The 45,102-nt window shown below is 37.8% G+C and carries 43 protein-coding genes, 1 tRNA gene, 1 rRNA gene and 1 riboswitch; of the genes, 14 read left to right on the forward strand and 31 right to left on the reverse strand.

Annotated elements, in window-relative coordinates; translation table 11 throughout:
• Nucleotides 1-100 (reverse strand): 16S ribosomal RNA (locus FA727_RS23075); the annotation flags it as partial.
• A gap of 411 nt (nt 101-511) precedes the next feature.
• Here FA727_RS23075 and FA727_RS24215 point away from each other — a divergent pair.
• Nucleotides 512-685: a hypothetical protein gene (locus tag FA727_RS24215; protein WP_158318954.1), complete on the forward strand. Its 174-nt coding sequence runs from the start codon at nt 512-514 to the stop codon at nt 683-685.
• Between the two features lie 22 nt (nt 686-707).
• Here FA727_RS24215 and FA727_RS23080 read toward each other — a convergent pair whose 3' ends face one another.
• Together FA727_RS23080 and FA727_RS23085 are read right to left on the reverse strand one after the other, a co-directional pair.
• On the reverse strand, nt 708-1,262 hold the full coding sequence (locus tag FA727_RS23080; RefSeq protein WP_136833812.1) for a GNAT family N-acetyltransferase: 555 nt from the start codon (nt 1,260-1,262) through the stop codon (nt 708-710).
• A gap of 37 nt (nt 1,263-1,299) precedes the next feature.
• Nucleotides 1,300-2,196: a DMT family transporter gene (locus tag FA727_RS23085; protein ID WP_136833813.1), complete on the reverse strand. Its 897-nt coding sequence runs from the start codon at nt 2,194-2,196 to the stop codon at nt 1,300-1,302.
• A gap of 135 nt (nt 2,197-2,331) precedes the next feature.
• Between FA727_RS23085 and FA727_RS23090 the strand changes: the two genes are divergently transcribed.
• The gene (locus tag FA727_RS23090; protein WP_136833814.1) at nt 2,332-3,024 is read left to right on the forward strand and encodes an MgtC/SapB family protein; all 693 of its coding nucleotides are present in this window, start codon (nt 2,332-2,334) and stop codon (nt 3,022-3,024) included.
• A gap of 89 nt (nt 3,025-3,113) precedes the next feature.
• Nucleotides 3,114-3,186 (forward strand) — tRNA-Ala (locus FA727_RS23095).
• Between the two features lie 42 nt (nt 3,187-3,228).
• Here the strand turns inward: FA727_RS23095 and FA727_RS23100 are convergent.
• A complete protein-coding gene (locus FA727_RS23100; RefSeq protein WP_136833815.1) occupies nt 3,229-4,422 on the reverse strand; it encodes a nucleoside transporter C-terminal domain-containing protein in 1,194 nt (397 codons plus the stop codon).
• Nucleotides 4,423-4,588: 166 nt separating this feature from the next.
• A riboswitch (purine riboswitch) is annotated at nt 4,589-4,689 on the reverse strand.
• 280 nt (nt 4,690-4,969) lie between these two features.
• Here FA727_RS23100 and FA727_RS23105 point away from each other — a divergent pair.
• Complete coding sequence (locus FA727_RS23105; RefSeq protein ID WP_136833816.1) at nt 4,970-5,500, forward strand: DUF6241 domain-containing protein; 531 nt, start codon at nt 4,970-4,972, stop codon at nt 5,498-5,500.
• A 21-nt stretch (nt 5,501-5,521) separates the two neighbouring features.
• Here FA727_RS23105 and FA727_RS23110 read toward each other — a convergent pair whose 3' ends face one another.
• Complete coding sequence (locus tag FA727_RS23110) at nt 5,522-5,962, reverse strand: GtrA family protein (protein ID WP_246042026.1); 441 nt, start codon at nt 5,960-5,962, stop codon at nt 5,522-5,524.
• 79 nt (nt 5,963-6,041) lie between these two features.
• Here FA727_RS23110 and FA727_RS23115 point away from each other — a divergent pair, with 79 nt between their 5' ends.
• Nucleotides 6,042-6,863, forward strand: coding sequence for a methyl-accepting chemotaxis protein (locus FA727_RS23115; RefSeq protein ID WP_136833817.1), 822 nt, complete (start codon nt 6,042-6,044; stop codon nt 6,861-6,863).
• Between the two features lie 164 nt (nt 6,864-7,027).
• The gene (locus tag FA727_RS23120; protein ID WP_136833818.1) at nt 7,028-7,852 is read left to right on the forward strand and encodes a methyl-accepting chemotaxis protein; all 825 of its coding nucleotides are present in this window, start codon (nt 7,028-7,030) and stop codon (nt 7,850-7,852) included.
• Nucleotides 7,853-7,909: 57 nt separating this feature from the next.
• Here FA727_RS23120 and FA727_RS23125 read toward each other — a convergent pair whose 3' ends face one another.
• The 5 genes from FA727_RS23125 to FA727_RS23145 all read right to left on the reverse strand — a co-directional run bounded on the left by FA727_RS23125 (nt 7,910) and on the right by FA727_RS23145 (nt 12,056).
• Nucleotides 7,910-8,512, reverse strand: coding sequence for a DedA family protein (locus tag FA727_RS23125; protein ID WP_136833819.1), 603 nt, complete (start codon nt 8,510-8,512; stop codon nt 7,910-7,912).
• 91 nt (nt 8,513-8,603) lie between these two features.
• The gene (locus FA727_RS23130) at nt 8,604-9,449 is read right to left on the reverse strand and encodes a class I SAM-dependent methyltransferase (RefSeq protein ID WP_136833820.1); all 846 of its coding nucleotides are present in this window, start codon (nt 9,447-9,449) and stop codon (nt 8,604-8,606) included.
• A gap of 156 nt (nt 9,450-9,605) precedes the next feature.
• A complete protein-coding gene (locus FA727_RS23135; protein ID WP_136833821.1) occupies nt 9,606-10,370 on the reverse strand; it encodes a sulfite exporter TauE/SafE family protein in 765 nt (254 codons plus the stop codon).
• Between the two features lie 87 nt (nt 10,371-10,457).
• Complete coding sequence (locus FA727_RS23140; protein ID WP_136833822.1) at nt 10,458-10,739, reverse strand: hypothetical protein; 282 nt, start codon at nt 10,737-10,739, stop codon at nt 10,458-10,460.
• Nucleotides 10,740-10,805: 66 nt separating this feature from the next.
• Nucleotides 10,806-12,056, reverse strand: coding sequence for an MFS transporter (locus FA727_RS23145; RefSeq protein ID WP_136833823.1), 1,251 nt, complete (start codon nt 12,054-12,056; stop codon nt 10,806-10,808).
• Nucleotides 12,057-12,231: 175 nt separating this feature from the next.
• On the opposite strand from FA727_RS23145, the gene FA727_RS23150 reads away from it, so the two are divergent.
• Entirely contained in the window at nt 12,232-13,002 is a 771-nt protein-coding gene (locus tag FA727_RS23150) for a phosphosulfolactate synthase (protein ID WP_136833824.1), read from the forward strand.
• On the forward strand, nt 12,984-13,508 hold the full coding sequence (locus tag FA727_RS23155) for a histidine phosphatase family protein (protein ID WP_136833825.1): 525 nt from the start codon (nt 12,984-12,986) through the stop codon (nt 13,506-13,508). Before FA727_RS23150 ends, FA727_RS23155 begins: the two co-directional genes overlap by 19 nt.
• A gap of 6 nt (nt 13,509-13,514) precedes the next feature.
• Here the strand turns inward: FA727_RS23155 and FA727_RS23160 are convergent, their stop codons facing one another.
• The 4 genes from FA727_RS23160 to tatA all read right to left on the reverse strand — a co-directional run bounded on the left by FA727_RS23160 (nt 13,515) and on the right by tatA (nt 18,636).
• Entirely contained in the window at nt 13,515-14,135 is a 621-nt protein-coding gene (locus tag FA727_RS23160; RefSeq protein WP_136833826.1) for a YitT family protein, read from the reverse strand.
• A gap of 209 nt (nt 14,136-14,344) precedes the next feature.
• Complete coding sequence (locus FA727_RS23165; RefSeq protein WP_136833827.1) at nt 14,345-15,517, reverse strand: coiled-coil domain-containing protein; 1,173 nt, start codon at nt 15,515-15,517, stop codon at nt 14,345-14,347.
• A gap of 413 nt (nt 15,518-15,930) precedes the next feature.
• A complete protein-coding gene (gene ltaS / locus FA727_RS23170) occupies nt 15,931-17,895 on the reverse strand; it encodes a lipoteichoic acid synthase (RefSeq protein WP_136833828.1) in 1,965 nt (654 codons plus the stop codon).
• 558 nt (nt 17,896-18,453) lie between these two features.
• Entirely contained in the window at nt 18,454-18,636 is a 183-nt protein-coding gene (gene tatA, locus FA727_RS23175; protein WP_136833829.1) for a twin-arginine translocase TatA/TatE family subunit, read from the reverse strand.
• 316 nt (nt 18,637-18,952) lie between these two features.
• Here tatA and FA727_RS23180 point away from each other — a divergent pair, with 316 nt between their 5' ends.
• Entirely contained in the window at nt 18,953-19,141 is a 189-nt protein-coding gene (locus FA727_RS23180) for an aspartyl-phosphate phosphatase Spo0E family protein (protein WP_136833830.1), read from the forward strand.
• 149 nt (nt 19,142-19,290) lie between these two features.
• Here the strand turns inward: FA727_RS23180 and FA727_RS23185 are convergent, their stop codons facing one another.
• From FA727_RS23185 to FA727_RS23215, 7 genes are all read right to left on the reverse strand, one after another.
• Complete coding sequence (locus FA727_RS23185; RefSeq protein WP_136833831.1) at nt 19,291-20,064, reverse strand: IclR family transcriptional regulator; 774 nt, start codon at nt 20,062-20,064, stop codon at nt 19,291-19,293.
• 18 nt (nt 20,065-20,082) lie between these two features.
• Nucleotides 20,083-20,859, reverse strand: coding sequence for a fumarylacetoacetate hydrolase family protein (locus FA727_RS23190; RefSeq protein ID WP_136833832.1), 777 nt, complete (start codon nt 20,857-20,859; stop codon nt 20,083-20,085).
• A gap of 530 nt (nt 20,860-21,389) precedes the next feature.
• Nucleotides 21,390-23,573 carry a malate synthase G gene (locus FA727_RS23195; RefSeq protein ID WP_136833833.1) on the reverse strand — a complete coding sequence of 728 codons (2,184 nt, stop codon included), beginning with the start codon at nt 23,571-23,573 and terminating at the stop codon, nt 21,390-21,392.
• Nucleotides 23,574-23,733: 160 nt separating this feature from the next.
• Nucleotides 23,734-25,191, reverse strand: coding sequence for an FAD-binding oxidoreductase (locus FA727_RS23200; protein ID WP_136833834.1), 1,458 nt, complete (start codon nt 25,189-25,191; stop codon nt 23,734-23,736).
• Complete coding sequence (locus FA727_RS23205) at nt 25,191-26,549, reverse strand: (Fe-S)-binding protein (protein ID WP_136833835.1); 1,359 nt, start codon at nt 26,547-26,549, stop codon at nt 25,191-25,193. Before FA727_RS23205 ends, FA727_RS23200 begins: the two co-directional genes overlap by 1 nt.
• Before the next feature lies 1 nt (nt 26,550).
• Nucleotides 26,551-27,870 (reverse strand): FAD-binding oxidoreductase, encoded by a 1,320-nt coding sequence (locus FA727_RS23210; protein WP_246042027.1) that lies wholly within the window; start codon nt 27,868-27,870, stop codon nt 26,551-26,553.
• The gene (locus tag FA727_RS23215; protein ID WP_136833837.1) at nt 27,867-28,583 is read right to left on the reverse strand and encodes a FadR/GntR family transcriptional regulator; all 717 of its coding nucleotides are present in this window, start codon (nt 28,581-28,583) and stop codon (nt 27,867-27,869) included. Before FA727_RS23215 ends, FA727_RS23210 begins: the two co-directional genes overlap by 4 nt.
• Before the next feature lie 299 nt (nt 28,584-28,882).
• Here FA727_RS23215 and FA727_RS23220 point away from each other — a divergent pair, with 299 nt between their 5' ends.
• Nucleotides 28,883-29,092 (forward strand): methionine aminopeptidase, encoded by a 210-nt coding sequence (locus FA727_RS23220; protein ID WP_126405217.1) that lies wholly within the window; start codon nt 28,883-28,885, stop codon nt 29,090-29,092.
• A gap of 46 nt (nt 29,093-29,138) precedes the next feature.
• On the opposite strand, the gene opp4C is transcribed toward FA727_RS23220, so the two are convergent.
• The 5 genes from opp4C to FA727_RS23245 all read right to left on the reverse strand — a co-directional run bounded on the left by opp4C (nt 29,139) and on the right by FA727_RS23245 (nt 35,006).
• On the reverse strand, nt 29,139-30,053 hold the full coding sequence (opp4C, locus tag FA727_RS23225; protein ID WP_136833838.1) for an oligopeptide ABC transporter permease: 915 nt from the start codon (nt 30,051-30,053) through the stop codon (nt 29,139-29,141).
• Between the two features lie 10 nt (nt 30,054-30,063).
• Nucleotides 30,064-31,026, reverse strand: coding sequence for an ABC transporter permease (locus tag FA727_RS23230; protein ID WP_136833839.1), 963 nt, complete (start codon nt 31,024-31,026; stop codon nt 30,064-30,066).
• Nucleotides 31,027-31,148: 122 nt separating this feature from the next.
• A complete protein-coding gene (locus FA727_RS23235; protein ID WP_246042028.1) occupies nt 31,149-32,921 on the reverse strand; it encodes a peptide-binding protein in 1,773 nt (590 codons plus the stop codon).
• 93 nt (nt 32,922-33,014) lie between these two features.
• Complete coding sequence (locus FA727_RS23240) at nt 33,015-34,022, reverse strand: ABC transporter ATP-binding protein (protein ID WP_136833840.1); 1,008 nt, start codon at nt 34,020-34,022, stop codon at nt 33,015-33,017.
• Between the two features lie 12 nt (nt 34,023-34,034).
• Complete coding sequence (locus FA727_RS23245) at nt 34,035-35,006, reverse strand: ABC transporter ATP-binding protein (RefSeq protein WP_136833841.1); 972 nt, start codon at nt 35,004-35,006, stop codon at nt 34,035-34,037.
• A 620-nt stretch (nt 35,007-35,626) separates the two neighbouring features.
• On the opposite strand from FA727_RS23245, the gene FA727_RS23250 reads away from it, so the two are divergent.
• Entirely contained in the window at nt 35,627-36,388 is a 762-nt protein-coding gene (locus FA727_RS23250; RefSeq protein WP_136833842.1) for a TraR/DksA C4-type zinc finger protein, read from the forward strand.
• Between the two features lie 82 nt (nt 36,389-36,470).
• On the opposite strand, the gene FA727_RS23255 is transcribed toward FA727_RS23250, so the two are convergent.
• Nucleotides 36,471-36,722, reverse strand: a complete 252-nt coding sequence (locus tag FA727_RS23255; RefSeq protein WP_136833843.1) for a sporulation protein — start codon at nt 36,720-36,722, stop codon at nt 36,471-36,473.
• A gap of 198 nt (nt 36,723-36,920) precedes the next feature.
• On the opposite strand from FA727_RS23255, the gene FA727_RS23260 reads away from it, so the two are divergent.
• Nucleotides 36,921-37,454 (forward strand): YceI family protein, encoded by a 534-nt coding sequence (locus FA727_RS23260; protein WP_136833844.1) that lies wholly within the window; start codon nt 36,921-36,923, stop codon nt 37,452-37,454.
• A 144-nt stretch (nt 37,455-37,598) separates the two neighbouring features.
• Nucleotides 37,599-38,561 carry a potassium channel family protein gene (locus FA727_RS23265; protein ID WP_170209305.1) on the forward strand — a complete coding sequence of 321 codons (963 nt, stop codon included), beginning with the start codon at nt 37,599-37,601 and terminating at the stop codon, nt 38,559-38,561.
• Here the strand turns inward: FA727_RS23265 and FA727_RS23270 are convergent.
• The 4 genes from FA727_RS23270 to FA727_RS23285 form a co-directional block, all read right to left on the reverse strand.
• Nucleotides 38,550-38,954 carry a YugN-like family protein gene (locus FA727_RS23270; RefSeq protein ID WP_136833846.1) on the reverse strand — a complete coding sequence of 135 codons (405 nt, stop codon included), beginning with the start codon at nt 38,952-38,954 and terminating at the stop codon, nt 38,550-38,552. The genes FA727_RS23265 and FA727_RS23270 overlap by 12 nt on opposite strands.
• A gap of 146 nt (nt 38,955-39,100) precedes the next feature.
• Nucleotides 39,101-40,447: a glucose-6-phosphate isomerase gene (locus tag FA727_RS23275; RefSeq protein ID WP_136833847.1), complete on the reverse strand. Its 1,347-nt coding sequence runs from the start codon at nt 40,445-40,447 to the stop codon at nt 39,101-39,103.
• Between the two features lie 246 nt (nt 40,448-40,693).
• Nucleotides 40,694-41,857, reverse strand: a complete 1,164-nt coding sequence (locus FA727_RS23280; protein ID WP_136833848.1) for an iron-containing alcohol dehydrogenase — start codon at nt 41,855-41,857, stop codon at nt 40,694-40,696.
• A gap of 139 nt (nt 41,858-41,996) precedes the next feature.
• On the reverse strand, nt 41,997-43,190 hold the full coding sequence (locus FA727_RS23285; protein ID WP_136833849.1) for an ornithine--oxo-acid transaminase: 1,194 nt from the start codon (nt 43,188-43,190) through the stop codon (nt 41,997-41,999).
• A gap of 186 nt (nt 43,191-43,376) precedes the next feature.
• Between FA727_RS23285 and FA727_RS23290 the strand changes: the two genes are divergently transcribed.
• A complete protein-coding gene (locus tag FA727_RS23290) occupies nt 43,377-44,756 on the forward strand; it encodes a sigma-54 interaction domain-containing protein (RefSeq protein ID WP_136833850.1) in 1,380 nt (459 codons plus the stop codon).
• Nucleotides 44,757-45,102: the final 346 nt, after the last annotated feature.

Genomic DNA, 45,102 nt, shown 5'->3' on the forward strand with positions numbered 1-45,102 from the left:
AGCATATTGAAAGCAAGCTTTCAATATGCAAGCGCTCGACTTGCATGTATTAGGCACGCCGCCAGCGTTCGTCCTGAGCCAGGATCAAACTCTCCAATAAAGAGTAAGAATTAGCTCTAAAATTTTTCGCGTTAGCGAAAATATTTTTCATTAAAATAAAACTAACGTTGACGTATGATTTGTTTAGTTTTCAAAGTACAAGAATGAATTTCCTTAGAAAGAAAATCATTTGCATCGCTCAGAAGCGACTTTATTAATATAACATGCATCCTAAGTTTAAGTCAATAACTTTTTTAAAATAACTTTTTTTAAAAGTTTGTGTCTCAATAAGGACAAGAAATAATATACCACGCCTAAAAAATGATTTCAATATAATTTTTATGTTTTTTTTAAGTTTTTACTCTGCTGCTCAAATTCTAAATCTATTAGATGTAAATCACAGGTCATAATGTCATAAAACAAATCATATTTATATGTATATCATTGCTATTTAAGAGAGGATGAAAAAGAAGTGTTAGGGAACGCAGCTTTATATCTATCATTTATCATGGCAGTCTACTTATTCATTTTTTCCTATATTGAAGGAATTAAAATCGCCAATTCAGACGAAAAAGTTCACGGCGGAACCTTTATTTTTACATTTACCTTTGCATTTATCTTTTCTGGGCTTACTTATATTTTATGAATAAGAGAATCAAGCGATTCTCTTATTTAGTTTTCAGCAGAGCTGAGATTGCAGCATCCACGAATTCCCCTTTTTCAAAAAACCTTTTCCTCAAAACCCCTTCAAACTCAAAACCATTTTTCTCAAGCACTCTTCTCGAGGCATTATTTAAGGGATCATAAAAAGCCTCGATTCGGTTTAAACCCATCTCGTTAAAACCATAGTCTACTACTTTTGCAATGACTTCTGCCATGACGCCACTCCCCCAATAATCTGGATGAAGCTCATAGCCTATCTCCGCTTTAAAGTGATCCCTTTCTAAAGCATGAAATCCACATGTGCCTATGAGTTCATTAGTATCATACCTGGCAATGCCCCATCTTATCTGTTTTCTAGATTGATAACGATACAACAAACTTTCTATTAGCTCTACTGCTTGTTGTTTAGTAGAGAAGGTTTCTAGATCGTAAAATTCCGTCACTCTATCCTGAGAAAAATAACTAAACATATTCGAGGCATCCGTTAATTCTATTTTTCTCAATCGAAATCTCTCTGTCTCTAACACAGGAAATTCCTCAAATGCTTCATCCCATCTCATGTGCATTCATCACCATTTCATAAAAGATAGTTTCCATCTAATTTTCTAGTTTCACTCTGCTCTTTACCATTTTTCCTTCTAATAGAAAAATCGTTAACGCCCCCATCACGATGAGCCCTCCCACCACTTGGGATTGGGTGAGTGTTTCATTTAATAGGTAGTAAGCAAGTACAGTTGCTCCTATTGGCTCTAATAAGATCGCCATTGAAATTACCGAAGCACTCAACCATTTGACTGACCAATTGAATAATGAATGTCCAAATAAAGTTGGAACAACCGCTAACAAAAGAAAATAAATCCAATCAGCAGTAGGATAAGGAACCAGTGGTTCATTTTTTACTAAAACATAAACCAAAAGTGTTAAGCTACTGACACTATAGACAACAAATGTATAAGTGATAAGACTGAGTCTTTTTCTAACAGTTTGTCCAAACATTAAGTAGGCTGTAATTAAAGCACAAGCGATTAGTGCAAGAATATCACCGAATAGCGCTGAACCACTTATTCGAAAATCACCCCAGCTAATGATAAAACTCCCCACAATAGCCAAAATACCGCACAGAATAGCTTTTATTGAAAATTTTTCTTTGAAAAAGAAATATGTACCGACAAAAGCGAACAGTGGTTGTAATGTGACTAAAACGGTGGAGCTAGCAACAGAAGTGTAATTTAGCGACTCAAACCAAAGGATGAAATGGAACGCTAAGAATACACCACCGATGATAGAAAAGATCCAATCTCGTCTCGTAATAAGACGAAGCTCCTTAACATACTTTAATAAAAACATTGGTAACATAATGATTACAGAAAAAAACAATCTGTAAAATGCGATAACACCAGAAGGAGCTGACGACATTTTTACAAAAATTGCAGATGTGGACACTGATAAAACACCAATTGCCAGTGCCAGATAAGGGTTCATTTTGGGCCCCATTGCTTTCAACTCCTATTTGAACTGCATAAAAATATTTTACATCCTTTTTTTCCCTAATGACTACTAGATTTTTTCTAAAATAGGGTAAGATTGCTCTAAGTTAATTTATTTTTACATAAAGGTGTGTATGGTCCTATGTCTGAATTGGAAATCGAAATGCTCATAAAACTTGGCATAACAGCCTTCCTTGGTCTAATCATCGGATTAGAAAGGGAATTAAAAAGAAAACCCGTTGGATTAAAAACATGTTTAGTTATTTCCATTGTAAGTTGCTTATTAACCATTGTATCAATCGAATCAGCTTATATGGTTCCAACGCGACCCGATATTAATATAACAATGGATCCTTTACGACTTGCCGCTCAAATTATTTCTGGAATCGGTTTTCTTGGGGCAGGAGTTATTTTACGAAGAGGAAATGATAGCATTTCCGGATTAACCACAGCTGCCTTAATTTGGGGAGCCGCTGGAATTGGCATTGCCGTTGGAGCAGGTTTTTATTTCGAAGCTGCTGCTGGAGTTGCTTTCTTAATTATCAGTGTGGAAATTGTCCCTTATATTGTGAGTTTAATCGGGCCACGAAAATTAAGAGAGAAAGAAATCAAATTACAGCTTCATATCAAGGACAAGGATAAAATTGTTACAATTATAACTGCTCTTAATGAAGAAAAAATTTCAATTAAGAATATAAGAATCAAAGATTTAGAAAATGATGACCATCTTGTTCAATTGCGGGTAACTGTCAATCAAAAACGATTAACGACTGATGTTTATTATACTGTCTCTAAGCTCGAAGGTGTTCGCACTGTAGAAATTGAAAGTTTGTAAAATGTATCTTTTCGAAAACTGAATATTATGTAATTCCCTCTTGATTTTTTACGGAGCTCGCTTATAATTAGCTTTGTAACACTTCATTTGGGGGATTAGCTCAGCTGGGAGAGCGTTTGGCTGGCAGCCAAAAGGTCAGGGGTTCGAGCCCCCTATTCTCCATAAAAGAAAACCCTTGCGACTAACGCTAGGGTTTTTCTTATACTACCAAATAAACAATCCAACAAACATTGCACTCAACAATGAAACAGCAATCCCACTAACTAATAGTCGCCAAACATTTTTCCCTATGATACGAGATTTTTCTTCTCCCATGATTGAACTGATGGCCCCGTAAATCATGCCGACTGTACTAAAATTAGCGAATGACGTTAAGAAAGTTGTAGCGACAGCCACCGTATGTGGTGCTAAGGTAGGAATCTGTTCTTTTAGATCCATCATAGCTACAAATTCATTCGTAGCTAATTTAATTCCCATAAGCTGAGCTACGTACAACGCATCTTGTCCAGACAATCCAAGAAGGAAAGCAAACGGACTGAAAATAATTGAGAATATCTTTTGAACAGTAAGTCCATCTACAAAGAATCCTAATATTCCATTAAGACACGCAGTTAATGCCACATATCCAACAACCATTGCTAAAATAACAATAATCATATTCATCCCAACAAGCATACTATTGGAAATCGTAGAGAAGAAATCCTTTCGTTCTTCTTTAGATGGGACGTAAACGATATCTTCTTCTTTCGTAACTTCGATAGGGTTTAATACACTTGCAAGAAGTAAAGCATTTAAACAGTTTAATGGAATCGCTGCAAATACATACTCCCCAGGAACCATGGTTAGATAAGCTCCAATAATCGAACCACTAATACTGCTCATGCTCATGATTCCAAACGTAAGTAATCGATTTTCTTTTAATACAGAAAGTTGCTGGCGAATAACAGCCAGAGCCTCTGTATTTCCAAGGAACATCATTTGCAATGAAAAGAAGCTTTCTAGCTTCGGTAATCCTGAAACTTTTGAAATAACCCAACCAACCTTATCAATAATCCAAGTTAGAATACCAAAATAGCTCAAGATATCGAAAAAGGTGATGATAAAAATAATCGGCATTAAAGCACTAAAGAAAAAGTCCACCGTAGGATTTGCCATTATGGATGGGAAAGCAAATGCTATGCCTTCGTTTGCACTGGATATAAGAAAAGTAAAAAATGATGCAATTTGATTAATGACCCATACCCCAATTTTGGTGCCAAGCATAAACCAAGTAATAAGTAATTCCACTACAATTAAACTTATAATTGGACGCCATTTAATGTTTCTCTTATTAGGAGAACAAAGAAACACGAGACCAAAGACAATTAGAATTCCTAAAATATTCATTAAAAAAAACATGTAAACCACTCCCTAAAATAGAATGCCTCGCATAAGAAGTCCTTTTCATTTTCCCCAGCTACAGGCGAAAAGCATGAAAAAAGTAAGAGTGGCGAGTATCCTATTTAATTGATACAGTCATTCATAATAACTAGTATCCATGGGAATAGTCTGCATGTTTCATTCTTATTTATTCATACTTCCCTGTAGTCCAGCAATTTTGGCTGCCGGGTAGAAACTATCAGACCGTTCAACTGATATTATACAAGGAACATTTTTGTGATTTGCTCATTTTATAACATCCAAAAAGATACGACAATGATTTAAAAAGAAGTTCTAATCATTTTATAAATATCAATTATTAGAAAATTTATATATGCCCACACTTAATGCTTATATCCTAATTTTCCCTCCCGACCGTATAGCGTTTTACTTGAATGCATATATTCAGTAGGAGATAATACTATTATTAACAGTTAAATTATGGAAAAGTATTCTGCTAGTTTTCTAGATAATAACAACACTAATTTCAAATCTTCAAGCACTTCGCCAAAGGAGGATTGATATTATGAAAAAGTTTATATTCATTATGGTTGGTTCCATATCTATTGCGATCATACTTGGAATTGTCGCATTTTTTACATATAAGTCATTATCCAAAGATTCTGTTCAAATCCAAGAAACTACATCGCAAAACGTGGTAGATGGTGAAAAGGTCATCGAGATTATTGAGACAGATGGGGAACCAGTTGAAGAAGAATTACCAATGGATATGAGTGAAGAAGCAATAAAAGATGCTATTCATGGTATGTCCCATCAAAAAGTCCGCGCTGAAGAGAAATGGGGATTTATTCCGCTAACTGCTGAACGGGTAAAGCGATTGAAAACAATCGTTGAAAAAAATAGGGACAAGTACGAGTATGCGAGCATTTATTTAGATATTCTTGAGCGCTGGGGCAATAACGACTTTTCTCAAGTCGACCATGACCATAATCAAATTTGGGATTTACAGAATGGAACGATTGGTAAAGCAACTGGTATCTTATCTACCGAAGAAGAAAAAGCATTCATTGAGGAGCATTTTGATATTGAACAATAGGAGGGCTTGCGCAACCTAACCTTACACTCCGCCCTTCAAAACCCTCCTCGATATAACAAATGTAAACGGAATTGCAATTCCAGTTGCGATGAGTGGAGCTACCCTATTATCAAGTTGAACCCATTCTCTTAAGGCATAAAGTGCCCCTGTAGAGATTGCGATGTTTACTACATATGTGATGGGAAATTGGAAGAATTTTTTCCAGCTTGGTTTTGTGCGGTATGTAAAATACGTGTTTAGATAAAAAGAACCCACCATACTGATGCAGAAAGCCATCCAATGCCCAATTAAATACTGGAATCCTACCACTTCTGAAAATAGTAAATACCACAGATAATAATGAAGGGTATTTACTATTCCAACCAAAATGAACCTTAGAGCCTCACCTTTCATTTTTATTGCCAACCCTTTCTCCACGATTTCTACCTTCCTATTAGTTTCCCCACATAATTGAATCTGCATCATTTTCATTAAAATTAAACCTATTTTTGTAATTTTTGTAGTATAATTTACTAAAAAACTATGGGGGAATCTTGGTCTTATGTCACAGAAATTACAAGGGATTTTAGATAATTTAGAAACGATTCAAAGATCATTTGCGGAACCAACTACAATTACTGTAACGGATACTGAAAAAATTGTTGCCCAAGTGAAAGCAGAGTTTGATACCACAAATATTCCAATTGGAATCCCACTTGCAAAGATGGAGAGCCCACTAATCACAGATTCATTAAAAAATGGCAAGGTTAATCGTGTCGAATTTGGAGCTGACCAAGGTATAGGTATTTCATGTATTGTTACCTTTAATCCTATTATGGATAATCATGAAGTAGTTGGCTTACTTATCATTACCACATCTACAGAAAAAATTGATACATTGCGTAGTGTTGCTACTGAGCTTTCTGTCGCTTCAGAAGAAATGGCTGCAACTTCTGAACAATTATCGAATGTATCGAATACGATTTCAGAAAAAATCCAGGCAATCTCTGCGGATTCAGAAAATATTTCAAAAATGATCGAAGACGCTTACCAGGTGATTAAATCGGTTCAAGAGATTGCCAACCAATCAAAAATCTTAGGTTTGAATGCAGCGATCGAAGCAGCAAGAGCTGGTGAATATGGAAAAGGATTCTCTGTCGTTGCGAATGAAATTAGAAGAATGGCTGATCAAAGTAAAGAGTCTTCTGTAAGCATTATCGAGTATTTAGAAAAAGTGAATGCGGCTATTAACGGAAATAACTCTTCTATTCATGAGATTGTGACAATGGTAGAAGAGCATACCTCAAGCCTCGGAGAATTTAATAATTCCTTAGACCTAATCGCAGCATCTGCTGATAAATTAATGAGTTCTTCTAAACTATAATCGTAAATATGAAAGTGGCTGACATTACTGTGTCGGCCACTTTTTTTAAACTGAGTAAATCAAAATGAAAATTAATCTACAATAATTACCAAATAAATTGTATCTTACTACAACCATTCCCTATTGTATAATTTACTTAAAAACATTGAGAGATTGGTGGATTTATGTCACAGAAATTACAAGGGCTTCTAGATAATGCAGAAACGATTCAAAGGTCTTTTTCCGAACCTACTTCTATTTTAGTAACAGATAGAGAAAAAATTCTCGTACAGGTGAAAGCTAGCTTTGATACCACTAATATTCCAGCTGGCACGCGTCTTGATTCTATGCCTCCTAATCCCCTTTTAGAGGAGTGCTTAAGAACTGGGAAGGTGAACAAAGCTGAATTTGGTGCTGACAACGAATTCGGACTTCCGTTTATTGTCACTTGGAACCCAATCATCGATAACCGTGAAATAGTTGGTTTGCTTATTACAACAACTTCAACTGAAAAAATCGAGAGTCTGCGAAATATTGCTTCAGAACTCTCCGTGGCTTCAGAAGAGATGTCAGCCACATCTGAACAATTATCGAATGTATCGAATACGATTTCAGAAAAAATCCAAGCAATCTCTGCGGATTCAGAAAATATTTCAAAAATGATCGAAGACGCTTACCAGGTGATTAAATCGGTTCAAGAGATTGCGAATCAATCAAAAATCTTAGGTTTGAATGCAGCAATTGAAGCAGCAAGAGCTGGTGAATACGGAAAAGGATTCTCTGTCGTTGCGAATGAAATTAGAAGAATGGCTGATCAAAGTAAAGAGTCTTCTGTAAGCATTATCGAGTATTTAGAAAAAGTGAATGCGGCTATTAACGGAAATAACTCTTCTATTCATGAGATTGTGACAATGGTAGAAGAGCATACATCAAGCCTTACAGAGTTCAACAATTCCTTAGATTTGATTGCATCATCCGCTGATAAATTGATGAATTCGTCTAAACTATAATCCTAAACACAAAAAGCGAGGTAACTAGCACATCTTGTGCAGATCCTCGCTTTTTTTCTATCTTTTTCTCTTAATAAACCATACTACCACCGCAATAAAAGCAATGACGATTAAAGCATAGACCACATTGGAGTAGACATCCATTTTTTCAACGATAATATCCCATGATTCTCCTAGTTTTGCCCCTAAGCATACTAGGACAATATTCCAAATCATCGTACCTACCGAAGTAAATAATAGAAACACCCAAAAATTCATGTGGGACATCCCAGCAGGAATCGAAATCAAACTCCGAATTAATGGGATAAAACGACAGAAAAATACCGTCCACGGTCCATATTTATCAAACCAAGCATCCGCTTTATGTATATCCTCCTTTGTCACGCGGAGGATACGTCCCCACTTGTCCACAATTTTTTCAAGTCGTTCCACATCTAGTTGAAGTCCTAAAACATATAATACGACCGCACCAATGATCGAACCAATTGTTGAAGCGATAACAACACCAACTATCGTCAGATCCGTCTGCGTTGTTAAATAACCACCAAATGTTAAAATAACCTCTGAAGGGATGGGTGGAAAAATATTTTCGAGGGCAATGAGTAGGAGAATTCCTATATACCCGTATTCACTCATGATATCCATTAACCAATTTTCCATTTGAATCTCCTTTAGTTTACAATTTACCTACTTAGGATAGTTTATCAGAAACTGCCCCGATTAAAAATAAGATTTGTGACTTAAGGCATCCTCAAACCGCTGTAAAAGAATAAACCGAAAGTGGCTTTACATCATTCGATTCCACAAACTCCTGTAATAGCTTCACTTCGGATTCAATAAGCTCCTTCATTTTCACAGGCATATCCCTCGTTTTCTCAAGCTCAAATTCTATGTCCGTGACGACTTTATCAATTTCCCATACGCCATCTTGCAGTTCAGGTGAATCGATTATTTCCTCTTTTATAACATTCCATCCTGCATTCTCAACGATTCTTTTTAGATCAGTCGGTGTAAAAAGAGTTCTTACATTCGAATCACTGTCCTGCTTAAATGCCTCATACTGAGCTTGAATTTGAATCGACAAGAGATGCGGATACTGCTCAATCAATTTGACTCTTGCATCCCACTCAGCAAAACAGAGCTGCTTTCCCCATCTTTTCACTTTTTCCATGATCCGTTGAAGCTCTTCAAAGGAAGATACGTACCAGGAACACTGGGAAAAAACAATATAATCAAAGGAATTCTCTGGGTAATCAAAATCACCAGATAAAATATCCGTTTCTAAATTGACCTTAATTTGTTTTCCTAGCTTCGATTGCTTTAAGAAGTCTAATGAATCTCCAAGGGTAATCGGAGCACCGTAATCACCTGAAGCCACATCTATTCCTTGGACAAATCCTGTTTCCCCAACAAAGTAGGCCAAGACTGCTGTCGTGTCTCCTTGACCACAACCGATTTCAAGAACTCGACTTCCCTCTTTTATGCCCCAAGAATCCACGAGCTTTATACGATGTTCAGTTTGTATTTTCTGGATGTTAGCCATTTCTTCATGCGTTGCCATACAAGTAACAATCGTTTGCAAAATATCCGTCCTCATACTCCAACCCCCACAAACTCTTTCATAAACGCTCTCGTTTTATTCTAGTAGAAAATGAAGGAATAGAGAAGCAATTTCGATTATTTATTCGGTGATATTTCAGAATGAAACATGCAAAAAAAGAAGAGGAAAGCAAGGTCCCCCTTTTTACATAAATTATAGAAGTGTTATTCCACTGAGGAAAATCATAACTGCCAAAATCGTCCGGAGAGGTTTTGCGGGAAACTTTGAAGAGAGGCTACTTCCAATCGTAACACCGGGAATCGAGCCTACGAGGAGATTAAACATTAACGCATAATCCACATGTCCAATGCCAGCATGGAGGAGGCCAGCAACCGTGACTAAAAGAAAAGCATGAGCGATGTCAGTTCCAACGAGCTCAGAAGGAGTTAATTTATACATCAACAACATCAGTAATGCAAACAAAGAACCCGACCCAATCGATGTCAGTCCTACAATAAAACCAAGAACAGCACCAATACCAATCGTAAGAGCTCTTTTATCTTCTAAAGGCTTTACTTGCCATCGATTCCATTGGAATCTTTCTTTCATAAAGGTTTTGATTAGAGTCGTGAGTGCAACAATTATAAGAACATAGCCTAAGGCATGCTTGATGACCTCTTCTTGATTATGAAAAAAAGCATTGAATAAATGGAGAACACCAACTGCACAGATCGCACTTGGAATACTTCCGATGGCAAGATACTTAACCAGTATTATATTAATTGTCTTTTGCCGCCAATGTTGCATAGAGCCGAAAAATTTTGTGATCGCGTTATATGCCAAATCAGTACCCACGGCAATCGAAGGACTTATCCCTAAAAGAACCAAAATCGGGGTTAATAATGCTGCTCCTCCAACACCTGTTAACCCAACCATAAATCCTACGAGTAGTCCCATCACTATTATTCCAATACTCATTTAGCGCTCGCTCCAAACTTTCAATTCATACACTAATTTATGAATGGGTCATGCGCCTTGTTACAACTGGATTGGAATTAAGATGGACTATTCCTCCTCTTCATCCTTCAATTCAATTTTCTTACAGCCTACATATAAACAAGAGAAAATATCGATACCTTCCCTCGCTTTCGCTAATCCTTTTAAATAAGGTTTCACTAAGTCCTTAAAATCTAAGCTAACCCCCTCTTCCTCTAAAATTCCATAAACATACAGCTTTTTTTCATCGAATAAGAGTGCTATATTGCCTACGGCCTTATTTGATGAATCAACGATATTCAAAACTTGAAACTCAGGGGTAATAACCTCTGGTGAAAAATAAATCTGCATATGTGTCTTCTCCTTTTAAGAAAGGCTTTTTGATTTTTTCATACCCAGTCGTGAATAGGCCATTTCTCAAGTAAACTGTAGTTTTTCAAATAAGGTGTCGCTATTTTTTTCTTTGGCTGGTTCCTTTTTACTCACTTTTATAAAGATAAGTGACAATAAAGCAACGAATAAGGTTAATCCTGCCGTCGTTAAAAACATCCCCGTTCGAGACCAGTCCATCAACGTACTATAAACAGGCGGTCCAACTGCCACGCCGAGAAAGCGAACAGATCCATACAACGACGTGACAAACCCACGCCTATCAGTTGGTACCGAGCCTGTAATAAAACTGTTGATACACGGAAGTACAAGTCCTGTTCCAACACTACTAATGGCAAGCACCGCGAAAAATGGGACTAAGTTTTTGAACAAAACTAGACTCGAAAAAGAAATCGTCATTAACAGTAATCCTAAAACAATAAGCCTCTTCATCAGCTTCATTTTTTTACCGATTTTACTACCGGTAATATAGGATGTAGTGGTCATAAATAATAAGGGAATCGCTAAAATTCCACCTTTTAAAACCCCATCAATTTGATAATCTTTTTCGAGAATATCGGATATATAGAACAAGATTCCAAACAATGTGAACAAGCAAGTTGCCCCTGTTAAATATGCGACAAATAGCCAACGCCCTTCGGTTTTAAAAACAGATACTAAACCTTTCACATAAGTACCAACAGGAGGTGGCTCTTTTTTTGCTTTCTTCTCCTTAATAAAAAAGATCGTTAATAAAAGGGACAGAAAACAAAAAATAGGGAAAGCAAAAAATGCCGCATACCAAAATAAAAGTGCAAATAGTGAGCCGATTAATGGACTGATAACTTTACCAAATCCATTTGAGGCTTCGACTAAGCCTAACACTTTACTCTGCTCTGCCCCTTTAAACAAGTCTCCTGTTAATGCCATGGCAATCGGTGCTGTTCCTGCGGCTCCAAGCCCTTGCATAATTCTGCCGGCCATAATCCATATATAAGAGTTAGAAAACCATGCTGCTGCAGCCCCAGCTAAAAGACCACCACTTCCATATAAAATAAGCGCCGGAATGATAATGGCCTTCCGCGAAAATCGATCCGATAAATATCCTAAAATCGGAATGGCAATTGCCGCTGCAATTGAAAACACAGAGATAATGAGGCTAACCTTAAATTGTGATATATCTAGTTCTGTTTTCATTTTCGGCAATATTGGAATAAGCATGGAATTCCCCAATACAAGAATGAGCGGGATAGAACCAATAGCGAAAATCGTCATCCCTTTATGCTTTTGCTTTGCCATGGATCAAACCCCCTATAGCTGTACTTCAACCTATATTATTGTTTGAATCCACAAGGAAGATTATTCAACTTTGTGTTATGACCTGTTGCTTTATTTCAATGGAAAAAGCCCATTACATACACATTCACCCAATTTTTGAATAGGCTATTTTAAAATTAGCAGAGGAGCGATCCTTATGGATTTTTTGGAATTACCGAAAAGAACAACTGGAAATAGAAGCTATGGTTTGACCTCGATTGTCGATTTTGGAACCCCGATTGGGGAATTAGAGCATTTACTTAAGGACTATCATTCATTCATCGATATTGCAAAATTAGGCATTGGCTCAGCTTATGTAACACCTAATATAAGTCAAAAAATCGCCCTATATCAGACGTATGGCATTAAACCGTACTGTGGAGGAACATTATTTGAAAAATGCTATCTGCAACAAAAACTGACTGAGTATTTTGCTTGGTTGAAAAAATTAGGGATCGAATGGTTAGAGGTATCCAACGGAACCTTGGATATATCTCTTGAGGAAAGACTTCAAATCATTTCAAAAGCGAAAGACTATTTTTACGTAATAGCAGAGGTTGGTTCAAAGGATTCGACTCAGGAGATGCCGATTTCAGAGTGGAGAGCGGAGATCGAACTTTTACTCGATGCAGGCTGTAAATATGTGATTACCGAGGGAAGAGACTCTGGCACAGCTGGGATTTACGATCAAAATGGAACCATTAAATCAGACCTAATCCAAGAGCTCATAAAGGGCTTAGACTGTCGAAAAATCATATTTGAAGCTCCTACCCCAAAACATCAAATGTTTTTCATCAATGAAGTTGGAACGAATGTGAACCTAGGGAATGTTAAGCTTACAGATACACTTATTTTAGAGACCCAACGCCAAGGCTTAAGAAGTGAAACATTTTTTCTGGAGGAACAGGAATGGAAATTACTCTTATAAGACATCTCCCTACAGAATGGAATCTCCAGGCTAAGCTTCAAGGAAAAAGAGATATTCCGATTTTGTCTATTACAGAAGACGATAAAAACAAAATCGAAACCAATCTACGCCTTTTAGAACAAAAGTCATATGAATTTGTATTATGTAGTACGTTGCTCCGAACACAGCAAACTGCACAATTATATGGATATAAAGCTTTGCCCGAACCCCTTCTAGATGAGTTAGACTTTGGTCCTTTTGAGGGCCGCTCAAAGGAAGATCTCATAATGGAGTACGGCAGTTTATGGAGTGAGAATCCACGAGAGTTGGTGATTGGAGAAAGCTTGCTTAATCTCGAAAAACGAATCATCTCATTTCTTGAAAAGTATAAAGAGGCTACTAATATTCTCGCCTTTGGCCACGGTTCTTGGATTAGAGCCTTATCTTCTTACTATCAATATGGCCATATTAATCAAATGAATCAAGTTACGTTCTTAAACAACGAACTTGTCTCATTTAAATTTTAGCGGTGTTTATTTTTTTCTCCAACTAGGCGTTAAAAAATGGCTGGGATGAAACTTGAGTTCATAAATGAAATCGATAATATTCGTTGAAATCAATTGACATATGATTGCATAGATGACGATTTTATAATCAATCACAATTGACGTTAATAAGAAAATGCATAGATTTATTGCCATCATGACTTTTCCAGGACTCCATTTTTTATAGGTGGCAATCATTAAAGCCGGAATAACCATCCCACCACTGGATGCACCAGCTCTGATGAGGATTCCTACACCAATTCCAAAAAGAATCGCTCCTGCCACAATATCCAATATAATATTCACATGTGGGACGGTCAGATATTTTATCGAAAAAAGACTAACGGTTGTTGATGTTGTAGCAACCGCAAGAATCGTTCGAAATGTCCACGTATAGCCGAAATACTTCAAGGCAAAGACCAAAAACACGACATTTGCTAGCCATAAGGAAAAACCAAGGGGGAAATGAAACCAATGATTCACGAGGATGGCAAGACCAGCCGCCCCTCCGGAAGGTATAGAATGAGGAAACAAAAAGATCGACATGGCCATCCCTTGAACGATGGCCCCTATTAGCAAAAAGAAATAGATCATTATTATTTTTTTCATCTTAGACAGATGGGACCTTTAATTTTAACCGAATATCCTTCATTTTGTTCCCTCCCAATTGGACATCTTCCCTTGTCCATTTTATGAAAACCTCAAAAGGAATATGAACGTTTTGAAAAGATGTGTACAATTCTGTTTGAATCTAATTCTAAAATTGATAAACAAAAAGACTTATCCCCATTACAGAGATAAGCCTTCATAATTATTAATTAAAAGTTAGCAACACGTCTTACATGTCCGCTGAAGTGTGATTTATAGTAACCAGAATTCATGTTTGCAATCGCAACACCTGTAGAAGATTGAGAACCGATGAATTTCCCACCACCAAGGTAGATACCAACATGGCCATCTTTCTTGTATGTGTCAAAGAATACTAAATCTCCTGGGCGAGCTTCGCTATAAGAAACCTTTGTACCTTGTCCTCTTAATGCGCTTGTGCTAGAACCGATATTGATACCAGCTTGTCTAAATGCCCAGCTAACGAAACCAGAGCAATCAAATCTACCGTTTGCTACGTCATAAGCAGTTCTTCCTCCACCAAATACATAAACAGAATTACCAATGTATTTATATCCAGCATTTAAAATTGTACTTAGGCTACCATCATTTGCTGGTGCAGTATAAGCTACCTTACCACCACTTGATTGAGTAGATTCTTTACTAGAATCGTTTGAACTATATGCCGTTCTTTGTGCTTCTCTTTGAGCCTCTTGTTCAGCTTCAAATTGAGCTTCTAATTCATTTAGCTTCGCATTATTACCTTTTTGTGCTTCTTCTAAAGATTTTTTCAGCTCATCATTTTGTTGCTTTTGTTCTAACATTTGAGCTTTCATACCTTCAAGCTCTTCTTTTTTCTCAGTTAACTCGTTAAGTTTTTCGTCAACTGCAGCTTGTTTTTCAACAACTGCTGCTTTGTCTAACTCATGTTGCTTTATAAGATCACTATCAGCACTTGCAATTTGAGAAACTGCAAATACACGATCGATAAAATCACTAAAATCTTCTGAACCAAGAAGTACTTCAATATAACTCACTTTTCCACCAGATTCTTGGAAAGATTGAGCACGTTTTGCTAAAATTTCTGTTCTTTTAGCAATTGTATCATTTAACACAGCAATTTCTTCTTCAAGCTTTTTGATTTCTGCCTGTGTTGTTGTTATTTCAGATTCTGTTTTCGTAATTAACGCATTGTTATCTTGGATGGCTTCATCCATTTTTTTGATTTTATCTTCTACTGCAGCTAATTTGCTTTCAGTTGCATCGATATCTTTTTGGACTTGTTGAATTTGTGTAGAGTAGTTTGCACTGACTGAAGGGATTGCAATAAAACTCCCAACGCCTAGGATGATTGATGTATTCAGAGCTATAAGTTTCTTTTTCATCGTTCTATTTCCTCCGACCTTCTTGTTTTCGACAAGTTCATGTAGATATGTAACTAGCCATTATTCTATAAAATTACAATTCTCGTATTTATTCGTTTAAGTGACAAAATTCATGTAAAAAAAACATTTTTCTCATCTAGTACTATATCAGTCTATCGTAACAGAATGATGTTAATAATATTACAATTATGTTTCAATTCATTAGTATCTGGTACTAATTACGGTACTAATATCCTAAAAAGAACTAGTTCGATTGGCGTAAATTGGTAATTTTTCGTTCGGGATTTAGAAAGAATGTAAAGCAAGGAATTTCGGGGATTTTGTCAAATGAAGTCGAAAAACAAGGAGAACCAACAAAAAAAGAGGCCAATCAGAGTGTTTTCTGATTGGCCTCTTTAATATTGCTTTTTATATTACTCTTCAGATGACTTTTTATCATTGTCATCTGTTGTATTGTATTCATACTTAGAACGATCAATTGGTGTGAAGCCATTTGGTTCATAGAAACGTAATAAATCACCATTCACAACATTGTCAGAAAGATGTAATTTGTACTCAACGATTTCCTGGAATTTAAGTGCTTCAGCTTCTTGTTCTTCGGTAATTAGTTCACCTGTATTGGAATCATAGAACTTACCACCAACAGAAGTAACGGTTGGGCTGACAAAGTCACCATTTCGGAATGGAACAAGTGAATCATGCTCCTCAGATAATAAGTCTGTACCAAATTGGATATATTCTTTCGTATCAATTCCTAATAAATGCATTAATGTTGGTAAAATATCGATTTGACCACCGAATTCATGGCTCACTCCGCCTTCCATACCTGGTACACGGATATATAGTGGCACACGTTGCAGACCAGCTGCACTGTCAAAAGTAGAAAGCTCTTTACCAAGTACTTTTTCCATCGCCTTATCATGGTTTTGAGAGATACCATAATGGTCACCATACATGATGATGATGGAGTTATCATATAGACCAGCGGCCTTTAAATCCTCAAAGAATTGCTTTAAAGCTTCGTCTGCATATCGTGCCGTCTGGAAGTAATTATCGACTGATTTATCACCAGTTGTATGCGGTGCAATCGTTGCTTCATCTTGATTCATCGCATAAGGATAGTGATTTGATACAGTAATAAACTTCGTATAGAACGGCTGTGGTACAGTTTTTAATAACTCAGCTGATTGAGCAAAGAATGGTTTATCCATCAAACCATATTCCGCCATTTGTTCTTCTTCAGTATCATAATAGCTAATGTCGAAGAATTTGTCATAACCGAATGACTTATAAATCTCATTTCTATTCCAGAAGCTTCCTGAGTTGCCGTGGAATACCGCTGAAGTATACCCTTTTTGTCCCAAAATTGCAGGAGCAGCTTGGTACGTATTTACACCTTTTGTTGTAAAGGCTGACCCTTGTGATAAGCCATACAATGAGTTTTCAATCATAAATTCTGCATCAGATGTTTTACCTTGAGCAGTCTGATGGAAGAAGTTATCAAAGTAAACCGTATTTTGATCTCTTATTAATGAGTTTAGGAATGGCGTAACCTCTTCACCATTTAACTGATAATCCATTAAGAATGTTTGAATGGATTCAAGATGAAGGTAAATGACGTTCATTCCTTCACCAATTCCAAAATACTCCGGATTTGGCTGTGCATAATTTGATTTTGTAAAGTTCACAACTTCTGTCACGTCACTACTATCTGCCATAACCCTTTGTGCAGATGCCTTTGTACTTTGAACAGCATCATAAATTGTATAATTGTACATTCCTAAATATTTCACAATGTAATTACGGTCAAACCCTCTTGTTAAAAGCTCTGGACGATCGGATTCAGCTAAAGCTAAGTTCAAGCTTGAGAATCCTAATGCTAAAGATAGAACAGCAGCAATTTTGCGACGGCTCATATCTTTAAATTCAATTTTAACAACTTTAAATACAAGTAATGCAATAAGAATCACATTATCTACAAAGAATAAGAAATCATATGGTTTTAATAAAGTAACAACACTTCCACTTACATCACCAAAGTTTTGTGTTTGGAATAAAGTTGGCAATGTAATGAAATCGTTAAAGAATCGATAATATACCACGTTCGCAAATAAAAGGAACGATAAGATAAAATCAATGAGCATTAAAGCAATATATTTTCTTCTTCCCTTAAAGAAAAACGCAAATCCTAAAAATAATAAGGAAGAACCGAGTGGATTCATAAATAATAAGAATTTTTGTAGAGTATTTTCAATACCTAATTCAAATTGTGTTAATTGAATGATATATGATTTTAGCCAAAGTGATACGACAGCTAAAATAAAGAATACGATATATTTTTGAGAAACGTTTAATTGGCTTTGTAAAGTGTTTTTCATGATTTGTTGCACCTGCCTTCTAGTAACCTATTATACTTCTTTACAAAATAATTGAAAGATACGATTAGAACCAATCAAGCTAGTATCTAGCATAACTGTTAAATATGAACAATATATGAAAAGCTAAGACAAATTATTAAAAAAATATTGGACATGTTGTGAAATCAATTAAATTACTTTAAAGTTTTCCATCCAAAATAGCATGAACACAAGATACTAATATACTCCTTTTTAAGGAATTGTCAAGAGGGTGACCGATTAGATAATTTTACATACTGAATAGACGTATTACCCCACGAAAAGGTTTCATAAAACCTCATTTTCGAAAAATAATGAAAATGAACTAGGTATAAATTTCGTTTTGTTTCGGTGAACCTTTTGATCATAGTAAGAGACTACTAATTGTGTGTCTTTAGTAATGAAGTGTCCTATAATTTTTAAATGGACATATAAATAGAAGAAAGTCGAAATTTGACGAGAAATTTAATGGTTTAATAGATTAAAAAAATCCAATTCATTTAAGAATCGGACTTTTGATTAATTAATATGGATTTTCGATTATTTCTTTATCTTATCTTCTTCTATTTTATCGTCTTCAATAATCCCTTTAGTCGAGTTTTTAAACTCCTTCAGGGATTGACCGACCGCGCGACCAATTTCAGGAAGCTTCTTAGGTCCAAAAATAATAAGAGCAAGAACTAGAATTAATATCAAACCTGGAATTCCAATGTTAGAAAACATTTTTTCACTCCTTTATGTATCTCTTTCCGTAAGAGACGCAAGAACTTTCCTATATATAATACCCAAAAGTATTGTAACATATCGGCATCCTTCAATCTACTCCATCCTTTGCAATCAAGTACAGCAATTCTCACGCAAATGTTATCATTTTTTTCAAAATAATCTTTAAGAGTAGTAAATATCACAGATGTCTGTTAAAATCTGTATTAATATGTAATCAATCCCTTTATTATCGATAAATGGTAGAGGGATTATTTCTTGTCTATTATGTGGTAAATTTGATCATAACCGCTCAAGCTTATAAGGAGTTTTAGTCATGTCGATACCCGTTAAAGAAGGCAATTTAGTTACTGTCATCGAGACACTGCGAAAAGAAATGATACGGACAGGAATAGAGGAAGGTCTGGCTAGTCAAAAGACAATTGCCTTAAGCCAGCTTCTCGACCTATACATCATGAAATATCAAGAACTTAATTCAAAAAGGTATAACAAGGCATTGCATTAAATTTCCCATGTCTTGTTATGCCTTTTCTTTTTCTAAGAAATGAAGTTCTTTATCCAACTTCAAATAATTAGAGAAAACTGCCTTTTTGTAACACTTTTGGGATATATAACAAAATAAACCTAAAGGTTTCCCTCTAGGCTTATTCATACTTATTCAATATTTACATACCCTAATCTTGCAGAAATTTCTTTTCCCGCTGCGAGCATTTTTACCTTTAGCTCATCTAATCTCTCATCTGTCATTCTCATAGTTGGTCCTGAAATACTAATTGAGGCAACTACTTTTCCAAGATGGTCAAAAATCGGAACGGCAATGCATGTAATTCCGTATTCATTCTCCTCTAAGTCAAGAGCGTAGCCTTTTTGTTTCACTTTGATTAACTCTTGAAGAAATACATCTTTATCCGTAATAGTCTTATCAGTATGCATTGGTAAGCCTTTACGTTCGATGATTTCAAGAACGACATTAATCGGTAGGTGGGCGAGTATCGCTTTCCCAACTGACGTACAGTGCATCGGCGCCCTTTTTCCAACCTTAGAGTGCATCCGTAATGTTTCGTTGCCTTCAAGCTTTTCTATATAGACAACCTCACCTTGATCCCAAACAACAAGATGAATGACCTCATTTGTATCACGTTCTAGCTCAAGCAAATAGGGTCTTGCTTCCGATCTTAAATCGATCGATTCAAGTAGCTTTGAACTAATATCAAGAAATTTATACCCGAGCTTATAACGACCTGTATCTGTATCCTGTTCAATATAGCCGTATTGGGCTAATGTTGCTAGAATGCGGTAGACCGAGCTCTTATTGATATCAATGTGTTTGGCAATCTCCGTTACACCAAGTCCGCCTTTTTTCGCGCTGACAAGGGTTATGATGTCTAGTGCTCGCCCTACTGACTTAACCATGTTATCCCGTTCCATCTTGCTCACCTCCACGTCTTAACGCTGGAGCTCCCTTGAAGGTACTGTGAATTTATTTCTTAATGTTCCGATTTCTTCGATCGTACATTCAATCACATCATGTTCCCCAACAAATTCCGCCCCTACTGGACTTCCTGTTAAAATGACATCTCCAGGCACGAGAGTCATAACCTTAGAAAGATAGGAAATCATTTTTTCAATTGAAATAATCATAAGATCCATTCCACTATTTTGTTTTTCTGAACCATTCAATACAGCCTTCACTCGGACATCCTTTGGATTGAGTTCTGTTTCAATGACTGGACCTAATGGTGTAAACGTATCAAAAGACTTTCCAATTGTCCAATGCCCGGCTTCATGGAAAAAGGCCGGTGCTGTCACATCATTCCCGACAGTATAACCGAAGACATAATCAAACACTTCTGCTTCAGAAATATTTTTTGCCTCTTTTCCAATGATAACCGCTAACTCTGATTCAAACTTTACCTCCGAACAGCCTTCCGGGATGACAATCTCATCCTCTGGTCCAATAAAGGATGAAGTTGGTTTAAAGAAAAAGACTGGAATTTCTGGTAGCTCACTAGGCAAATCTTCCTTTTTTGCAACGAAGTTTGCACCAATCCCAATAATTTGATTGGGCACGAATGGAGCAAGAAGTTTCACTTCATCTACTGCAAAGTTTTGTCCTGTATACTCCCATTCTGTAAAAATATCTCCCTTTATTTCTCTAATGATATCATCGTGAAGAACACCTGTATATTCCTTATCTTCAAAAGTAAAGCGAGTAAATTTCATCTTTTTTGCTCCTCTCGAAATAATATTTGGTGGGAGATTTTCATGAGGACAACTTTTTCAAGAATCCCTCTCGCTGTGTCTTCATGAACCCTTAATGCGGACTCTATTTGCATGATCACCTTGATTAGTGTCTTCATGAACTCTTCATGCGGACTCTATTTGCGTGATCACCTTGATTAGTGTCTTCATGAGCTCTTCATGCGGACTCTATTTGCGTGATCACCTTGATTAGTGTCTTCATGAGCTCTTCATGGGGACTCTATTTGCGTGATCACCTTGATTAGTGTCTTCATGAGCTCTTCATGGGGACTCTATTTGTATGATCACCTTGATTAGTGTCTTCATGAGCTCTTCATGGGGACTCTATTTGCTTACTCACTTTGATTAGTGTCTTCATGAACTCTACATGTGGACTCTATTTGCTTACTCACTTTGATTAGTGTCTTCATGAACTCTCTACAAAAAATGCTTTTTAAAAAAGCTATCCCAAATGGTATCTAAATACTTTTGGGACAGCCTCATAAAGAAGTTTAATTCTCTACTGCTACCTTTGCTTTAAACTCTGCACGGCGACGATGTAATATTGGCTCCGTATATCCGCTTGGTTGGTCATATCCTTTGAATACTAGATCGCAAGCCGCTTGGAAGGCAACTGAATTATCGTAGTCGCGAGCCATTGGACGGTAGTTCGCATCCGAAGCATTTTGTTCATCAACTACTTTTGCCATACGTTTCAACGTTTCCAATACTTGAGCCTCTGTTACGATTCCATGGTGTAGCCAGTTTGCCATATGCTGACTAGAAATACGAAGTGTCGCTCTGTCTTCCATTAAACCGATATTATTAATATCCAATACTTTCGAGCAGCCAACCCCTTGCTCAACCCAACGTACAACATATCCCAAGATTCCTTGAGCGTTATTATCAAGCTCCTGCTGGATTTCCTCAGGGCTCCATGTAGGATTTTCCTCCACAGGTATTTGTAAAATATCATCTCTTAAATCGGTAGATGCAGCATCCTTTAAGAGCTCTGCCTGCACTTCTTTCACATTAACTTGGTGATAGTGAAGTGCATGTAGTGTTGCAGCTGTTGGAGATGGTACCCAAGCTGTGTTTGCTCCAGATTGCGGATGACCAATTTTTTGCTTAATCATTTCAGCCATTAAGTCTGGAATTGCCCACATTCCTTTACCGATTTGAGCATGCCCTTGGAAGCCTACAGATAATCCAACATTCACATTGGACTTTTCATAGCCTTGCAACCATTTTGTTGCTTTCATATCGTTTTTACGAATCATCGGACCAGCTTCCATAGAAGTGTGCATCTCATCACCAGTACGGTCTAAGAAACCAGTGTTAATGAAAACGATTCTTTCCTTTACCTTGCTAATCGCATTTTTAAGATTAATCGTTGTTCTCCGTTCCTCATCCATAACACCAATTTTCAGCGTGTTGCGCTCTAAGCTTAATAAATCTTCAATGCGATCGAATAATTCATTAGCAAAAGCAACCTCTTCTGAACCATGCATTTTTGGCTTTACAATATAGATAGAGCCTTTTTCACTATTTTGGAATTGGCCATTTCCGAGTAACGTATGCTTACCTATTAAACTCGAAAATACAGTATCCATAATACCTTCTGGGATCTCTTCACCCTCTGCAGTTAATATCGCATTCGTTGTCATCAAATGTCCTACGTTACGAGTAAACATAAGAGAACGGCCCTTAAGAGTAATTTCTTCACCAGTTGGAGATGTGTATTGGCGGTCTGGGTTCATCGCACGTGTAAGGATTTTATCACCCTTTTTGAAGCTCGCGGTTAAATTCCCCTTCATTAGTCCGAGCCAGTTCCGGTATACATGTGTTTTATCCTCAGCATCTACTGCTGCAACAGAGTCTTCAAAATCCATAATCGTAGATAATGCAGCCTCTAGTACTACGTCCTTCACGCCAGCTTTATCCGTTTTTCCGATTGGAGAAGTTGGGTCGATTTGAATTTCAAAATGTAAATCATTATTTTTTAATAAAACAGCAGATGGATTGGTTGCATCGCCTTGATATCCAACAAGCTTGGATTCATCTTCTAATCCAGTAGTTGTGCCGTCACCCAATACGATGACCAACTTTCCGTCAACAATTGTGTATTTCTCAGAATCCTTATGCGAACCAGCTTGCAGTGGTGCCGCTTGGTCCAAAAATTCTCTCGCGAATTGAATGACCTTTTCTCCTCGAATTGGATTGTAGCCTCCTGCACGAGTTGCACCATCTTCTTCACTAATAATATCTGTACCATACAATGCATCATATAGGCTTCCCCAACGAGCATTGGCCGCATTGAGCGCATAACGAGCATTATCGACTGGTACAACAAGCTGCGGACCTGCTTGAACAGCAATTTCGGCATCCACATTTTCCGTTGTAACCTTATAGTCCTCTACTACCGGCTCTAAATAACCAATTTCCTCAAGAAAGCTTTTATATTGTACAAAATCAAAGACTGTGTTTTCTTTATGCCAAGCATGAATTTTTTCTTGAATCTCATCACGTTTTGCCAATAGCGCTTTATTCTTTGGTGCCAGGTCAGTGATTAATTTCTCAAATCCTAACCAAAACTGCTCCTGATCCACCTGACTTTCAGGCAGTGCCTCAGAATTGATAAAGTCAGCCAATTCTTGTGCAACCTGTAGATTTCCAATTTTCACGTATTGAGTCATGACAAATTCCTCCTTGATTTTTATTGTTTGTTATTACGCAACAGCGTTTCGTAATTTATCTAAAAAAATAATATCATGGAAAACGGTTACTTTCAATAATTTTCAAAAAATTTAACCAGAGCGATATAAAAAAATCTTTCACACCGCTCCGTTCCTCTTTTTACGAGGTCTTCAATGCTTCCTTTAAATCTTTTTTCACTTCAGCACAACGACTTGGTGATGGGAAAAGCTTTCCTGCGTTTAGTAAATTTTTCGGATTAAAAACTTCTCGAACATCCGTCTGTGCTAAAATTTCTCTATCGGTAAAAACAAATCTCATCTCTTCTCTTTTCTCAATTCCAACACCATGCTCACCAGTAATCGTCCCGCCTACATCTGCACATACCTGCAAACATGCACTTCCCGCTTTTAGCGCTTTTTCAGTTTCCCCAGGTATTCTTGCATCAAAAAGGACAAGTGGATGAAGGTTACCATCGCCTGCATGGAAGATATTTGAGATACGAAGACCGCTCTCCTCACTAATCTGATTGATTCTTGCGAGCACCTCTGGTAGCTTACTCCTTGGAATGACCCCATCTTGAACGAGATAATCTGGAGAGATTGCTCCCATTGCTCCAAAGCCTGTTTTTCGGTTCGCCCACCATCTTCCTCGTTCTTCCTCACTTCCAGCTACCTTTACCTCTCGAACATTTCTCTTTTTGCAAACCTCTAAAATCTGATTGATTTGTTCCTCAATGCCAGCAGATATTCCGTCCACTTCGATTAAAAGAAGTGCTTCAATATCCTTTGGATGTCCGACTGGAAATGCTGCTGCCTCGACTCCTTCAATCGCTGTCTTATCCATCATTTCTAGAGCAGCAGGAACAATTCCCGAAGAAATAATATCTGATACTGCTTGACTTCCATCAGCAACCTTATCAAAGTAAGCTAGGACCGTTTGCTTCGCTTCTGGATTTTTCAAAATGCGAACGGTGATTTTCGTGACAATTCCTAAAGTACCTTCTGAACCTGTGAGTAGACCCAATAAGTCATAACCAGGCGCATCCGGAACACCATTCGTAGAGATTTCAACAATCTCACCATTTGGCATGATAACCTCAAGCCCTAAAATATGATTCGTCGTAACTCCATATTTTAGACAGTGAGCGCCTCCAGCATTTTCTGCCACATTCCCCCCGATTGTACAGGCATACTGACTGGAGGGATCTGGAGCATAATAATAGCCTTTATTTGCAATCGAGTTTGTTAGTTTCAGATTAACGAAGCCCGGTTCCACAACAGCACGTCGATTTTCAAGATCAACCGTAATTAAACGCTTCATTTTAACCAAGCTTATAATGACCTCTCCATTTAACGGAATTGCTCCTCCGCTTAGTCCAGTACCTGCACCGCGGGCGAGGAATGGCAGTTGATTAGCATCACAATATTTCACAATTTCAGCCACTTCTTCCGTACTATTCGGAAAGACAACACACTTTGGCAAATGCTTATGAATCGTAAAACCATCACAATCATAGGCGAGTAGGTCTGGCTGTTTATAAAGAATTGCCTTCTCACCAACAATTTTTGCTAGATTGATAATATCTTTATTCGATGTTTGCAATCCCTTTTTCGCCATCATTTCCCCCTCTCTTTCTCATCTTCTTTTTGGTAAGCCCAGTCAAGCAATTGCACGGTATGAACGATTTTTTGATTACGCCCATATTTTTCAACGCCGATGGCCATTTGCAGCATGCAGCCCGGGTTCCCCATCGAGATCATCTCCACCTCATCAGGCACATTGGACATCTTACTCCCCAGTACCGCTCCAGCCATTTCAGGATTTGTAATGTTATACACACCTGCACTACCACAGCAGCGATCTGCATTAGGCATATGAACCATCTCTACACCAGGAATATTAATCAATAAATCTCGTGGCTCATCACGCACACCTTGCCCGTGGGCTAAGTGACAAGCATCGTGATAGGTAATGCGCTTGTTTAATTCGGCCTTTGGTTTTTCGTAGCCTGTATCATAGAGATATTTAGAGATATCCTCAACCTTTTTAGAAAATTCTTCAGCCTTTTCATGCCATTCCGGCTCCTCACGAAACAGTTCGGCATATTCTTTTAGCATGCATCCACAACCAGCTGCATTAACAATAACGGTGTCTGCATCCTTGAATGCCTCTATATTTTGTTTGGCAAGCTTCCGACCCGTTTCACGATCTCCAGCATGAACATGAAGGGCACCACAGCATGTTTGGTTTTTCGGGATTTTGACATCATTTCCATTTCTCGTTAGCACATTGATTGTTGACTCATTAATATCACTGAACATCACATCCATGATACAACCCGTCAGCATTGCAACCTCGTTCTTTGTCTCACCCTTCGCCTTGATCACATCGTGGTTTTTGTACTTCTTTTGAACAGGAGTACCGATTTCAGGCATAATCGATTCCATTTCCACTAAATGATTCGGCATCACATTAATTAAACCCGTTTTACGAACCACCTTTTGCAATCCACTCTTTTGATAAAATTTGAGTAGACTTCCCAATGAATGCAGACGATTTGGATGTGGAAATAGGCCCTCTAATATGGCCTTACTTACTGCGCCCTTCCAACCTGTTAACGGCATCGCTTGACGAACCTGCCCACGTGCTTCTTCAATTAAGCCACCGACATCAACATCTGCAGGACAGGCGGTTGTACATGCACGACAGTCTAGACAAACAAAAACTGGATCAGCAAAATCTTCGTCCACTACAAGTTTGCCTTCTGCTACAGATTTTATTAAGTGCACTCTTCCACGTGGTGAATGCTGTTCTTGCCCTGTTTGTTCATAGGTTGGACAGGCTTCTAAGCACATGCCACAGTGGACACAATCAGCCCATTTATTCTCATCAGGTGCATCGCTCCAGAAATAATTACTCAGACTGTTCGTTTGACACGATGGAGTTGCTTTCACGTCCATTTCTCTTAGGCTCAATTTATATCCCTCCTATGAACCGATTCGGGTTTAAGATTTTGTTTGGATCAATTTTCTTTTTGATTCCTTCAACGAGGAAAAAATAAGAAGGTCTCTCTCCCCATACACTCACCTTTTGCCGCAGAACTAGAGGAAGATGCTTAATGGTTGCATATCCTCCTAGACTAGAAGCGTAAGCACGGAGTTCTTTAATAGCTCCTTCCACATCTTCGCTTGCACCATATAAATGAACCTGACACAGACCATGCCCCAAACCACCATTAGCGTCAATATGCAAATTATAGGCATCGCTTATTTGCTCTGCCTTTTGAATGACCTTCAATACATCTAGATTCACAACGCCAATTTTTACGCTCGCTTCCGTTTGGTGACCTGACATACTTGCACGTGGTGATAGATGATAGAACTGCTCCCAAAAAGCCATTGCTAGAGCTCTCTCCAAAATTTTCATCTCCGCCGTAGGAGGTTTTATTCTATTCACAAATTCCTCTTGGTAAAGGACAGAACTCTTCACATCCTCAAAGCTTATGGCCAGGGTATAACTTTTTTGCCCAACAAGTTTTTCTACTAAGGATGGATTTAAGAGCTCCAATGTAATCGGTTCCATTACAGAATCAAGAAAACTCACAACAAACGATTTTATCTCGGAGAGCTCGCCATCTGGAAAAGACAATAGAACAAGACTTTCATATTTAGGCACTGGTCGTAGCTTCACAGTAACTTCGGATATAACTCCAATGGTTCCCATCGATCCGATAAAAAGCTTATTCATGTCGTAACCTGCAACATTTTTTACAACTTTACCGCCCGAACGAATGACGCTGCCATCTGGGTACACAACACGAAGTCCAATAACGACATCTCTCGCCGAACCATAACCCAGCCGTTTCGGCCCACTATCGTTTGCTGCAATCACTCCACCAATCGTCGCTTCCTCTGGCCATGTTGGATCTAAAGAAATCTTCTGATTGAAATCAACTAAATAATCCTGGATTTCCTTAAGAGTGGTTCCTGCTTTGACTGTTAAAGTCATATCTCCGACGGTGTGCTCGATTATTCCTTTATAGTTAGCTAATGAAAGCAAGATATCCTCGGCCTCATTTACCCCTCCGAAGCCCCTTTTAGTCCCTCCACCGATTACAGATATTTTCTTACCATTTGTATTTGCATATCTTAAAAGACTAGATATTTCTTCTTCTGTCTCAGTGGCCACAATCACTTTTCCAGTGTTACCGAAAATATTTTCTAGTTCATGATTTTCTTTAATTCTTTCTTCTGGGACAACTTTTTTTAATTCTTCCTTCAAGTCTGAGGTTATCAAAATGGCTCCTCCCTTTTCTGTGAAGTTGGCTTCCATAAGCTCTTTTGTAAAATGGTTTCCACATACTCTAGGTGCTCGGTCATTTTGTTCTTGGCAAGCTCTGAGTTGGTTTCTTTTATGGCCAGAAAAATTTCTTTGTGCTGTGCATTTATTTTCGCTACAAGCTTTGGGTCTTCTTGGATAAATTGATGAAAGTCATTCATGTGTTTTTTTGTAGTGGTTGAAATGAATTGTATGAGTTGATAAATAATTTGGTTTTTAGAAGCCTTGGCAATGGTCATATGAAAGTTGTAGTCTTCTTCCCAGCCATTTGTGGTTTTGTTGGATAATATTGCTTCGATTTCTGCTAGCTGTTCATCTGTTCTGTTTGATGCTGTCATTTCAGCAATTCCAGGTTCTAATATTTTTCGCACTTGGAATAAAGCACGGACATCACTTGTTTCAGGAATGATCAAATGGTTATTAAAAATCTTACTTGAATCAAATCGACAAACATAAGTCCCTTCGCCTTGTCGTATGTCGACCGTTCCTTTACCTTTTAAGGTAATAATGGCATCACGGATTGCCGACCTGCCTACTCCAAACATTTCACACATTTCCCGTACGGATGGCAGCTTTTCCCCTGATTGAAAGGATCCATGCTCGATCATTTTTTCTATTTGTTCTACAACAGATTCCGACACTTTTTTTACCGAAATTTTTTCTACATTCATGCTCTCCCCCCTTTTGCTTTTGTCCTTTTCAGTTATCACATATCAGATAAGTACTACATAATCCTATTAAAACACCGTTTATATCTTTTATCAATAACTTTTTAGAATATACCAAATAATCAAAATAAAATGCGAACCGATTTTGTAAAATATCATATAATGAAAATAAGATTTAAAATCCAAATCAGTGTTATAGTACAAGCCGTTATTAAACATCTTTTCTTGTCCAATAAGAAGAAAAATAATGTATATAAATTGGAGTTTAGTCAAAAAATAAGGAAAAAGTTGAGGTGAATAAAATGGGGTTACTAAATGCATTTAACGAATGGAAGAACACTCGTTACGAAAAACATGTTTCGCAAATGAAAGAAGAAAACAAATGCCCTGAGTGTTATGGACGTGGATTCTTAATTTATCCAGCAAATGAGTTTGTGTATTTATCCAATCCATTCGATTGTCCTGGTTGTAACGGAAGCGGCTCATATACGGAATGGTCAAATCTTGTCTAAATGGACATAAAAATAAACCTACTGATCCCCCAGTAGGTTATTTGTTTTAACGTCTATTACTTTTCGGATCAAAGGCATCGCGTAGACCATCACCGACAAAGTTGATGCAAAGTACTGTTATCAGTATTGCCAAACCTGGAGGAATCCACGCCTCAGGACTGTTCCTTAATATCCGTAAGCTTTGTGCCTCAGAAAGCATATTTCCCCACGTTGGTGTTGGCTGCGGAATTCCAAAACCTATGAAACTTAATGCAGATTCAGCAATAATATAGGTTGCCATCATTAACGTCGCATTTACTAGGATTGGTCCAATCGCATTTGGAATAAAATGCTTAAAGATTATTCTCAAATCGCTGACACCAATCGCTTTCGCTCCAAGTATAAACTCCTGTTCTCGTAAGGTAAGAAATGTCCCTCGTATGATCCTCGTTAAGCTCGGCCACGAGGTTAACGCAATTATACTGACGAGTATAGTAACATTAACTTCTTCCAATATTGCTACGATCGTTAAGCAAAGTACTAAAAATGGGAGCATGAGTACTAGATCACAGGCTCTCATGATAATAGAATCAATTTTTCCACCATAATAACCAGATATGGATCCTAGTACAACACCTATTACTAAAGTAAACACCATCGCACTAAATCCTACGATTAATGAAATGCGACCTCCATATATGAGACGCGCAAAGTTATCACGGCCAGAGCTATCGTTACCAAGTAGATGATCCTCACTTGGGGGACGCTCAATTAATGTTAGATTTGTCTTTGTTGGATTGTGTTCAGTTAAGAACGGTGCTAAGATAACGACTACAACAATGAGTAACAGAATAAATACACTTGCAACAGCAAGCTTATTTTTCATGAATCGCTTCATCGCTATTTTAGTGGGACTCATGCCTTTTTCTGCGTTCTTTATATCTATTCCTGGTCCAGTATTTGTTTGTGGATTAAGTTCCATTTATTTCACCTCAATCGTAGCGGATTCTTGGGTCAACAATACTATAGAAAATGTCAGCTAAAAGGTTTCCTAAGAGTACAAAGAAACCAAGCATCAAATTTATTGCCATAATAACCGGATAATCACGATTTCCTATAGATGTGATGAATAAGGTCCCAAGTCCAGGAAATTGAAAAACGCCTTCTGTGATAACTGCTCCACCTAATAATATCCCAACCTCAAACCCTAGCAATGTTATGATCGGAATTAATGCATTACGGAGTGTATGCTTATAAAGTACGGTATTTTCTGTCATTCCCTTTGCTCTAGCTGTTCTAATGTAGTCACTTCCAAGCACGTCCAGAACTTCAGATCTCATGTATCGCATATAAGAGGCCGTACCTGCTAAACCAAGAGTTAGACTTGGTAAAACAAGATGCCTGATTTTGTCAATAAATAATTCAAAGCCTTCTATTCCTGGCTTTGAGACTGTACCATGGGACGGGAGCCAACCTAGTTGGATGGATAAAACATAGATCGCTAGCAACCCAAAAAAGAAATTTGGAGTAGCTAGTCCTAAGAAACCAAATGTTGTAGCACCATAATCAAGCGGTGTATATGGATGCCTTGCAGAATAAATTCCTATTGGAATCGAAACAATAATCGTTATTAACAGAGTCATAATTCCTAAATTTATGGTATTCGAAAATCTTTCAGCAATTAAATCAGCAACGGTTCTTCCCTTATAGATCAACGAGTCTCCAAAATCGCCTTTAACTGCATTTGTTACCCAACGCCAATACTGAACATGGATTGGGTCATTTAATCCTAATGCTTCTCTTTGCTTTTCATAGATTGCTCGGTCGATATTTGGATCCATTTTTTGCGAAAAGGGATCACCAGGTGCAGCTTGCATTAGGGCAAAAACAATGACAGTAAGAGCAAATAGCATTGGAATAAAAACAAGAATTCGCCGTATAAGATATTGGATCAATGTTCCCCCTCCTCCATTCTATTGATGTGATGTAATAACTGTTTGTCCAAGAGCCTTTTCTTTTAAAAGGAAAAGAGCGCGGCGTCATACCGAACGCTCTTTTCCTTATTGTTAAGACTCTATTACTCTTCTTCTGTTACATACCATAGATGCGTGTCATTTAAGAATGAGTAAGGTAGTACATCTACACCATGTAGACGAGTGTTATGTGCCCATAAGCTGTTTGCTGCATAAAGAATTAATGCAGGTAAATCTTCACCAAACTTCACTTGCCATTCGCTTAATTTACCGTTACGGTATTCTTTATCGAATGCTTCTGGTGGTGTATTAGCCTCTTTTAAGATTGCGTCAGCTTCAGCGTTATTCCAACGAGAATAGTTGTATGCAGCTGGTGCATCCCAAAGGCCTGTTGGATCTGGATCTGTACTATCTAATGACCATCCAACTAAGTATAAATCCCAGTCTTGAGCGTTGTTATCTAGATCTTCAAAGTAAGCAGCCGCTTCCTTCGGTTGACGAAGATCAATATTGATTCCTACCGCTTCAAGATACTCTTCAATGATTGGAGCTGAACGCTCACGAATTTGATTTCCTAATGGATAGTTAAGATTTAATACCCATTCTTTACCTGCTGGATCTTCACGGAATCCATCACCGTCTACATCTTTATAGCCAGCTTCATCTAAAAGTTTCTTAGCTTCGTCTTCACTATAAGCGTATTGTGGTGGGTTCTTATCATCATAAGCTTCAAATTGTGTAGCGATTGGAGAGTTTTGAACGATACCTCTTCCATAAAGAAGACCATCGATGATTGCTTGACGGTCTACCGCGTAAGCAATTGCTTGACGTACTTTTTGATCTTTTAGTTTCTCGTTAACAGTCCACTTAGAAGGATCAAGTGTCTTATCTCCAGCTGCACGGTGGTTAACCATCATACCCATGATTTGGTAACCAAAGTCCGGCTGCTCAATGATTTCAACATTTGGCATTGCGTCAACTGTTTCAAAGTCTGCTGCCTGGAATCCGTTTGGATCAGCAACAAAGTCAATTTCACCAGTTTCAAGTAAGCCAAGGATAACCGCTTGGTCTACGACCTTCCAAACAACGCTATCTAAGTATGGCTCACCTTTCCAATAATCAGCATTCTTTTCAAGGACATATTGCTCCCCTTGTACCATTTCAGTAAATTTGAACGGACCAGTTCCGACAATTTTACCAGCGTCACGGGATTCTGGAGCCGCTGGCATATCAGCCATTGGGATATCAGCAAAAATATGTTCTGGAATAATTGTGAATGAAGCGTCAGCAAGTGCCTTTACGTTTGGTTGAGCAAATACAAACTTGACTGTGTAATCATCCACTTTTACAACACCTTGGAAATCTTGAGAGGCACCAGTGCTGAACTCTTCATAGCCTACTAGATTAGCAGCGAAGTAAGAACGAATCCCACCAGCTTCAATGTATCCAGGGCTTGCTAACATTTTGTAAGTAAATACTACGTCATCAGCTGTAAATGGCTCACCATCATGCCATTTAACATTTTCTTCTAATTTGAACGTTAATTCTGTGTTATCCTCGTTAAAGGACCATTCTTTTGCAAGGCCTGGTGTAAAATTAAGATTTTCATCTTGTGAAAGTAACCCTTCATAGATAAAGCTTAGGATGTTTGCTTCATAAGCTTCTTCATAGAAAATCGGGTTAAATTGACCAGATGGTGGTGTATCCATCGCACCAACAACCGTACCACCTTTTTGTGGACCTTCAGCCGGTTGTTCTGTTTCAGTACCTTCACCTTCTGGTTCAGTTCCTGCATCATTTCCTCCTGAACACGCAGCAAGGATTCCTAGCATAAGAACAAAGCTTAGTAATAATAACCAACTTTTCTTAAACTTCAAATTCGTTCACCCCTTTTAAATTTTGGAAGAATTAAATAACTCGCAGCGGATTTCTAGGCACACCACCTCCTTATATGTAAAGACTTAAAGAAATTAATTATCATATAAGTGGCAAGCCACAAAATGTCCTTCACTTACATTGATCAATTCTGGTCTTTCAAGTGAGCAGCGTTCATGAGCTTTCGGACAACGAGTTCGGAAAGCACAACCGGATGGTGGATTAGACGGACTAGGCAGGTCTCCTTTTAGGATGATTTTTTCCCTCTTAGCAGTAATATCTGTTGAAGGAACTGCTGATAGCAATGCTTCCGTATACGGATGGAGTGGAGTTTCATAGATGTTTTTCTTAGGAGCAATTTCTGCAATTCTACCAAGATACATGACGGCTACTCGGTCACTAATATGCTTAACTACACTTAAATCGTGAGCAATAAATAAATAGGTTAGATTAAATTCATCTTGCAAATCAGCCATTAAGTTCAGAACCTGCGCTTGAATAGACACGTCCAAAGCAGAGACAGGCTCATCACAAATAACAAACTTTGGATTAAGCGCCAATGCTCTCGCAATACTAATCCGCTGACGTTGGCCACCAGAAAATTCATGCGGATACTTTAAACGCGAATCAGGTCTCAAGCCTACTTTTTCAAGAAGACTGATCGCCTTCTCCTTACGTGCGCTTTTTGACATATCCGTTTGAACCAATAGTGGTTCTTCAATCAATTCTTGCACGTTCATCTTCGGATTAAGAGAAGCAAACGGATCCTGGAAGACAATTTGCATATCACGTCTATATGGACGTAACTGTCGATTGCTCATCTTCGAAATTTCCTCATTTTCGAAAAAAATTTGTCCTTCAGTCGGATCTAACAACCGCAAAATCACGCGTCCTAATGTGGATTTCCCTGAACCAGACTCACCCACAACTCCTAGTGTTTCTCCTCTAAGAATGCTTAGCGATACGTCATCTACAGCCTTTACTTGACCTACTTCACGCTTGAAGACGCCACCCTTAATTGGAAAATACTTTTTAATGTTTTTAGCTTCTAATATATAATCTTGCTCTACCTTTTTTTCTAACTCTTTTTCTAGAAGTGACACTTGTTAGCCCCCTTATTCATACAGATAGCATCGGACATTATGACCTGGCTCAACAGTAACTAGTTCTGGATTAGCCGCACGACATTTATCCATGACGTGTGGACAGCGATCTGAAAAGCGACAACCTGAAGGAAATTCATGTGCGGCTGGAACCATTCCCTTGATTGCCCCAAGTCGTTCAACATCTTTATCTAGGCTTGGCAAACTTTCAAGCAATCCACTTGTATACGGATGCTTTGGGTTTAAGAACAAATTTTCAACTGTTGTTTGTTCAACGATTTGTCCCCCATACATAACCATGACCTTCTCTGCGTATTCAGCAACTACACCTAAATCGTGTGTAATAAGTAGGACAGCCATATTAAACTTCTTCTTCATTTCATCCATCAGATCCAAAATTTGCGCTTGAATCGTAACATCAAGAGCAGTAGTTGGTTCATCTGCAATCAACAGCTTCGGATCGCATGAAATCGCAATAGCAATCATTGCTCTTTGTCTCATTCCTCCAGAAAGCTGATGAGGATATTCCTTCATCGTTTCTTCCGCTCGAGGAAATCCAACTAGCTTTAAAAGCTCAATCGCTTTTCTTTCAGCCTCTGCCTTTGAAATCTTCTTATGACGAATTAATGTTTCTTTAATTTGATTTCCAATTGTAAAGACTGGATTCAATGCGGTCATTGGTTCTTGAAAGATCATTCCAATTTCTCTACCTCGAACAGTCGTCATCTGTTTGTCAGATAGAGGAACAAGATCCTTGCCATTAAAAAGAATTTGTCCGTCTTCAATTTTGCCTGGTTTACCTACCAATTTCATAATTGAAAGAGAAGTGATACTCTTGCCACTCCCTGACTCACCTACTAAAGCAACCGTTTCGCCAGGATTAACAGAAAAATCTACCCCGTCAACTGCTTTAGCTACTTTTTTTCCTTCTAAGTAGAAATACGTTTTCAATCCTTTTACATCTAACAACGTGTTTTGTGTCATCCACTGCACCTCAACTTCATTAGCTATGATTAAAACCTTTTAATCTAGTAATAAAAAATTATTATACGCATAGGTCAAAGTATTCATTTTTTTCTAATTTACGAGCCCAAATGGTGATTTATTAGCAAAAGTATACTATCAGGTTTAAATTTTTGCAATATAGGGAAAAATTTAAGAAATTGCAATTTTTAATAAAATATAGGCGTTTTCATGAATTTTTATTATTTCGCTTACCGAAGAAATACCGGAATTGAAAAATTTATTTAATTTTTTTAAAATAATAAATTTACTTAATTATTAATTAAATTGTAGTGATAAAGAAATATTTGTAATAGAATACACTAATTTCGACATAATATTTATTGTCTGAATAAATCTTTTCACTAATTCTACAAAACTATTATTTATACAAAATTTTTTATAAATATTCACAAATAGCCTTCGTAAACTTTTTTTACAATCTATATTTTCATTGTTAGAAAATCTGACAGACCTCCTAAAATTCAACAATTTTTGCCTTCTATCATGAATTAAACTCTCCTTTTTTCTTTTGCATGAACTCTGCAATAATTCCCAATACTATAAAGACAATAAGATTAGTTTTGAAAGGATTGCTTGCTATGCTATCACAGAAACAAATTTCAGATTTTAAATCAGAGCTGGAGAGTCAAAAAAATGAGTTAAAGCAGCGCTATGAAATGAATGAGCATCTGAACTTAACCTCAGGTCATGCTCATGAATCAGTAGGCGAGCTTTCAAGCTATGATAATCATCCTGGTGATGAAGGAACCGAATTATACGAAAGAGAAAAGGACATTGCCCTAAGTGAACATTACCGAACTGAACTAGCAAATATTAAGAAGGCACTGAACGCCATTGATAACGGGACATATGGGAAATGTGAGGTGTGTGGAAAAGAAATTGCTATCCAACGGTTAGAGGCTTTACCATCCACGACTTTTTGTATCGAGCATACGCCTGATCAGATCACTTCCCATGAGCGACCAATTGAAGAAGGAGTGTTAATGCCTCCATTTGGAAAGTTTGATATGGACGAGCAAGACGAATCCGTCTCATTTGATGCTGAGGATGCTTGGCAAGAAGTTCAAAGTTGGGGAACCTCAGAAACGCCTTCTGATTTCGTCAATGTGGAGGGCCACTATAATGATGTCGGAAATGAAGCAGAAGAAAATCATGGCTATGTCGAAGATTATGAAAACTTTGTTGGTGTTGACATAGAAGGAAAAAATGTAACGGTTTATCCGAACGCTCAGCATAAACGCTATGAAGAAATGCTTGATGAACAAGGTACGATGACGGCATTCGGAGATTTACCGGCTTCTGAACACGATCCGTATGTAGAAGAAAGGGACAATGATTAATATCATTGTCCCTTTTGAGTTTTTCTGCGCTTCTACATGTCCAGTGCATAATTTTTTCCAGACATTACAAAATCGGAGAGGCTTAATACAACAATTCAAATACCTCATTTAATTGCAGCACTCGTTCTCCATCCTCTTCTTCCTGTGCATGGCTAATTTCATCTGGAAGAATTTTATTTAGGAAATCAATTTGTTCATTGGACAATCTGCTTACGAAAGATTCCTCTGATGTAAAATCATCCTCTCGAATAATCGCGTAAATTTCTTTTCCTACATCAGAGCGATCCGTATAATTTGATAAGATTTCTTTTAAATAGCCTAATGGTTGATTCATTTTCGCTCATTCCTTTCATAAAAAAGATCTATTCTCCCATTAGAATGTGCTACTTTATACCAATTAATGAAAGCTAATTTTTTCTGTTTTTGAATTGACAATAACGAGTTAGGGATATATAATTTGTCTTAGGTTCCAATATCTCGAATTTGAGATAAATTAATTTGAGACAAAACAAACAAAGGGAGAGATTTTAAAATGACAAATGCAAAATGGGCTTTAGACGCAGCACACAGCAGCGTAGATTTTTCTGTAAAACATATGATGTTCGCAAACGTAAAAGGTTCTTTCAATCAATTTGATGCTTCTATCGAAGCAGATCCAACTGATTTAACTTCTGCTAACATTGAATTCACAATCAATACAGCAAGCGTTGATACTCGCAATGCTGATCGTGATGCACATCTTCGTGGTGAAGATTTCTTTGATGTAGAAAACTTCCCAGCAATGACTTTCAAGTCTACTTCTATTACTAAAACTGATGAAGGCGAATATGAAGTGACTGGTGAACTAACAATCAAGGATACAACTAAGCCACAAACTTTCACTGTAACTTACGGTGGAACTGGTAAAGATCCATGGGGTAATGAAAAGGTTGGTTTTGGTGTAGAAGGCGTAATCAACCGTAGCGAATTTGGTCTAACTTGGAACGCAGCACTTGAAACTGGTGGCGTACTTGTTGGAGATAAAGTTAAAATTTCATTAGACGTTCAAGCAGCAAAAGCTGAGTAATAAATATAATCCAAAACCTGCAGGTGACTACCACCTGCAGGTTCTTTGCGTTTATGGACTTAAAAATTAGGTCAAAATGAAAAGTAAGTCAAGTACCTTGAGGTGAAGAGGTTGCTGCATCCTTTTTTTTCACGGTTCATAAGAATGCCCTTCTTTTTACGTATCTTCATCATTGCCTTAGTTTTTATCGTTGGCTTCGGCTTTTTAGCGTACATTTTTGAACCTGAAACATTTCCGAATCTTTTTGATGGGATTTGGTGGGCAATCATGACTGTTTCTACAGTGGGATACGGGGATTTCGTACCCACAACCACACTTGGAAAAATAACAGGAATGGTTTTGGTTTTATCGGGAGCTGGATTTGTTTCATCTTATTTTGTCACACTCGCTGCCGCTACTGTTAAAAGACAAAATAACTTACTGGAAGGGAAAGTTATGTTTAAGGGGACCGATCATTATATTATTGTTGGCTGGAACGAAAGAGCTAGAGCGATTATCGATAAACTACTTACTGATAAAAAGGAAAGCTCCATTATCCTGATTGATCAATCATTGGAAACAAATCCTTTTGTGGATTATCATGTTCATTTTATAAAAGGGCGTGCAAATACAGATGAAATTTTAATAAAAGCAAACGTTTATGAGGCAAAAAAAATCATGATTACGGCCGATCAAAATCTTGATGAACTTCATGCAGATATGAACACGATTATTACGTTATTAGCCATCAAAGGGTTAAACCCTAATGTTATCTGTGTGGTTGAAATCTTAACAGAAGAGCAAGTGGCTAATGCCAAAAGAGCTGGAGCAGATGAAGTGATACAATCCAATATTATTTCTGGCTCAGTCATGACAAATTGTCTTCATTCAACAGGATCAGTCGATGCGCTGATTTTTCTCCTCGAGCAATTTGATGGAACTCGGTTCGTTTTTCGATCTGCTTCGTCATACGATGGAAAAACCTTTGTAGAAACGAACCAATCACTTCTCGATGAAGGAGCCCTTTTGTTTGGCATAAAAAGAGGAGCAGACACAATCGTTAATCCACCCCATCCTTTTAAGATTAAAGGTAATGATATGCTGCTAGTGGTTGACTCACCGGAGTAAAATACTTTCCAATTCAGCTGTCAAAACCTTTCCTGTCTCCAAATATTTATCCGGGACAGCAGCATCCTTATTTTCCGGTCCTTGAAATTGATTAAAAGACGCGTTGAAAGTACCGGCATTCGCATTTTGATCTAAGTCTGCTTCATATTCATGGGCCAACAGAAAAGGGCGATCAATCGCTACCGTACATCCTGGTGTATCCAGTTGCCCGTCTACAGCATGAAACGGGACACGATAAAACATATAGCCATCCTTGTCGTCAATTTTGTAATCAAAGTAGCCATGGTCGTAATCCCAATTTCCTCCAATCACATAACCTATTGGCTTTAGTGATTGTTCCAAATCAAATAGACGATACTCTCTTCCTTCTACTTTCGAAGGCATTTCAATCATAAAAAAATCCCCCTTCAAACTTTTTCTTAGTTTCTCCAAGGGGGATTTCGTATATTTTGTAACATTTAACCAGAATGCTTCAATGAAAAAGACTGTGTCCAAGCGGCCGTTAAAATAACGAGCCATGGTCACAGTCTTCAACTATCTTATAATCTCTTTTCTAGTTCTGCTTTCTTTTCTTCGAAACCTGGTTTACCAAGTAAAGCAAACATATTTACTTTGTAAGCTTCTACGCCTGGTTGGTCAAAAGGATTAACGCCTAATAAATAGCCGCTCATTGCACAAGCCTTTTCAAAGAAGTATGCAAGATATCCAAATGTATATTCATCAAGCTTTGGAACGGATACAACTAAGTTTGGAACGCCACCATCAGTATGAGCAAGCAAAGTTCCTTCAAACGCCTTGTTGTTAACAAAGTCTACAGTTTTACCCGCTAGATAGTTTAATCCGTCTAAATCGCTATCTGCTTCTTCAATCGTTAACTCATGACGAGGCTTTTCAACTTTGATGATCGTTTCGAATAAATCTCTACGACCTTCTTGAACATATTGCCCTAATGAGTGTAAATCTGTTGAGAAGTTTGCAGAAGATGGGAAAATCCCCTTCTGATCTTTTCCTTCACTTTCTCCAAACAATTGCTTCCACCATTCAGAGAAGTATTGTAGAGATGGCTCATAATTGATCAGCATTTCAATTGTTTTCCCTTTGTTGTAAAGGACATTACGAACAGCAGCATACTGATAAGCTTGGTTCTCCTCAAGCTCAGAAGAACTATATTCCTCACGAGCATCAGCAGCCCCCTTCATCATTGCCTCAATATCTGCTCCACTAACCGCAATCGGAAGTAATCCAACCGCTGTTAAAACAGAATAACGTCCGCCCACATCATCTGGAATCACAAATGATTCGTAGCCTTCTTCAGTAGCTAGTGTTTTTAGAGCACCACGAGCTTTATCTGTAGTTGCATAGATACGCTTTCGAGCTTCTTCCACACCATACTTTTCCTCAAGAAGCTTACGGAAAATACGGAATGCAATCGCTGGTTCTGTTGTCGTACCTGATTTTGAAATGACGTTAATAGAAAAGTCTTTACCTTTTAGTAAATCCATAACATCCTTCATATATGTAGAACTAATGCTGTTTCCAACAAAGATAATTTGCGGAGTTTTTCTCTCTTCTTTTCCAAGCACATTGTAAAAGCTATGCTGAAGCATATCAATCGCTGCACGTGCTCCTAAGTATGAGCCACCGATTCCAATGACAAGCAATACATCAGAATCACCTTTTATTTTTTCAGCTGATTTTTGAATTCGAGAAAATTCTTCCTTATCGTAATCAACCGGTAAGTCAATCCATCCTAAAAAGTCATTGCCTGCTCCACTCTTCTCATGTAAGGAATGATGAGCAACCTTGACTAGATCGCGTAAATAAGTAATTTCATGTTCACCAAAAAAGCTAAGCGCTTTAGTGTAATCAAAACGTACTTGTCCCATAGTTGTCCTCCATCTTATGTATTCTTGTATTCATGTATACTTTAACGAAACCAAGCAATGTTATCAAGACGCAATCCATCTAAAATAACTATCTTTACAAATAGTGTCCTATTTTTGCCAAAATTATAAAGCTCTTTTCTCAAATTTCGTTGCTGTTAGATAGAAATAACAAAATCTAAACGATAACATTCTATAAGGAAGAAGCGTGACCAAATGCACATTTCTTCCTTATTATATGCATTACTTTTATAATGAAGCGCGGTAAATGGCTAAAACATCTTCATGATTTAACTTTTTAAAGCCACCAAATTCTCCGTTAATCATTGCTTTATCTGCCATCACTTCTAATTGACTATCATCAATATCATAATCTGCTAATCTAGATGGTGCTCCAATGCTATTCCAGAATTCACGCAGTTTTTCAATTCCTTCAAGACCTACTTCTTCAGCCGTCTTGCCAGTTGGATCAACTCCAAATACTCGTACAGCCAATTGTTTGAAGCGTTCTGGCTTTACTTGTAAATTATGCTTCATCCAGTTCGGGAATAAAATCGCTAATCCTCCACCGTGAGGAATATCGTACACAGCAGAAACAGCATGCTCGATATTATGCGTTGCCCAATCTCCTTGATAGCCCATAGATAGCATTCCATTTAGAGCCATCGTGCCGTTATAAAGAATGGTTGCACGATAATCATAATTTTCAAGGTCACTAATTAATTTCGGAGCAGTTTCCATTACGGTTATAAGCAAAGATTCACACATTCTATCTTGCAGAAGCGTGTTTTCTTCTAAATGGAAATAATGTTCAAATACATGAGACATCATATCGACAATTCCATATACCGTTTGATCTTTTGGAACAGTAAAAGTATTAACAGGATCTAAAATAGAAAATCTAGGGAATGTAGCTGGACTACCCCAACCATATTTCTCTTTTGTCTCCCAGTTCGTGATAACAGATCCAGAATTCATTTCAGAGCCTGTTGCTGCAAGAGTTAAAACCGTTCCAAACGGAAGGGCTTCCTTCGCAAATGCCTTTTTCGTGACTAAATCCCAGGCATCTCCATCATATTTTGCACCAGCTGCAATGGCTTTTGTACAGTCAATGACACTTCCGCCACCAACCGCTAAGATAAATTCGATTCCTTCTGACTTACAAATATCCACACCTTTACGAACAGTCGAAATACGTGGATTTGGTTCAACTCCAGATACTTCAAATAGCGTAACATCTAATTCTTTAAGGAGACTTACAACTTCATCGTATAGCCCATTTCTTTTAATGCTTCCACCGCCATAAACGAGGAGTACTTTTTTTCCGTACTGAGGAAGCTCTGTTTTTAATTGCTCAAGCTGACCTTTTCCAAAAATCAATTTTGTCGGGTTATAATATGTAAAGTTCTTCATGCAATATCGACTCCTTTCTTAGTTCACTTCTATTATCATTTATCTTATATTCCAATGCAAAAATTATGTTTTTAGAAGCTATCCGCAAATCTTATTGGCGCAAAAAATCCTTGCATACAAATGCAAGGATTTTGAAAGTCTAGCTCAATACTTTTTTAATTCGTTCAATCGCCCAGTCTAACTCTTCTTGCTTAATGACGAGCGGAGGAGCAAAACGAATCACTGTATCATGTGTTTCTTTACATAATAGTCCTTCTTCTTTTAATTTTTCACAATAAGGTCGTGCTTCTTCATGAAGCTCGACTCCAATAAAGAGCCCTCTTCCACGAACTTCTTTGATAACCGGATTGTCAATTTCCTTAAGTTTATTTTTAAAATACTCACCTAGTTCAAGTGAACGGTCTGCAAGCTTTTCATTCACTAAAACTTTGAGAGATGCTATCGAAACTGCACATGCCATCGGGTTTCCTCCAAAGGTAGAACCATGGGAGCCAGGATTAAATACGCCTAATATATCTTTGTTTGCAACTACACATGAAATCGGGAATACACCACCACCTAGAGCTTTCCCTAAGATGTACATATCTGGTTCAACGTCCTCCCAGTCACATGCAAACATTTTACCCGAACGTGCCAAGCCAGCTTGAATTTCATCGGCGATAAAAATGACATTGTTTTCTTTACATAGCTGTTGCGCTTTTTTTAAGAATCCTTCTGGCGGGATGACAATTCCTGCTTCCCCTTGAATTGGCTCAACTAAAAAGGCTGCCGTATTTGGAGTTATTGCACTTTTCAATGCTTCAAAGTCTCCATAAGGAATTAATTTAACTCCTGGTAACATCGGTCCGAAGCCACGCTTATATTCCTCATCAGAAGATAAAGAAACTGCCGTCATCGTTCGACCATGGAAGTTTCCAATACACGCAATAATCTCTGCTTGATTGTCCGCAACTCCTTTTACATCATAAGCCCATCTTCTCGCCGCTTTGACAGCTGTTTCAACTGCTTCCGCTCCTGTATTCATCGGTAGTGCCATATCCTTATTCGTTAATTGACAAACCATTTCATACCACGGACCAAGCTGGTCGTTATGAAAAGCACGGGAAGTTAACGTCACTCGGTCTGCTTGTTCTTTTAAAGCCTTAATAATTTCTGGATGACGATGCCCCTGGTTTACTGCTGAATAAGCACTTAACATATCCATATATTTATTGCCTTCAGGGTCCTCTACCCATACGCCTTCCGCTTTAGAAACAACAATAGGAAGCGGGTGATAGTTTCTAGCACCATATTTATTCGTTTGTTCAATGATATTTTGAGATTTGCTTGTCATAGGTTTGCACTCCTTCTTTGTTTATCTATCACATTACTATTGCAAGTTGTGTGCCAATATAAAAAATAAGTATTTACGCGAATTGCGCTGTTCTTGTGCAAAAATACTTTGCTTTTTCAACTGATTTATTGCAAAAATTTCTTGCACTATATAAGATAAAAAGAGGAAGAAGAGGAGGAAGAAACAATGAACGAAGGTAATATTGAGTTGATATTTGGAAAAGTCCTTGATTCGATTGATGCAGGTGTGCATGTCATTGATTCTGAGGGCAATACGATTTTTTACAATAAAAAGATGAGTGAAATCGAAGGAATGAAAATCGAGGATGTCCTTCATAAAAACATCCGTGAGGTTTTTTCCTTTCATAAAAACGGGGAAAGCACCCTCCTTCTAGTCCTCCATAATCGAACCGAAAGATTGAATGCGAGACAATCCTATTTTAATAATAAACAACAAGAAATCACGACGATTAATAATACATTCCCGATCGAGAAAGACGGAGTTTTAATCGGAGCGATGGAAATTGCTCGCGACGTGACAAAAATTGAAAAAATGATTCAGGATACTATTTTTCATAAAGGAGATGCCAAATATACCTTCGACAGTATTATCGGCGTTAGTACGGCTATCACAGAGGTTATCGAAGCTAGTAAAAGAGCGACGCGTACAAACTCTTCCATCCTCATTATTGGTGAGACAGGTACTGGAAAAGAACTCTTTGCCCAAAGTATCCATAATGGCAGCAGCCGCTCTTCTAAGCCGTTTATTTCACAAAACTGCGCGGCTATTCCAGAAACGTTAATGGAAGGAATTCTTTTTGGCACAAAAAAAGGGGCCTTTACTGGTGCAATTGAGCGTCCTGGACTGTTTGAACAGGCTGACGGTGGGACATTACTATTAGATGAAATCAATTCCCTTGATCCCTCTTTACAAGCCAAACTATTACGGGTAATTCAGGAAAGAACGGTACGACGAGTTGGCGATACAAAGGACCGCCCTGTTGACGTACGAATCATCGCCACAGTTAATCAGGACCCGATCGATTTGATTACAAATGGATTACTTCGTAAAGACTTATTTTACCGTCTTAGCGTTGTGTCATTATTTATTCCCCCTCTCCGGGATAGAAAAGATGACATTCATAAGCTCGTTCCATTTTTTGTAGAAAAATATAATCATGTATTCGGGATGCATGTATTAGGGATAGACAGAAGCTTGATGGACAGCTTTCTCGAATATGATTGGCCAGGAAATGTGCGCGAATTGGAGCATGTAATTGAAGGGGCAATGAATCTGATTGACCAAGAGGAAATGATTACTTTTTCCCATCTCCCCAATCATATTCGAAATAAACCACAATTTGCCGAGATTAATGGTGGAGATATGCTGATGGATGCAGAAAAACCACTTGATCTTTATTTACAGGATGCAGAAATTTCTTATTTGAAAAGAGTTTTGTTGCAGCAAAATGGAAATATCACCAAAACGGCTCAGGTGCTTGGGATGAGTCGGCAAAACCTGCAATATCGTTTGCGGAAATATGGGATAAGCGGTGCGCAAAAGTGAATTCATGACGATGAGTCGTTCATGTGGACAACTTTTGCTTAAATCTCGTGATTCTTGTCCGCATGAACCCGGCATGAAGAAACTATTTAAGGATATCCGATGAATAGTGTCCGCATGGAGCCTTCATGAAGACATTATTTGGGGAAATCCGATGAATAGTGTCCGTATGGAGCCTTCATGAAGACACTATTTGGGGAAATCCAACGAATAGTGTCCGCATGGAGCCTTCGAGACCACTGAAAAACATTTCCATAAAAATGGAAACCACAAAGATTTAATCAAAAAGAAAAAAACCTCCATTTTGGTATAATAGAACTGTCGAAGAACTAATAACCAAATGGGGGTT

This window comes from Robertmurraya kyonggiensis (assembly GCF_005116465.1).
GTDB classification, from domain to species: Bacteria; Bacillota; Bacilli; order Bacillales; family Cytobacillaceae; genus Robertmurraya; species Robertmurraya kyonggiensis.

Excerpts from the sequence above, each read along its gene's own strand:
- FA727_RS23080 (WP_136833812.1), bottom strand. The coding sequence starts at position 1,262 with ATGAGATGGGATGAAGCATTTGAGGAATTTCCTGTGTTAGAGACAGAG.
- FA727_RS23085 (WP_136833813.1), bottom strand. The coding sequence starts at position 2,196 with ATGGGGCCCAAAATGAACCCTTATCTGGCACTGGCAATTGGTGTTTTA.
- FA727_RS23090 (WP_136833814.1), top strand. The coding sequence starts at position 2,332 with ATGTCTGAATTGGAAATCGAAATGCTCATAAAACTTGGCATAACAGCC.
- FA727_RS23100 (WP_136833815.1), bottom strand. The coding sequence starts at position 4,422 with ATGTTTTTTTTAATGAATATTTTAGGAATTCTAATTGTCTTTGGTCTC.
- FA727_RS23105 (WP_136833816.1), top strand. The coding sequence starts at position 4,970 with ATGAAAAAGTTTATATTCATTATGGTTGGTTCCATATCTATTGCGATC.
- FA727_RS23110 (WP_246042026.1), bottom strand. The coding sequence starts at position 5,962 with ATGCAGATTCAATTATGTGGGGAAACTAATAGGAAGGTAGAAATCGTG.
- FA727_RS23115 (WP_136833817.1), top strand. The coding sequence starts at position 6,042 with ATGTCACAGAAATTACAAGGGATTTTAGATAATTTAGAAACGATTCAA.
- FA727_RS23120 (WP_136833818.1), top strand. The coding sequence starts at position 7,028 with ATGTCACAGAAATTACAAGGGCTTCTAGATAATGCAGAAACGATTCAA.
- FA727_RS23125 (WP_136833819.1), bottom strand. The coding sequence starts at position 8,512 with ATGGAAAATTGGTTAATGGATATCATGAGTGAATACGGGTATATAGGA.
- FA727_RS23130 (WP_136833820.1), bottom strand. The coding sequence starts at position 9,449 with ATGAGGACGGATATTTTGCAAACGATTGTTACTTGTATGGCAACGCAT.
- FA727_RS23135 (WP_136833821.1), bottom strand. The coding sequence starts at position 10,370 with ATGAGTATTGGAATAATAGTGATGGGACTACTCGTAGGATTTATGGTT.
- FA727_RS23140 (WP_136833822.1), bottom strand. The coding sequence starts at position 10,739 with ATGCAGATTTATTTTTCACCAGAGGTTATTACCCCTGAGTTTCAAGTT.
- FA727_RS23145 (WP_136833823.1), bottom strand. The coding sequence starts at position 12,056 with ATGGCAAAGCAAAAGCATAAAGGGATGACGATTTTCGCTATTGGTTCT.
- FA727_RS23150 (WP_136833824.1), top strand. The coding sequence starts at position 12,232 with ATGGATTTTTTGGAATTACCGAAAAGAACAACTGGAAATAGAAGCTAT.
- FA727_RS23155 (WP_136833825.1), top strand. The coding sequence starts at position 12,984 with ATGGAAATTACTCTTATAAGACATCTCCCTACAGAATGGAATCTCCAG.
- FA727_RS23160 (WP_136833826.1), bottom strand. The coding sequence starts at position 14,135 with ATGAAAAAAATAATAATGATCTATTTCTTTTTGCTAATAGGGGCCATC.
- FA727_RS23165 (WP_136833827.1), bottom strand. The coding sequence starts at position 15,517 with ATGAAAAAGAAACTTATAGCTCTGAATACATCAATCATCCTAGGCGTT.
- ltaS (WP_136833828.1), bottom strand. The coding sequence starts at position 17,895 with ATGAAAAACACTTTACAAAGCCAATTAAACGTTTCTCAAAAATATATC.
- tatA (WP_136833829.1), bottom strand. The coding sequence starts at position 18,636 with ATGTTTTCTAACATTGGAATTCCAGGTTTGATATTAATTCTAGTTCTT.
- FA727_RS23180 (WP_136833830.1), top strand. The coding sequence starts at position 18,953 with ATGTCGATACCCGTTAAAGAAGGCAATTTAGTTACTGTCATCGAGACA.
- FA727_RS23185 (WP_136833831.1), bottom strand. The coding sequence starts at position 20,064 with ATGGAACGGGATAACATGGTTAAGTCAGTAGGGCGAGCACTAGACATC.
- FA727_RS23190 (WP_136833832.1), bottom strand. The coding sequence starts at position 20,859 with ATGAAATTTACTCGCTTTACTTTTGAAGATAAGGAATATACAGGTGTT.
- FA727_RS23195 (WP_136833833.1), bottom strand. The coding sequence starts at position 23,573 with ATGACTCAATACGTGAAAATTGGAAATCTACAGGTTGCACAAGAATTG.
- FA727_RS23200 (WP_136833834.1), bottom strand. The coding sequence starts at position 25,191 with ATGGCGAAAAAGGGATTGCAAACATCGAATAAAGATATTATCAATCTA.
- FA727_RS23215 (WP_136833837.1), bottom strand. The coding sequence starts at position 28,583 with ATGAATGTAGAAAAAATTTCGGTAAAAAAAGTGTCGGAATCTGTTGTA.
- FA727_RS23220 (WP_126405217.1), top strand. The coding sequence starts at position 28,883 with ATGGGGTTACTAAATGCATTTAACGAATGGAAGAACACTCGTTACGAA.
- opp4C (WP_136833838.1), bottom strand. The coding sequence starts at position 30,053 with ATGGAACTTAATCCACAAACAAATACTGGACCAGGAATAGATATAAAG.
- FA727_RS23245 (WP_136833841.1), bottom strand. The coding sequence starts at position 35,006 with ATGACACAAAACACGTTGTTAGATGTAAAAGGATTGAAAACGTATTTC.
- FA727_RS23250 (WP_136833842.1), top strand. The coding sequence starts at position 35,627 with ATGCTATCACAGAAACAAATTTCAGATTTTAAATCAGAGCTGGAGAGT.
- FA727_RS23255 (WP_136833843.1), bottom strand. The coding sequence starts at position 36,722 with ATGAATCAACCATTAGGCTATTTAAAAGAAATCTTATCAAATTATACG.
- FA727_RS23260 (WP_136833844.1), top strand. The coding sequence starts at position 36,921 with ATGACAAATGCAAAATGGGCTTTAGACGCAGCACACAGCAGCGTAGAT.
- FA727_RS23265 (WP_170209305.1), top strand. The coding sequence starts at position 37,599 with ATGCCCTTCTTTTTACGTATCTTCATCATTGCCTTAGTTTTTATCGTT.
- FA727_RS23270 (WP_136833846.1), bottom strand. The coding sequence starts at position 38,954 with ATGATTGAAATGCCTTCGAAAGTAGAAGGAAGAGAGTATCGTCTATTT.
- FA727_RS23275 (WP_136833847.1), bottom strand. The coding sequence starts at position 40,447 with ATGGGACAAGTACGTTTTGATTACACTAAAGCGCTTAGCTTTTTTGGT.
- FA727_RS23280 (WP_136833848.1), bottom strand. The coding sequence starts at position 41,857 with ATGAAGAACTTTACATATTATAACCCGACAAAATTGATTTTTGGAAAA.
- FA727_RS23285 (WP_136833849.1), bottom strand. The coding sequence starts at position 43,190 with ATGACAAGCAAATCTCAAAATATCATTGAACAAACGAATAAATATGGT.
- FA727_RS23290 (WP_136833850.1), top strand. The coding sequence starts at position 43,377 with ATGAACGAAGGTAATATTGAGTTGATATTTGGAAAAGTCCTTGATTCG.